This is a genomic window from Enterobacter sp. 61D5 (assembly GCF_034107965.1).
Lineage (GTDB): Bacteria > Pseudomonadota > Gammaproteobacteria > Enterobacterales > Enterobacteriaceae > Enterobacter > Enterobacter cloacae_M.
The window spans coordinates 245,074-293,094 of the sequence record NZ_JAWNFK010000002.1 but is presented as its reverse complement, the minus strand read 5'-3'; the positions used below and the strand labels follow the sequence as shown (position 1 = coordinate 293,094).

Annotated in this window: 38 protein-coding genes and 1 pseudogene (1 of these 39 only partly in view); 9 read left to right on the top strand and 30 right to left on the bottom strand. The window is 57.3% G+C overall.

Going from position 1 to position 48,021, the window contains the following annotated elements; genetic code table 11:
• Nucleotides 1–195: 195 nt before the first annotated feature.
• From UTM25_RS01580 to UTM25_RS01465, 24 genes are all read right to left on the bottom strand, one after another.
• Entirely contained in the window at nt 196–606 is a 411-nt protein-coding gene (locus UTM25_RS01580; protein ID WP_233469362.1) for a hypothetical protein, read from the bottom strand.
• Between the two features lie 229 nt (nt 607–835).
• Nucleotides 836–2,254, bottom strand: a complete 1,419-nt coding sequence (locus UTM25_RS01575) for a serine/threonine protein kinase (protein WP_194399475.1) — start codon at nt 2,252–2,254, stop codon at nt 836–838.
• A 24-nt stretch (nt 2,255–2,278) separates the two neighbouring features.
• Nucleotides 2,279–4,894: a type VI secretion system ATPase TssH gene (gene tssH, locus UTM25_RS01570; RefSeq protein WP_194399476.1), complete on the bottom strand. Its 2,616-nt coding sequence runs from the start codon at nt 4,892–4,894 to the stop codon at nt 2,279–2,281.
• A 38-nt stretch (nt 4,895–4,932) separates the two neighbouring features.
• Complete coding sequence (tssG, locus tag UTM25_RS01565) at nt 4,933–5,976, bottom strand: type VI secretion system baseplate subunit TssG (protein ID WP_194399477.1); 1,044 nt, start codon at nt 5,974–5,976, stop codon at nt 4,933–4,935.
• Nucleotides 5,973–7,844, bottom strand: a complete 1,872-nt coding sequence (gene tssF, locus UTM25_RS01560; RefSeq protein ID WP_194399478.1) for a type VI secretion system baseplate subunit TssF — start codon at nt 7,842–7,844, stop codon at nt 5,973–5,975. Before tssF ends, tssG begins: the two co-directional genes overlap by 4 nt.
• A gap of 2 nt (nt 7,845–7,846) precedes the next feature.
• Nucleotides 7,847–8,410, bottom strand: coding sequence for a type VI secretion system baseplate subunit TssE (gene tssE / locus UTM25_RS01555; protein ID WP_023312148.1), 564 nt, complete (start codon nt 8,408–8,410; stop codon nt 7,847–7,849).
• A complete protein-coding gene (locus tag UTM25_RS01550) occupies nt 8,403–9,215 on the bottom strand; it encodes a type VI secretion system accessory protein TagJ (RefSeq protein WP_194399479.1) in 813 nt (270 codons plus the stop codon). The genes tssE and UTM25_RS01550 overlap by 8 nt, the downstream gene beginning before the upstream one ends.
• 9 nt (nt 9,216–9,224) lie before the next feature.
• The gene (locus tag UTM25_RS01545) at nt 9,225–10,223 is read right to left on the bottom strand and encodes a hypothetical protein (protein WP_194399480.1); all 999 of its coding nucleotides are present in this window, start codon (nt 10,221–10,223) and stop codon (nt 9,225–9,227) included.
• Between the two features lie 16 nt (nt 10,224–10,239).
• Nucleotides 10,240–11,037 carry a PP2C family protein-serine/threonine phosphatase gene (locus tag UTM25_RS01540; protein WP_014884226.1) on the bottom strand — a complete coding sequence of 266 codons (798 nt, stop codon included), beginning with the start codon at nt 11,035–11,037 and terminating at the stop codon, nt 10,240–10,242.
• Entirely contained in the window at nt 11,034–12,803 is a 1,770-nt protein-coding gene (tagH, locus tag UTM25_RS01535; RefSeq protein ID WP_194399481.1) for a type VI secretion system-associated FHA domain protein TagH, read from the bottom strand. The genes UTM25_RS01540 and tagH overlap by 4 nt, the downstream gene beginning before the upstream one ends.
• A gap of 1,550 nt (nt 12,804–14,353) precedes the next feature.
• Complete coding sequence (locus tag UTM25_RS01530) at nt 14,354–15,343, bottom strand: hypothetical protein (RefSeq protein WP_194399482.1); 990 nt, start codon at nt 15,341–15,343, stop codon at nt 14,354–14,356.
• Between the two features lie 581 nt (nt 15,344–15,924).
• On the bottom strand, nt 15,925–16,407 hold the full coding sequence (locus UTM25_RS01525) for an Hcp family type VI secretion system effector (RefSeq protein WP_008502640.1): 483 nt from the start codon (nt 16,405–16,407) through the stop codon (nt 15,925–15,927).
• A gap of 180 nt (nt 16,408–16,587) precedes the next feature.
• The gene (locus UTM25_RS01520) at nt 16,588–17,037 is read right to left on the bottom strand and encodes a T6SS amidase immunity protein Tai4 family protein (RefSeq protein ID WP_414146742.1); all 450 of its coding nucleotides are present in this window, start codon (nt 17,035–17,037) and stop codon (nt 16,588–16,590) included.
• Nucleotides 17,022–17,516, bottom strand: a complete 495-nt coding sequence (locus tag UTM25_RS01515; RefSeq protein WP_194399483.1) for a T6SS effector amidase Tae4 family protein — start codon at nt 17,514–17,516, stop codon at nt 17,022–17,024. Before UTM25_RS01515 ends, UTM25_RS01520 begins: the two co-directional genes overlap by 16 nt.
• Nucleotides 17,513–17,944 (bottom strand): Rap1a/Tai family immunity protein, encoded by a 432-nt coding sequence (locus UTM25_RS01510; RefSeq protein WP_194399484.1) that lies wholly within the window; start codon nt 17,942–17,944, stop codon nt 17,513–17,515. Before UTM25_RS01510 ends, UTM25_RS01515 begins: the two co-directional genes overlap by 4 nt.
• A gap of 80 nt (nt 17,945–18,024) precedes the next feature.
• On the bottom strand, nt 18,025–19,524 hold the full coding sequence (gene tssC / locus UTM25_RS01505) for a type VI secretion system contractile sheath large subunit (protein WP_014884232.1): 1,500 nt from the start codon (nt 19,522–19,524) through the stop codon (nt 18,025–18,027).
• Nucleotides 19,525–19,527: 3 nt separating this feature from the next.
• Nucleotides 19,528–20,052 (bottom strand): type VI secretion system contractile sheath small subunit, encoded by a 525-nt coding sequence (gene tssB, locus UTM25_RS01500; protein WP_008502644.1) that lies wholly within the window; start codon nt 20,050–20,052, stop codon nt 19,528–19,530.
• A 75-nt stretch (nt 20,053–20,127) separates the two neighbouring features.
• A complete protein-coding gene (gene tssA / locus UTM25_RS01495; protein ID WP_126795749.1) occupies nt 20,128–21,144 on the bottom strand; it encodes a type VI secretion system protein TssA in 1,017 nt (338 codons plus the stop codon).
• A gap of 11 nt (nt 21,145–21,155) precedes the next feature.
• Nucleotides 21,156–21,872, bottom strand: coding sequence for a type VI secretion system-associated protein TagF (gene tagF, locus UTM25_RS01490; RefSeq protein ID WP_023312158.1), 717 nt, complete (start codon nt 21,870–21,872; stop codon nt 21,156–21,158).
• A 16-nt stretch (nt 21,873–21,888) separates the two neighbouring features.
• Nucleotides 21,889–25,509 carry a type VI secretion system membrane subunit TssM gene (tssM, locus tag UTM25_RS01485; RefSeq protein WP_194399485.1) on the bottom strand — a complete coding sequence of 1,207 codons (3,621 nt, stop codon included), beginning with the start codon at nt 25,507–25,509 and terminating at the stop codon, nt 21,889–21,891.
• Between the two features lie 2 nt (nt 25,510–25,511).
• Nucleotides 25,512–26,750: a DotU family type VI secretion system protein gene (locus UTM25_RS01480; protein ID WP_194399486.1), complete on the bottom strand. Its 1,239-nt coding sequence runs from the start codon at nt 26,748–26,750 to the stop codon at nt 25,512–25,514.
• A 17-nt stretch (nt 26,751–26,767) separates the two neighbouring features.
• Nucleotides 26,768–28,111 carry a type VI secretion system baseplate subunit TssK gene (tssK, locus tag UTM25_RS01475; RefSeq protein WP_024909829.1) on the bottom strand — a complete coding sequence of 448 codons (1,344 nt, stop codon included), beginning with the start codon at nt 28,109–28,111 and terminating at the stop codon, nt 26,768–26,770.
• A gap of 28 nt (nt 28,112–28,139) precedes the next feature.
• Nucleotides 28,140–28,643 carry a type VI secretion system lipoprotein TssJ gene (gene tssJ / locus UTM25_RS01470; protein WP_194399487.1) on the bottom strand — a complete coding sequence of 168 codons (504 nt, stop codon included), beginning with the start codon at nt 28,641–28,643 and terminating at the stop codon, nt 28,140–28,142.
• A gap of 23 nt (nt 28,644–28,666) precedes the next feature.
• Nucleotides 28,667–29,161, bottom strand: a complete 495-nt coding sequence (locus UTM25_RS01465; protein ID WP_194399488.1) for an SH3 domain-containing protein — start codon at nt 29,159–29,161, stop codon at nt 28,667–28,669.
• Between the two features lie 1,002 nt (nt 29,162–30,163).
• Between UTM25_RS01465 and UTM25_RS01460 the strand changes: the two genes are divergently transcribed.
• Nucleotides 30,164–32,452 (top strand): FdhF/YdeP family oxidoreductase, encoded by a 2,289-nt coding sequence (locus UTM25_RS01460; protein WP_194399489.1) that lies wholly within the window; start codon nt 30,164–30,166, stop codon nt 32,450–32,452.
• A gap of 22 nt (nt 32,453–32,474) precedes the next feature.
• Nucleotides 32,475–33,371, top strand: a complete 897-nt coding sequence (locus tag UTM25_RS01455) for a LysR family transcriptional regulator (RefSeq protein WP_194399490.1) — start codon at nt 32,475–32,477, stop codon at nt 33,369–33,371.
• On the opposite strand, the gene UTM25_RS01450 is transcribed toward UTM25_RS01455, so the two are convergent.
• Together UTM25_RS01450 and UTM25_RS01445 are read right to left on the bottom strand one after the other, a co-directional pair.
• Nucleotides 33,350–34,108, bottom strand: a complete 759-nt coding sequence (locus UTM25_RS01450; protein ID WP_194399491.1) for a phosphate/phosphite/phosphonate ABC transporter substrate-binding protein — start codon at nt 34,106–34,108, stop codon at nt 33,350–33,352. The genes UTM25_RS01455 and UTM25_RS01450 overlap by 22 nt on opposite strands.
• The gene (locus UTM25_RS01445) at nt 34,101–35,072 is read right to left on the bottom strand and encodes a fatty acid desaturase (RefSeq protein WP_194399492.1); all 972 of its coding nucleotides are present in this window, start codon (nt 35,070–35,072) and stop codon (nt 34,101–34,103) included. Before UTM25_RS01445 ends, UTM25_RS01450 begins: the two co-directional genes overlap by 8 nt.
• A 149-nt stretch (nt 35,073–35,221) precedes the next feature.
• Between UTM25_RS01445 and UTM25_RS01440 the strand changes: the two genes are divergently transcribed.
• The gene (locus UTM25_RS01440) at nt 35,222–36,202 is read left to right on the top strand and encodes a GlxA family transcriptional regulator (RefSeq protein ID WP_194399493.1); all 981 of its coding nucleotides are present in this window, start codon (nt 35,222–35,224) and stop codon (nt 36,200–36,202) included.
• A gap of 78 nt (nt 36,203–36,280) precedes the next feature.
• Nucleotides 36,281–37,291 carry a type I glyceraldehyde-3-phosphate dehydrogenase gene (gene gap, locus UTM25_RS01435; RefSeq protein ID WP_194399494.1) on the top strand — a complete coding sequence of 337 codons (1,011 nt, stop codon included), beginning with the start codon at nt 36,281–36,283 and terminating at the stop codon, nt 37,289–37,291.
• Between the two features lie 47 nt (nt 37,292–37,338).
• Here the strand turns inward: gap and UTM25_RS01430 are convergent, their stop codons facing one another.
• Nucleotides 37,339–38,526 carry an MFS transporter gene (locus tag UTM25_RS01430; RefSeq protein ID WP_033145809.1) on the bottom strand — a complete coding sequence of 396 codons (1,188 nt, stop codon included), beginning with the start codon at nt 38,524–38,526 and terminating at the stop codon, nt 37,339–37,341.
• Between the two features lie 115 nt (nt 38,527–38,641).
• Here UTM25_RS01430 and UTM25_RS01425 point away from each other — a divergent pair, with 115 nt between their 5' ends.
• A complete protein-coding gene (locus UTM25_RS01425; RefSeq protein WP_194399495.1) occupies nt 38,642–39,598 on the top strand; it encodes an AraC family transcriptional regulator in 957 nt (318 codons plus the stop codon).
• A 102-nt stretch (nt 39,599–39,700) separates the two neighbouring features.
• Nucleotides 39,701–41,386 carry an alpha,alpha-trehalase gene (locus UTM25_RS01420; protein WP_194399496.1) on the top strand — a complete coding sequence of 562 codons (1,686 nt, stop codon included), beginning with the start codon at nt 39,701–39,703 and terminating at the stop codon, nt 41,384–41,386.
• Between the two features lie 62 nt (nt 41,387–41,448).
• Here UTM25_RS01420 and UTM25_RS01415 read toward each other — a convergent pair whose 3' ends face one another.
• Both UTM25_RS01415 and UTM25_RS01410 read right to left on the bottom strand, forming a co-directional pair.
• The gene (locus UTM25_RS01415) at nt 41,449–43,551 is read right to left on the bottom strand and encodes a TonB-dependent siderophore receptor (protein WP_194399497.1); all 2,103 of its coding nucleotides are present in this window, start codon (nt 43,549–43,551) and stop codon (nt 41,449–41,451) included.
• A 112-nt stretch (nt 43,552–43,663) separates the two neighbouring features.
• Nucleotides 43,664–43,918 carry a GlsB/YeaQ/YmgE family stress response membrane protein gene (locus UTM25_RS01410; protein WP_008502662.1) on the bottom strand — a complete coding sequence of 85 codons (255 nt, stop codon included), beginning with the start codon at nt 43,916–43,918 and terminating at the stop codon, nt 43,664–43,666.
• Between the two features lie 208 nt (nt 43,919–44,126).
• Between UTM25_RS01410 and ycgR the strand changes: the two genes are divergently transcribed.
• Nucleotides 44,127–44,858 carry a flagellar brake protein YcgR gene (gene ycgR / locus UTM25_RS01405; protein ID WP_320714171.1) on the top strand — a complete coding sequence of 244 codons (732 nt, stop codon included), beginning with the start codon at nt 44,127–44,129 and terminating at the stop codon, nt 44,856–44,858.
• A gap of 37 nt (nt 44,859–44,895) precedes the next feature.
• Here ycgR and emtA read toward each other — a convergent pair whose 3' ends face one another.
• On the bottom strand, nt 44,896–45,507 hold the full coding sequence (gene emtA / locus UTM25_RS01400) for a membrane-bound lytic murein transglycosylase EmtA (protein WP_023312175.1): 612 nt from the start codon (nt 45,505–45,507) through the stop codon (nt 44,896–44,898).
• A 106-nt stretch (nt 45,508–45,613) separates the two neighbouring features.
• On the opposite strand from emtA, the gene ldcA reads away from it, so the two are divergent.
• Nucleotides 45,614–46,528, top strand: coding sequence for a muramoyltetrapeptide carboxypeptidase (ldcA, locus tag UTM25_RS01395; RefSeq protein WP_194399498.1), 915 nt, complete (start codon nt 45,614–45,616; stop codon nt 46,526–46,528).
• A 97-nt stretch (nt 46,529–46,625) separates the two neighbouring features.
• Nucleotides 46,626–48,021 (top strand): annotated as a pseudogene (locus tag UTM25_RS01390) (potassium/proton antiporter) (it continues 339 nt past the right edge of the window).

Here is a 48,021-nt window from a genome sequence, read left to right as displayed (position 1 = left end):
CGGTCAATGCGCGCGTCCGTGCCGAGCACGGTCAGCGTCAGCGCAAACGACTCGGACATCGCCTCGCGGCCCGTCAGTTTCCAGAACAGAAGCCCCTCCACCGGGAGCTGAACGGTAATTCGGTTGAGCATAATCTTTATTCCATCTAGCTTATGCGATGCAGAAAAGGGGTTCGCATCTGTGATAAAGCATCATTCAAGAAAGGGGCTTTTCCCTCTTGATCATCCAAAAAACAAGAGAGTAGATTTTCAGTAACTCTGAAGTGACAAATAAGCCTACATTCAACCAGATGTTTGAAATATCAAACATACTTACTAAAAGAGGGGAAAATGAGACCGAGCATCTGAATGAAATCAAGCGAAATAATTCCTGAGCAAAGGCAAATTTAATCGCTCCGATCTTTCGCTTGAAGAATAACCAGGCCGAAGTACACAAAGAGAGTAATAAAAGTAAGTCAAGCACAAAAAAAAGCATGACCAAAATGCTGAAACCATCACCTGCATAATAATGCAACGAATCACTAAACGCTTTTGCATCAGAAATGAATGGAATTCTGTCGTGGCGAACTGAATTCACGCAATAAAGCAATATTGCGAGAAGATCCATACTTCCCCAGAAATACCATAATTTGCTATTTAAATGAGCGAGGTTATTTTGTGTACGCCCGATATTGTTATTTACAAAAATGGGGAGGCACATGTTGGCTTCAACTCAACTCTCCGGGTTAGGATTAAATTCAAAACGCATAAACAGGAGAGACAATCTTCTCGCATTCCTGGATGAAGCCTCTGGCTTCGAAGATCGTACACTTCCATAGTCTCTCCTGTTTAAATTCCTATGGATTCACCAGCCAGGTGCCCGGCTTGGCAATATCCAGCGTCTGGCCACGCGTTCTTCCGTTGCCCTGGAGTTCAATCTTCGCCTCACCGGCCGGCAGCTTGAGCGATGCATAGCCGTTGGTTCCCGGGCGCAGCGCTTTTGGCTCGCCGTTTACTTTCAGCGTTTCGCCGTCGAGGATACGGATATAGACCAACGCAACAGGGCTCGCGACAGGCGGTGGCGTCTGCTGCGCCGTCGCCTGCTCGCTCACCTTCGCCGTTTCCGGCTTCACGTCCGGCGCGTTTGCGGCGGTCTCAGTCGGACGCGTCTCTGCCGGTGCCTGTGCAGACTGCTCGGGAGCATCATTCCCGCTGCTAAACAGCATCGCCCCGGCGACAACGCCGACCAGCACGCCTGCGGCAACCATGCCCGGGATCTTGTAGCGACGCCAGTCGAGTAGCGAAGCCGGCTGTTCCTCCTCCACCGGTACCAGCATCGTGCCGGGCTTTTTCGCCGTCAGCACGTCGTTGATCCCTGCGACCGGCATCTCTATCAGCGCGGCGAACTCGTCGATGGACTGCGGACGGTCCTCCATGTGCAGCGCCAGCGCGCGGTCGATGGCCTGCAGCAGCGGAATGGAATAGCCCTGCGGCATGATTTCCACCAGCGGTTTGCAGGTATCCTGAATCGAGCGCACCACGCTGACCGGCGGCGGAGAACCCACAATTAGGGTACGCAGCACGGCGCCGAGGGCATAAATATCCGTCCACGGGCCCTGCTCGCTTTCGTTGTCGTCGGTGTACTGCTCGATCGGCGCAAAGCCCGGGCGCAGCATGGTTTCCGTTTCATCGGAAAGGTTACCGATGGTGCGGCGCGCGGAGCCGAAATCAAGCAGCACCGGCAGGCCGTTATCCTGGATCTGAATGTTATCCAGAGAGATGTCGCGGTGCAGATAGCCTTCGTCGTGAATGGTCTTGATCGCACCGAACAGCATCGGCAGCGTGCGGCGGATCCAGGCCTCATTGATCAGCTCCGGCTTTTCTTCGCGCAGGCGCGAAAGCGTGGTTCCGCTGTAAAACAGCGTCCCCATGTAGGCCGTGTCGTTTTGTACCCAGAAACGCAGGACGTGCAGCAGGTTCGGGTGGTTAAAGCGCGCCAGCAGACGGGCTTCCTGGATGAAGCTATTCAGGCCTGCGGAAAACGCTTTGCCAAAGCGCTCGCTGCGCAGCACCAGGGTCATGTCATCGCCGCGCACGGCGAGCGAGGAAGGCATAAATTCTTTGATAGCGATAGTGCGTTCGAGCTGGTGATCCCACGCGCGATAGACGATGCCAAAACCGCCGCCGCCGATCACCTCTTTGATTTCAAACTCGTTGAAGCGGTACCCGACCGGGAGCGCGTTTGGGACAGTCCGATTGTTATCATTATCCGTCATCTTTTACAGTTCTCTTGATGATTATTACGCGGCAAACTGACAGTGAAACTCGCCCTGCTCGCAGGTGACGTGCAGACGTCGGTACTGCTCGTCGCTGCGGCTGGCGGTAAGTAAGATCTGGCTCATCTGAGGCAGCAAGGTGTTGGTCAGAATAGCATCCACCATGCGGCCCCCGGACTCCACCTCGGTACAGCGCTGAACAATCTGTTCCACCACGCTGTCGTCAAACTCAGAAATAATGCTGTGATTCTCTTCCAGACGGCGCTGAATGCGCTTGAGCTGCAGGCGAACAATCTGCCCCAGCATCTCGTCGCTGAGCGGGTAGTACGGCACCACCAGCAGGCGGCCCAGCAGCGCCGGCGGGAATACCTCCAGCAGCGGCTGGCGCAGGGCGCCGCTTAACGCCTCAGGCTCCGGCATCAGCTCCGGATCGGCGCACATGGCGCTAATCAGGTCGGTACCGACGTTAGACGTCAGAATAATGATGGTGTTACGGAAATCAATGTGGCGCCCCTCGCCGTCTTCCATCCAGCCCTTATCAAAGACCTGGAAGAAGATTTCGTGAACGTCCGGGTGCGCTTTTTCAATTTCGTCCAGCAGCACCACGCTGTACGGGCGGCGGCGTACGGCCTCGGTTAACACGCCGCCTTCACCATACCCTACGTACCCCGGAGGCGCACCTTTTAAGGTGGAAACGGTGTGCGCTTCCTGGAACTCGCTCATGTTGATGGTGATAACGTTCTGCTCGCCGCCATAAAGAGATTCGGCGAGCGCCAGCGCGGTTTCGGTTTTACCGACGCCGGACGGGCCGCACAGCATAAAGACGCCCACCGGTTTGTTGGGATCGTCCAGCTTCGCACGCGAGGTTTTCACGCGGCGGGCAATAAGATCCAGGCCGTGACGCTGGCCGATAACGCGCTGGTTGAGCGTGTCGGCGAGGTTGAGCACCGCGTCGATCTCATTTTTCACCATCCGGCCCAGCGGGATCCCGGTCCAGTCAGAGACCACTGCGGCAACCACGTTTTCATCCACCGCCGCAAACAGCAGCGGTTCATCGTCCTGCAGGGCGTTCAGCGCCTGCTGCCGTTCCGCCAGCTGGCCACGCAGCTCGGCGCTATCTTCATCGCCCGCCGCGAACAGCGCCGCGCGCAGGCGGATAATCTCCTGCACCAGGCTGCGTTCTTCTTCCCAGCGCCGGGCCAGGGCTTCGCGTTTTGTTTCATACGCGTCGCGTTCGGCGAGTAAAGCGGTCACGCGATTGGCGTCACCGGCTCCCACGCGCGCTTCGCGTTCAGCAATCTCAATTTCCACGTCCAGCGCGGCAAGGTGGCGCAGGCAGTCTTCCAGCTGCGCAGGGGGCGCGCTCTGGCTGACCGCGACGCGGGCGCAGGCGGTGTCGAGCAGCGCAACGGCTTTGTCCGGCAGCTGACGCGCCGGGATGTAACGATGCGACAGCTTCACCGCCGCGCTGACCGCTTCGTCGAGCAGCAGCACCTGGTGGTGCGTCTCCAGCGGCGACACGGTGCTGCGCAGCATCAGAATGGCTTTCGCTTCGTCCGGCTCGTGGACCTGCACCGTCTGGAAACGGCGGGTCAGCGCCGGGTCTTTCTCGATATATTTTTTGTATTCCGCCCAGGTGGTGGCGCCGATGGTGCGCAGCTGACCGCGCGCCAGCGCGGGCTTCAGCAGGTTCGCCGCATCGCCGGTTCCCTGCTGGCCGCCTGCGCCAATCAGGGTGTGGATCTCATCGATAAACAGAACGATCGGCGTGGCGCTGGACTGGACCTCATTGATTAACGCCTGCAGACGGGCCTCGAACTCGCCTTTCATGCCTGCGCCAGCCTGCAGCATGCCGATATCCAGCAGCCACAGCTGAATATTTTGCAGCGGCTCCGGAACGTCGCCGTCGGCGATACGCAGCGCCAGCCCTTCCACTACCGCCGTTTTCCCGACCCCGGCTTCCCCGGTCAGCAGCGGGTTGTTCTGGCGGCGACGCATCAGGATATCCACCATCTGGCGGATCTCCTCGTCGCGCCCGACAACCGGGTCAATCTTCCCTTCGCGGGCGCGGGCGGTCAGATCCTGGCCGTACTGGGCCAGCGTCCCCTGCGCCGCCGGTACCGTACCCGCCGGTGCGTCTGCGGCGGCAGCGGCCTGCTGCGTCTCTTTGCTGTTGGCGCAGATAGCGTCGAACTGCTCAATCAGCACCTCGACGTTAAGGCGGGTGAACTCCGACGAGATGCTTTTCAGCACGTTGGCCAGGTTCCAGGTTTTAAGCATGCCGATCAGCAAATGGCCGCCGCGAATACGGCTGACGCCAAACTTCAGCGAGCCGAAGACCCAGGCGCGCTCCACGGCGCTGTCGATATGCTCGGAGAGATCGGAAACGGAACTGGCGCCACGCGGAAGGACGTCCAGCGCAGCCACGATATCGCGGGTCAGCTGCTGTTCATCAAGGGCAAAGTGGCGGATGACCTGCTGCAGATCGCCATCCTGCTGCTGCATGAGCTGATGCAGCCAGTGCACCAGCTCAACGTACGGGTTGCCGCGCAGCTTGCAGAACGCAGTGGCGCTTTCCAGAGAGGTAAATAACAGCGTATCCAGTTTTCCGAAAAGCACGGCACGGCTAATTTCTGACATGTTAGTTTCCATTAACAATGATTCGGTATACGGAAGGATTACCGCTCTGCGCGATACACCAGATCGCCACGCGGGACAGGCTGCGGCTGAAGGCCCAGCCAGGTGTTATAGCCTAATCGCCCATTGCTGCCGAGCGTGGTGCCCTGCACCGCGTCTTCACGCAGGATCACCCGCGTTTCCCATTCAAACTCTACCCCGGCGTACTGACGCACCCAGTCGCGCAGCTCGGTTACCCAGGCTTCACCCGGCAGAAAACGGTTGTACTCCTCCGCGCTCAGCGGGCCAATTTCGATGCGAAACTTGTGCTGCACGTCGCGGACGGCGACGCCGAGAAAGGCGGACTCCCCCATGCGCGGCATGCGGCGCCCTGCGCCAAGCTGCGCCTGCTCGCGCGTAGAGAGAGGCATCCACTGCGGCACGTTGCTGACCAGCTTAACCGGGGCTTTAAAATAGTTGCGCAGGATCTTCTCCAGCCCCTCCGGATCCCGCCCGTGACGGGTCAGGTGTCCGGCGTGGGTAAAGCGAGCATGCGAGCTCAGGCTGCCTTTGTTCATCTGCCCCGGCTGGCCCATGCCAATCAGCGATGCCAGATATCCCTCAAAGCGCCTGTTGTCGGCGCGATCCAGGGAGACGGCCGGCTGCGCATCCGCCCAGGCGCGGTAAAACAGCAGCGAAAGGCGGTGATGGAACAGGTCGGCAAACGCGCTGAGGCTGGTGTCCTGATGATGATAAATACGCTCGCGGGCGTATTCGGTCATGTGGACCGGCAGCGGGCCGTTCGGGCCAAACAGGCCGAAGCTGAGGATAGACACCTCATGCAGCCCGCTTTCTTCCCGCTGGCGTACCTGAGCCAGCGTTGACGGCGCAAAACTCATCGACGGCTGCTGGCCGATGCGCAGCGGCTCAAATTTCGGCAGAGGCGCGCGTCCCAGCGGGTAGCGCTCGCCGCCCTGGGCATCAATGCGCCTTAACAGCTGAAACAGATCGTAGCGCCAGGGCGTCTCGCGAACCCCTTGCCAGAACGCGTCCGGCAGACGGGTCAGGCGATGCACGCGCAGCGGTGCAGTGGCAGCGTCACTCATATCAGCGCCCTTTTACCCATGCGCGGCGCCCAGTAGCCAATCTCGCCGCGCTGCTGACTTTTCAGGGTGAACTCCGTAAAGCTGTTGATGGACACCAGGCGGGCAAAGAGACGCTCCATCACGCTGCCAAAAAGCCACGGACTGGCGCCGGAAAAGGCTCGCTCATCGACCGTCAGGGTGATGCCGATCCCGCGGGCGAAAACGACCGGGCCGGGTTCAGGCACGCGGCGGTGAACCGGCTCCAGCACGCAGTGGCGTACCCCCTCCACCTGACGCGCAACGGGCGTTTCTGCCAGATTGGCGTACAGCCCTAACAGCTGGCGCAGCGCGGCCGCGCCGTCTTCGTTTTCGCTGTCCATCAGGCTGAGGTAGTTCATCTGCAGCTGGCTGATGAGCCGCCAGGTGCTGAACCCTTCCGCCAGCGCCGGGCGCGGCGGCGTCGGGCCTTTGCGCAGGGTGAGGGATTTCACCGGCATGGAGTCGGCCATAATGAACTGCCCGAGCTCCTGCTGCAGCATCAGCGGCAGGTCGCGGCTGGTGCACAGCACCTCGGCAGAGATATAGCGCAGGTTTTCCTGCCACGGGGCGTGCTGTTCATCCACCAGCGAAACAAACACCTCTGAACCGATATATCCGGTACGGGTGCCGTAGCGCAGGGCGTGCTCGGACAACACGCGCTGTTCGCGGCGCAGGGAAAAATAGGCTCCATAGTTGCCCGCATCGCCGCTCCAGGTACTCCAGAAAGGACGAAACGTCTGGTCATCACGCTGGCCGTCCGCGCTGCCATAGATTTTTTTGACCGCGTAAATTTCATAATCCAGCGGACGAATGTTATCGACCACCAGATGGTATTCATGCATGCCTTCATTCAGCTTCTGACGCGCCGCGACCTTTGGGAAAAGGTTGATGACCGGGGTACAGTGCAGCGCCAGATGGCTGGCATCGACCACGCGCTCCAGCTGTTCATCCGACTTATCCAGCAGAATGAAGATGTCGAAGGCTTTTTCGCCTTCACAGCGCTGGATAAGCGTGCTCAGACCGCTCAGGCTGATGAAGCGGAAGCGGGCCGGAAACGCGAAATACTCCTGCAGCAGACGGTAGCCGTCAAAGTTGCGCAGATCGTCCGGAAGCAGCGCCTGGTCAGGCTCAAAGCCCTCCTGGCGCAGCGCGTCCGACGCCAGCAGCTGTCGCTGCGGCTGCGGGCTGACCGTCTGACAGACGATCCCGGCGTGGTGCTCCATCACCAGCTCCAGCAGCTTCAGCGCTTCAATATCCGGACCGGCGAGGAAAAATTCGAGTCGGTCAAAATCCAGGTGCCCGAGGTTTTGCGGGCCGTCGCAGGCGATGCGGATCCGCAGGGCGCTGCCGATCCCCCGCTGGCTCAGCCCCAGCTGCGCCAGCGGCAGATCGGCGGGCACGCCGCCCAGCTCGACCTTATCGATTTTCAGCGGCAGCAGGTTGACCTCGTGCGCCGTGGTATAGCTGCAGGTCACGCCGTTTTTTTTCAGCGCCAGGCTGTCCATCATGGTACCGCGCGGCACAATGAAGCCCTTGCTCAGGTCGCCCCGGCTGCTGTCGGGCGCAATCTCCGCGATTGCCATCGACGGCGTGGGCGCGAGATAGTTTGGCGCAATCATCTCCAGCAGACGCTGGGAGAAGCGCGGAAACTCCGCGTCCATTTTCATCTGCACGCGGGAGGTGAGGAAGGCGAAGCCCTCCATCAGACGTTCGGTATACGGGTCCGCCACTTCGATGCCGCGCATGCCCAGCCGTCCGGCGACTTTTGGGTAGCGTTCGGCAAACTCGGCTCCCATTTCGCGCAGGTAGGCCAGCTCGCGGTTGTAATATTCGAGCAGTTTACTTTCCATGATTACCCCGCATCTTTCAGTTCAAAATGGCCGTTTTCCAGATCGACATCGGTACGAAACAGAAACTCCAGCGGGTACGGCACACACCACAGACGCCCTTTGATCTCGATGGAGAGCACGTTGTGCAGATCCAGCGAGGAGGTATCAGACACGCAGCGGACCTGCAGCCCCTGCGGCAAAATGCGCGGCTCAAAATTGATGATGGCCTCGGTTAGCTTGCGCTGAATGTCATGCCATTCGATGTCCGACATCCTTTTACCGGCCAGCGGCGCGACGCCGAAGTTGACCACCGAGCGCTTCACGTGCGGCAAGGCGCTCAAGTCGCCGGAGGCATCGTGGTTGATGGTGTTAAACAGCCACTGCAGATCGCGCAGGACGTTGCGGCGCAGGGCGGCGTGGGTGATCAGATTGCTGTTGGCCGACTCGCGTTTTTTTTCCGGGTCGTTATCGGTGAGCCGATCCAGCAGCGAGGGCTGCATTTTGTCGCGCGCCCCCACCTTCTCCTGCCTGCTGCGGGCTTGCCAGCCGCTGCGCAGCAGATCGCCTTCGCCAGCGGGATTACTCATCGGCTCCATCCGTCGCAAACGTCACGAGGCTTAAGGACAGCAGCGGGTATTCGCTTTGCTCGCTCAGCCAGGCCTTCTGGCCCCTGCCTTCGTAAAGGGTGCCGTCTTCGTCGAGCGGCTGCCATTCGGTGGTGCGGCCCAGCTTGACCGCATCGGTGGCATCGGCAGCAAACGGGTAACGCGCCGGGATCTGACACACCTGCTCCGTACCGTCGGTCAGGCGCACCAGCGCGTGGCGCCAGACCAGATCGGTTACGCTGGCGGGCGCCTGGAAACGGATCTCCGCGATAGCGCTAAACGGCAGCCAGAAATAGCGGCCGTTCACGATGGTTTCGCAGACCGGGCCGAGACGGGCATCGCCGTCCATCAGCCACTCGAAAGCCAGCGTCTCCTCGTTTTCGAGGATAATCTTGCCGGGGGTGACCTCAGCCCGATCGAGAGCTTCCAGACGCAGCGCCCGGGCGCGCTCGCCCTCCTCGCTTAGCGCCGCGGCCAGGGTCGTCAGCCACGGCCACTGGGCTTCAGGCATGGCCGGACGCGCCTGTCCCGCCATCACCTGCGCGCGCTGCAGCTCGCCCTGAATGGATTGCTCCAGCAGCGTGACGGTGGGCTTCGCCTGGGGCTTGAGCGCCAGCCAGCTTTTCAGCTGGGTCAGCGCGCGCGTCCAGTTGCCGCTGAGGGTTAAAAACTGCACGAACGCGGCGCGAAGGTCGGCATCCGCCGGACGGGCTTTGATTTCTGCTTCCAGACGCGCGAGCGCATCGTTGAGCGACTCGCCGGCCAGGCGTTGATAGAGCGTATTCATAGCCATTCCTTAATTCGCCGCGCGCCATGCGCCGACGGCCGGATCGCGCAGCTGAGGACGCAGGGTGTCAATCAGAACGATATTCAGCGGAGTGCCGGGTGCGACCCAGGCGCCCCACGTTTTTTTCACCGCCGCGATACGCGCCTGCAGTTTTGCATCATCGCTGGCGATTTCACGGGAAATCTCCACCGCGACGGTGCCGTTGCTTTTCCAGCTGTTCACGGCGCTATCGTAAGGCAGGATCATCCAGCTCTGGTCGCTGTCTGGCGTGCTGAATACCATGCGCTCTTTGTTGACGGAGGTGATCAGCGCGTTTTCAGGATCGGCGCTTTGATTCAGCCCCGTCACCGGGAAGCCATGGATGTACGTCACCGCCATCTCTTTCTGCCCGCCGTTGCGGGACTGCGACACAACGGTGTGTCCGCTCAGCCAGCTGCCGTTACCGCAGCGGGTGGTGTCAGAATCGGGAATAAATAGCGCCGGAGCGGAAGCGCCCCCTTCCCAGAAGGTGCGCAGGTGGCAGCCGTCCTTCAGGGTAAACTCCTGCCACGGCGTGCGGTCCGCGGCAACGGTGCGGGAAGCCACGTCCTGGTCCGGCGGCAGCAACGCGCCGCTGGATGGTGTTGCGGTGACGGTCGCAGCAGGCGTGGCCTGCTCCTGTTTCACCACCAGCGCCCAGTCCTGCGCTTTGCCTGCCGTGCCCTGCGCCAGCGTGGTACCCGCCGGATCGTTGAGCGTCCAGCTGAGCTTATTCACTTTGCTGCACTGGTGTTCCAGCAGGGAGCCAAGACGCGGCACAAAGTTCTCCAGCACGGAGACGTCTTTCTTGCCGTTCGCCACAATACGCAGCGCCACCTCAGGCTTACACCAGCTCTGCGGCGTATTGTCTTTAATGTTGTCGATCCAGATATCCAGCTTCTGCGCAGGAGACTGCACGATGCGGAAATTCTCAGCCTGCGCGGTGGAGGTGACCGCCAGAAGTGCCAAACCCGATAGCCAAAGTTTCATATCGTTCCTTGTGTGTCTAATCAGTTCCGCAGGGAAGAAATTGTGCTGCGTCAGAGAGGGTGTGCAGCAAAGTGGTGTCCTGAGGGTTGCCCATCCATACCGCCAGGGCAGTATAGTTATCCTGAGCATTCCCTTCCTGTTCGCCATTCTTTTGAATGATTTGGTTCATTAAGGTCAGCCACTCCTGCGGCGTATTGACCATATGCAGCGACTGCTTCATCTGCTCTTCGCTGACGCCGTGCCAGAACCCGTCGGTGCAGAGCAAGAATGCATCGCCGTCTTCCACCTGCACCACGTCGCTGTAGCTCGCTTCCGGCCCGCCGTTTTCAATCCCCAGCGCCAGATAGAGCAAATTGCTGTTCAGGTTATCGGTCTGGTGCCCGGCGTCTTTCATCTGCTGCACCAGGCTGTGGTCGGTGGTCACATGCCACAGCCATCCCCGACGAAACAGGTACAGGCGGCTGTCTCCGGCGTGCGCCCAGTAGGCCAGCCCGTAATCACGGTCAATGAACAGGCTGACCAGCGTCGTGCCCATCCGGCGGTAGTCCTGAACGGCCTGCTGTTCGCTGAGAATGGTGCGGTTCGCCGTCTGCACGTAGTCGCGGATGTGCTGCGCGTTAAGATGTTTGTCGCCATCGAAGCGGGAGATAATGCTGTTGCGGGCCAGCTCTGCAGCCACCTCACCGCCCGGCAGGCCCGCGATGCCGTCGCAGACGACAAAGCAGGCCGAACGTTCCCCTATGGTTTCTCCCGTCTGATCCTGGTTGCTGGCGCGCGTCCCCTGGCGGGAGAGAGAAGCCGTTGCGATATTCATTTGTCTTCCGATCCGCTCTGTGAGTCTTTGTACTGATTCACCTCCATGTCGTACGCATGAAGGAAGGCTTCGCCGAACAGGGTGTGGAAGTCATCCTCAATCTCGCCCGCCGTCTCACCGTAGCTGCGAACAAAATAGTCCCACAGGGCGGCTTTGCGGCTGCCCGGCAGCGCCAGACGAGAGGTCATTCCGTTCTGCTTCGCCTGCTCTTCCAGCTGTTCCGGGTTAAAGGACTGCAGCATCGCGGCAATAATGGCGCGGATACCGGAGATCATGCCCAACTGGTGCGCCTGCAGATCGATCAGCGCGTCGCGCACGGATTTGGTTGGCGGCATAAAGCCCGGCATCGGGGTGCCGAACATCTGGATCAGCACGGTTTTGCCTGTCGGCAACAGCTTGAACGGGTTGTTGGCATCGTCCAGCACCATGGTCATATCGGCCTTCACGCCACGCTTGAGGATGGAGCGCGAGGAGAGCAGCGCGACGGTCCCCTGAGAGAACATGCCGAGGATCTGCCCCAGCTGACGCATATTTTCCCGGTCAAACTGCGGGACGGGCTGCATTTCGCTCAGCCCCATTCCTTCCAGCAGCGCCTCCAGCAGCTCGCCCTGCAGCACTTCACCCTTCTCACCGCTGTTTACTGTGGCAGCTGGGGAGGCGGCGTTATTGACCGGGTCGATGCGCAGGCGGCCCTTCGGGGCCTGAGCGCTGCTGCGCGCAACGGCCTGTGGCGTAGGCATAGTGAAGCCTGCGTAATCCGGTCGCGCGGGCTCTTCTTCAGCACGCGGTTCTTCCTGCGGCTCGGGGGCGAACAGCGGAGAATCGGCCAGCACGTCCTCTTCCTGCTTAGGCTCAGGCTCCGGCACTGGTGCAGGCTTTTCGGCAAGTATGTCATCCGGATGGGTTAATGGCGCCCCGCCCATCAGCCCGAGCGGGTCGTCATTTCGCGCGGCTGGCGCGCTGGCCTTACCGCCAAACAGGGCCAGCGGATCGAGCTCGTCCGTCGCCTCGCCTTCTGGCTTAGCGGGGGTATTCTCGCCCGGCGCCACCAGCGTTGACGGGGTGACGTCGTCAAAAATACTCTCTTTTTTGAACAACGCTTCGTCGCTGAACAGCGTGTCCGGGTCAACATGCTTACGCTCAAGCTTTGGATCGCTGTCGTTGAACATCGCCAGCGGATCTTCGGCATTACGCTCCGGGGCCGCAGGCTGGGAGAACGGATCGTGCGAAGCAGCAGGCTGCGGTTTTGCACGGTTGCTGGAGATGCTGTCGGAGATGGAGAACTCCTGCATCAGGCTATCCCAGATCTCCGTTGGCACGGCGGTCGGCTCGGCTTTGCCGCGCGGTGCGGCACTCGCCGGTTTCTGTTGCGGAGCGGGCGCGGAAGCGGCTGCCGGACGCGCCTGCTGATGCATGCTGGCCGCCATACGGCTCACGGGCTGCGTGTCGTGGATCAGTTCGGTCACTTCGATACGGTAGTCATCAATACCGAGAATGTCGCCATCCTGCAGCTCGACCTGACGCCCTCGCTCCAGCGGAATGTCATTTAATACCACGCGGGTGACGCTGCCACGGTTGGTCACGCGGCATTCGCCCTGGGCGTCAACGTGAACAATGGCCTGCAGACGAGAGATGGTGCGGTCATTATCCGGCAACACCAGATTGTTATCCGTACCGCGCCCAATGGTGCCGCCCGGGGCGTAAAAATCACAGCTGCTTTGCGGCGGCTGATGACCGGGTTTCGTAGAAATAATCGTGAATCGCATGGCGTATTCCTGCTGGTATGATTAGCGCTCAAACGCTGCCGCTCTCGGGGCGAGAACGGCGGCGTTTGGGAGTTAAGGCAAAGGACAGTTTAAATATCGAGCATAATTTGAAACGGTTCTTTTATCGCCCGGTAGCAACTAGCACAATTAACAATAACATTAAAAACACGACAAAAATCGTTAATTTATGGAACGTTGTAATCCAGGGAAAACGGTATATTGAAAGTATAAATCTTCCTGCTTCAGGAGAGATTTGCCTTGTGCTACCTGACTTTATCGGCTTGCACGCCATTATTTTTCTCATTAAGAATACGCGATGCGCAAACCCAGGTAATCCAAGCTGCTCATAGAAAAGATAATCATTTATATCTAAGTATTGTTTACTACTAAGGAGGTGAAATGCTTTTGTTAGTTCCTGAGAGTGTTTCCGATAAAAATAGACATATAAAACTAAAGAAATAAACAAAGCTAAAAATACAAAAGAAAGTAGTATCAGGCGCATTTGCTCGCCCCCAAAAAATCAATCACATGGTGTAATTGCGTCAGCATAATTAACACAAAAAACATTCATATAGGTAATAAACGTTTATACACCATCAACACTTGCCATGACTAAAAGCAGTATAAAAACAGCCGCCATGAATTTTATTTTTTTGTCATAAGAGTAGACCCAGGAGAGTTCAGAATCGGACAAAATGTTATGGCACGAATGGGAATGAAGTATTCGAGAATTGGTTAGTTTAACGTCCCTACCCCGTAACAGTCTGGATAATATTGTGACACGAAAACCAAAACCCCAGAAACCCAAACCTTCCCAAAGTTGATAGTCCTCCTTCCTTAATAACCCAATCTGCGTTAATGAATCATATACTTTAGATACTTCACTTGAGTGATTTTGATAATCAATATAGAAAGTAACAGCCATGGTCAAAAACAGAATAAACAAAAAAATCATAAAAATGGAGAAAATATCATTAGTAATCACATCATTCCCCACTGAATATTAAGCAACCGATCTGTTCACCAACAAACCCACCTACTTTCGTACCTCCTACATCTCCAGTAGTTTTGATTAGCGCTCAAACGCTTCCGCTCTCGAGGGTGAAAACGACGGCGTTTGATAAAGAGAATATCAAAAAACTATTTAATGAAGGTTATAAAATATAATCCAACTATGAGCCACAGAGTGAATATTAACGCCTGTAATTTATAACAACGATGTAACTTTAGTATCCAGCCAATTTTTTCATCCGGCAACGACTGCACGTATTTATAAGCTTCTTCCTGCACAAGCCTTTCATGAGTGAACTTCATTCTAACACCTTTATAAAGACGTACAAACCAGATTATTTTCTGATAATTGGCCAACGAACCAAAAAAAGAAGCGTAGTTTGTTACTAGATCCAGGTCATATCCATTGCGTCGGTAGTCAGAAAGTAACTGATTATAATCAGCCTCGTGCTTTTTGAAATAACGAGAACTGAACAAATCCATAATTACAACAACCAGCAATAAAACCACGATAAGAAATAATGATAAATTCTCTATATTCACCATATTTTATCCATCATATACTCAGTCGCTCCGCCCGCTATCTCGCCACCAACGTATCCTCCTGCAGCAGCCCCGACAATGGAGCAGGCGAGCAGTCCTACCCCCCCCGTCGCAACACCAAGCGCAACGCATACACCAGCACCTGCCATGGCTCCGTATTTACCACCGTAAATACCCCCTGCCAGGCTTGCACCAAAGCTGCTGTATTTTTTCACAGCGACTTTAGAGCAACTCTGCTCTCGTCCTACGGTGCAGGCATTGTAAACTTCATTAGTGGTATTTGCACCTGCAAAACCTATTGCAAGCCACCCTCCCGCTTTAAGAAAACGAGCGGCCTTAGAGGCATTATCGATATAAGTTGAATAACCACGAATAGAAGCGACTCCGGCTGTACTCCATTCATGTACAATGGATCTGCTTGACAAACCTAATGCATGCTTCAATTCGTCATAGGGTTTCATCTTCAACGTCAACCTGGACAATTTATTTAATAAGCCATCTAACTCAGAAAAGAGGCGCTGACGCTCAACAAAAAATTGCTGGCTTATTAATGTTCCTTGTGTCCTGTACTGATTCTGGTAAGCCAGTTCAATGGATTTAAGTTTTCTTTCTATGTCGCTGAAATATTTTTCGCCTGCATCAGCAACGACACCAAGGGACTTATCCATAAAATTAGTAACTGCGGCTATTGTGCTAAAATGTTGATTAAAGAAATTCGCCTCTCCAGAGTCAAGATCGACCAGAGCACCATTAACTTTCTTTTTTGCAATTTGTAATTGCTTAAATTGCACAGAATTATTACTTCCCGGTGCATCAAGAATCAACATCTGTCCAGGTTTTGACCACTGAGCATCGCTATTAACTTGCATGAAATAACGAGCAGCATCGCTATTTGGATTGTTGAATAAAAATCTTGCCTGGAAATCCAGGGTTCCTGGCTGCTGAACAATACAGTATCCCGGATTAACTAATGATTGACTAGTCATATTCATTCCCTTTGCTTTTCACAAATAAGCACTCACATTCAAGTAAAATGGAGTTGAACTAGTATCCAAACGTTGACACTTTCTTAAAAATCGGCAACGTTTGAAAACTCACCTATTCTGTTTTAGCTAGCGATAACTCGCCTTTAGCATTTACACTGATAATAAATCGAGCCGCATATCGAAGATCCCTATTATGAGTTCTCGACTTTAATACCACATCATACTCTCCTGACTGCCAGTTCACTTTATCCCAGAGCAGACACTCTTCATATTTTAAAATGTGGCTGGTAGGAAATGCCCCTGGAGAGAAAATTGTTTCCCATTCGTTACCTACACGTCGGGATATAAAGGGCTCGTAAACTAACACAGGCTCACTGATTCTAGTGCTATTCGAAACTCCAAAACAGGGTGCATTTTTTTCCACCTTAACAGTTAAACTCTGAAACTGAGCAGGGTGGGATATGCAGGCGCTACATGATAATACAATGGGTATAACCGTTAACGCTCTTTCCATCGCAAATACACGCCGAATAGTGAACCAATCATAATGACCGGGGAAAATTCCCCGGCCACATACGCAATTACGCTTCTTTGTTTTCTTTGATGTTCCAGCCAGCGCTGCTTTCAGCGCCTTTACCACCAGACGTGGTCTGCTCCCAGTACTGCTGTTTCACTTTCGCAGCCTGGAATGCATAGGTCACACCAACGGTATCGCCGTTGTCAGCACCGGTGTACTGAACAGAGGTGACCAGCACATCTTCCAGCGTGATGCGGGAGTATTCCACCTGCTGGCCGCCGGCTTTACAGACGGACAGCTCAACTTTGGTCAGGTGTTTACCGCTGGCGCAGTGTTTCAGGATAGCGGTGGTAGATTTGTCGATCAGCGCGTTAACGTGCAGGTCGTTAAAGTTAACTTTACCGGCACCGCCGCCACCGCCAACGCTCATATTACCTGGCTGGGAAGCGCCCCAGGAGAAGGAGGTAATATCAGTCCAGCCGGTGTGGTTAGAATCTTTAGATTCGCCCGTAACACCCTCGACCTTCAGAAACATATCAATAGCCATAATATCTACTCTTCGTGGATGAACAATATTGCTTTCGAAAAAGCACTTATATGGCAAACAGGAAAGCATGGGGCTGAATAAAACCGTCCATATTTTACCTCTGCCTCACATCAAATGACCCGTGTCATTTGACAGTCTTACATTCCCCCTGAATAAACGGAAAGAATGTGAAGTCTTTTACTACTGCGGGTTATCCTGAATCCAGGTGCGGTCAGGATCGCCAATGATGACTTGCGGAACCAGTTTGTTCAGTTCGTCGCTATGATAAAGACGTAGACAGTTTAAGGTTACGCCTTTGACATCGGGTTTTCGCTCTGAATGAAAACCATTAATTTGATTTTTATATTTTCCGATGAGGGCATTCACTTTATCCGTGCCATTTTCAGCATCAAAAGGTATCCACTCAATAAATGCGCTCGCACTTCGGGCCGCATCAGCAGAAAACTGGCTGCCTTTATCTGCCACCTGAGCAAGACAGCGCGCCAGAACTAAATCTTTTAAAACCTGCCGGTATGTTTGCTGCTGATAAAAATCATCGTGAGGGTTATCACCGCGAGCAGAAAAACATAAGCAAGTGAGCAAAAGAAATGCTGTCTTTAGATATCTGAATGAAATTATTTTAATTCCCAAAACCAGATTTCCTGACAGTAGGGAAAGCAATCGGAGTTACATATAAACGAATTATTACTCAGAGGCTCGATAAGGTCGATATGACCACCGCCATATCCATCAATTTTATTGAAGAAAACAACACCTTTTCGGCCCAACATTGAGCGCGCACCCGCCTCGCGATCGGTAAAGATTTCTGCCTTGCCAAACACATGTGATTTATAAAGTTGATCGGCAAGTAATTTTGCGCCAGGTTCGATTGTTTTTCCTTTATAGGGACCCGACTTTATGGGTAAACGGCCTGAGAATTCTACATTACATTTTAACAATGCCAGACTCATTCTTACCGCACAGGTATTTTCGTATGCCGGTTGCTGCTTGATAATCGTTGAATAATCGTAGCCAATTTCTGAGAAGACCTGTTCACCCGAGGCAAAACCCGCGCGCGTATGATTCGAAGAGTAATGCTGACGTTTCAGCTGTTCGTATAATGGTCTCATTTATCACTCTCCTTTTTGCACGGGCGTAATTCTTTCATTCCATCAATGATAATTTTTGAAGCGTGTTCTTCGCCTTGCTGTTTTGATAAGTTCGCAAAACGAGAATAGAGGAACTCATGGATAGTATTTGGCAAAAAAGGCCTGCCCTTGCACCATGCAGTGCCCTCAGATGCGTCGACTACGCCGAGAAGATACATATTTGCCTTAATGCGTTCACGTTCATTCGTTTTCGACAGCCAGGCTTTAGCGAAACGCTCTGCACTCAAATTTAAATCGTATCCCGTTAACAACGTCGGATCGCGTTGGAAGTTTGATGTGTCATCCTGCGGCAATGCTTCCGCTTGAGGGTATTTATAATTTCCAGCGTCCGCGCTTGCCAGAGTAGAAGCTGCCAGCAAACTGGTTGCGATTAAAAGTATATGTTTCACCGTATATCCTTATTCACTGACAGAAATAAGCTAAGCTCTTACGCTCAAATTGCCGGCCCCTCCAGGGCCGGCACCCATCATCACGCGTCTTTCGTCTTCAGCGACGGCAGTTTAGATACCAGACGCAGGGAAACGGTCAGGCCTTCCAGCTGGTAGTGAGGACGCAGGAAGAACTTCGCGGCGTAGTAGCCCGGGTTGTCTTCAATCTCCTGCACCTGCACTTCCGCAGCGGCCAGCGGTTTACGGGACTTGGTCTCCTGAGAGGAGTTCGCCGGGTCACCGTCGACGTAGTTCATGACCCAGTCGTTCAGCCAGCGCTCCATCTCTTCGCGCTCGCGGAAGGAGCCGATTTTGTCGCGCACGATGCACTTCAGGTAGTGGGCAAAGCGGCAGCAGGCGAACAGGTACGGCAGACGAGACGCCAGACGCGCGTTGGCGGTGGCGTCCGGGTCGTGGTACTCGGCCGGTTTCTGCAGCGACTGCGCGCCGATGAAAGCGGCAAAGTCGGAGTTTTTGCGGTGAACCAGCGGCATAAAGCCGTTTTTCGCAAGTTCAGCTTCGCGACGATCGCTGATGGCGATCTCGGTCGGGCATTTCATGTCCACGCCGCCGTCATCGCTCGGGAAGGTGTGGCACGGCAGGTTTTCCACCGCCCCGCCGGACTCCACGCCGCGAATTGAGGTGCACCAGCCGTACTCTTTGAAGGAGCGGTTGATGTTGGCGGCCATCGCATACGCGGCGTTCGCCCAGGAGTAGCTGTTGTGGTTCGCGCCGTCGGTCTGCTCTTCGAAATCAAAGCTGTCGACCGGGTTGGTGCGAATGCCGTAGGGCAGGCGCGACAGGAAGCGCGGCATCACCAGGCCCAGATAGCGGGCATCTTCGGATTCACGCAGCGAACGCCAGGCGGCGTATTCGGTGTTCTGGAAGATCTTGGTCAGATCGCGCGGGTTAGCCAGCTCCTGCCAGGACTCCATCTGCATCACGCCCGGTGCGGTACCGGTGATAAACGGACAGTGCGCCGCAGAGCCGATGCGCGCCATTTCGCCCAGCAGCTCAACGTCCTGCGGGCTGTGGTCGAAGTAGTAGTCGCCCACGATGCAGCCAAACGGCTCGCCGCCGAACTGACCGTACTCCTGCTCGTAGATTTTCTTGAAGATCGGGCTCTGGTCCCAGCCCACGCCCTTGAAGCGCTTCAGGGTGCGGCCCAGCTCCTGCTTGGAGATGCTCATAAAGCGGATCTTCAGCATCTCGTCAGTTTCAGTGTTGTTCACCAGGTAGCTCAGACCGCGCCAGGCGCTCTCCAGCTTCTGAAACTCTTCGTGGTGAATGATCTGGTTTACCTGCTGCGACAGCTGCTCGTCGATACCGGCGATCAGGTTCTGAATGGTGCGGTAGGTGTCGTTGGAGAAAGTAACGGTGTTTTCCAGCGCCTGCTGCGCCAGAGTTTTAACCGCGCTTTCTACGGCAGAACGGGCCTGATCGGTTTTTGGGCGGAACTCTTTGTTCAGCAGCGCGCTGAACTCATCCTGGCTGAACGCCTGACCCGCCTGCTGCTCATGTTGTTGAGTCTGGTTGCTCATCGATTATTCCTCGCTACCTTTCGCGCTTTCGTCATTTTTAGGCAACTGGCTCAGGGATTTGAGCAGCGTCGGATCCTGCAGAATTTTAGCGATCAGCTCTTCCGCACCGTTTTTGCCGTCCATATAGGTCAGCAGGTTGGAGAGCTGGGTACGCGCTTCCAGCAGCTTGTTCAGCGGCTCGACCTTGCGGGCCACCGCATCCGGCAGGAAGTCGTCCATGCTGTCGAAGGTCAGATCCACGTTGAGCTTACCTTCGCCGGTCAGGGTGTTATCCACCTGGAACGCCACGCGCGGCTTCAGCGCCTTCATGCGTTCGTCAAAGTTGTCGATGTCGATTTCGAGGAATTTACGCTCGTCGACGGCCGGCAGATTTTCAACCGGTTTACCGACCAGATCGGCCATGACGCCCATCACAAACGGCAGCTGAATCTTACGTTCTGCACCGTAGATCTCTACGTCGTACTCGATCTGCACGCGGGGGGCACGGTTACGTGCGATGAATTTCTGCCCACTGTTACTCATTGCCATGATGTTCTCCATCAAAGATGCGCGGTGAAGGTGAAACGGCAGGCTCCATGCCTGTCGTCATAATGCCTGGACGCGTTATTCGCGGCGCCCAAAGATGTTTTCAAGTTGGTTAACGCCGTCTGGCGCCAGGTCGCGAATAATGTCCATAAAGTTAAGTTCTGACAGCCGCTGCACCCGTTCAATCATCAGCGGTGCAGGGTGGCTCGGTTCGTACTGCGCAAAATACTGCTTCGCTTTTTCCAGCATCAGCTGCGCGTCGGCGCGGCTGGTGACCTGCACGCTGCGCCAGTCGGTCACCGGCTGAACGGGCTGCGCTGCCGTCGACTGCTGCTCGGCCTGGGGTTCTGCCTGCGCCTCACGGCTCGGCAGCAGCTTGCTGATGTCGGTTACCTGACACGCGCTGGCGACCAGTCCGACGGTTTTCAGCAGCTGCTCCATCTCGGGCACGCCGCTTTCACCGAGATGCCCGGTGAGAAGCTCGCGAATCGCCAGCAGACGTTCGTTAATGACGATAACCGCGGCGGTTCCCGGCTGGTCGCCGCGGGCCAGCTCGTCAATCAGCCGTGGACGGCCGCCGGGATAGTCCGGACATTCCGTTTTGCTGCCGTCCAGCAGGGCCTGGGCATCCCGGAGCGAAATTTCATCGCCGTTTGACCGCAGCAGCGAGGCGTTTCGCACGGCGACGGTGAGGTCGGATTTATCGCTCAGCCCTGCCAGGGCGTTAATACGATAGAACGGATCGGTTTCGCCATACTCTTCCAGCAGCGGATAGAGCGTCTCCCAGTAACGGGCGATCGCCTCCTGCACCAGCAACAATCCGTCCGCGTAGCCCGCAAGCCCGCGGCGGCGCGTCCAGGCATGGGTTAACGCCAGCAGTACGCGAAGGTCTTTGGTGCGGGTCAGCAGGCTGGTGGCGTATTTTTCCACCGTGTTCCAGTCAGCGGGCTCTGCCGGGATAATGGTGTCGCCAAACTGCTGTTCCGCTTTCCCTTGACTGGCCTGATTCATGATCTGAAAGTCGGCGTCGTACTCCAGGTTTTCGCCGCAGGGTTTTTCGGGACTGATTGGCGCGAGAAATTCTTCAATATTCATGAGATCCCTGCTTATTCAAACATGGGCGGATAAAGACCGTGACGCCCCGGACGGGCGCCCCCTGCCGGGTCGAACAGCAGGGTGAAAAGCTGCCCGGTAAAGTTACCGCTGTGCACGTGGGTGTACAGCGGGTAGCCGTCGCAGCGGTTGGTCCACCAGTAGCTGGTCTGACGCAGCGGATCAAAACACTCGGCCGCCTGAGGCCAGCCCAGCGTGCTCTGGCCGTCCTCGTCATAGCCAATTACATCAAGGATGTCGGAACGCTTTTGCGGCTCGACGGGCTGCGGCGCCGGGATGGTCATCAGCATCTCATCCAGCTGCGAGGCGGAAAAACTGTTGCGCACCGCGTGCAGCCCCAGGCGCCCAATCTGCTGGTACCAGCTTTCGGCCTGGCTGAGCAGGCTGGTCGACCACTCTGACGGGGCGAAGCTCAGCTGAAGGCAAACCGGATACTGGCGGCCAACGCTGTCGCGGCCGGGCAGCAGGCAGCCCATCTGGATCATCTGGCTGCCCAGCATGGGCGGCACCACGAAATTCCAGACTGGCGCTTTGTGAAACTGGCGCTCGCCGCTGCGCTGCTCTTCCTGCTGCCAGGCCAGCAGACCGACCTGGAACCAGTGTGACCACTGGCGCTGTAAAGTGTCAGGAAAGCGACGCTGCAAAAAATCTCCGGCGCTGGGTAACTTGCCATACCAGCTGTAGCGGTTCATCGCAGGGGTATTCGTCATACGGCTGTCCTTGCGGTTATGGGCATGAGAAACGGGGAAGCTGGAACGGGTTACGAATGCTGTTTGGCGCAAACTCCAGCGTGACCTGATGTCCGTCGACGCTGAAGGTGGCCTGACGGCTCAGGCTACCCGCGCCCGGGCTGGTGCTCGCTTTATCAAAGAAGCGGTTGAGCGCCCAGGCGCCGTTGGTGACCAGCGTCGCCGTGCTGCCGTTCGCCAGCCCCAGCTGCATGCGTACCTGGTTGGTGCCGCCCGGCCCCGGCCAGTTCATGATCTGCACGGCCTGCGGGCCGTGGCTGTAGCGCAGCAGCTGGCCGTCGACGTCCAGCGTCAGGTTCAGAATGGAGTTATCCATTCGCACGGTGCGAACCGTCACCTTGAAGGACGGCGTCGTGGCGCCATTAGCAAAGAAAGCGTCGCGAATCGACTGGGCCTGCTGGAATGGTCTCAGCAGCCCTTCGCTTCCCGGCAGCGTTTTCCCGTCGATGCCCGGCATAAAGCGCCAGTTTGCCTGCGTGGTATCCACTTTATTGGTCAGATTGTCGCGGAAGAAAGCGTCCATCAGCCCGGTTCCCGGCGCAAACATGCGCGCGAGATCGTCAGGGGTGACCTCAGTGCTGGCGCTGCGCACCAGCGGGTAGCGACCGGCGATCGCCTGACGGCAGAATCCGCCCACCTCAACGTTAATACGCTTCCGCACGTTTTCGAGGTCGCGGCGCTGGGTATCGCTGCTGGCGCCCACCGCCATATTGCTGAACATGGTTTGCAGCCCGCCCGGCAGGCGACCGGCGCTGGCCTGCAGGCGGCTGATCGCCTCGCCGCCCGGTGCCGGCATGCCGCTGTTGGCCGCGTCCTGGACGGCGGTCAGGTAGCGGTAGAGCTCATCCACCTGCTTGAGAAAATCATCAAACACGATGGTCTTGCCGCCCTTCTCCAGCGGCTGCGCCAGTTCAATCATCGGCGCGTAGTGGTCTGTGACCAGCTGTTCCGGCGCCTGGGTGACCACGGCGGCCTGGGTCGGCGCAGCGTCATTGTTGCTGAACAGCGCTTCTAGCGTGCGGGTGGCGCGGTTGCTCTGCGCCTGCGCTTTATCCGCATCTTCCGGCGCTGGCGCATTGCGTGACAGCGTCAGGACCTGGCTCAGGTTCTGCACCAGGCGGCGCAGCGGCGAGCTGGCGCCGGAGAGCAGGCGCGCGGTGTTGATGCGCTGGGAAAGATCGGCGCTGTTATTGAGCTGAATGTCGGCGAGGAAGCGATCCCAGTTAGCGATAAAGTCGCGCATGTAGAGCTGGCGCACGGCGTTATCGATCTGCTGTTTATCCTCCTGCGCCGTCGCGGCCCCCAGCACCCAGGCGTCGTCCTCATGCAGGGCGGTGGTGACGCTGTCAATCTGGCCGTTAAAGCTTTTCCAGTAGCCGTCCGGCGTATAGAGACCCGGTACGCCCTCGCTCACCGGCTTGCCGCTTTTACGCGAAAACACCAGCTCGCTCTGCGGTCCGCCCAGGTCGGAAAGGGAGACCGGCTTGAGGTTGTCATCATGCTCCAGCAGGCGTTTGAGACGACCGTATACGCGCGTGGAGAGCGGCTGCTGGCCGATCATCGCTCTTTCGCGCGCAACCAGGGATTCATCCTGCGCGTACGGCGAGGCCTGAATTTTCGGTTCCACCAGCTGCGTCAGGTGCCATTCAAGCTGCTGCAGCTGCGCCTTCGTGACGTTCTGCGGCAGATTTCGCTGCAGATTGAGCATCACCCACGAATGCAGGAATTTACCGTCATAGTGCTTCGGCTGATACAGCATCTGGTAGGCTTTCAGCGCCTCGTAGCTGTATTCCACGTCGCTGCCGTTGTCGTTGCGCAGCCAGGTGGTGATGTGCATGGCAACGGCAGGCAACAGCATCTGATCCAGCGCTTTCTGGTACAGCGACTGCGAGGCATCGCTGACGTCATCCCCGCGATAGAGACCCATACGGCGGGATACGGGCGGATCGTTCACATCAAACGCGTCGCTTTTCGGCAGGTCAACCAGACCGTTCAGCAGCGGCAGCAGATCGAACAGGTCACGCTGGGTCTGGTTCTGCAGCGCCTTGCTCTGCTGGTCCAGCAGCGGCACCTTCGCATCCACCTCTTCCAGATAGGCCTTGTTTTTGGCATAGCTGGTCAGCCACAGACCGCCGAGGATAATCAGCAGGGCCAGCAGCGCCGCGTAGCCGGACCAGATCACCGCCCGGTTGCGCAGCTCCCACCAGCGGTTTTCGCCCGCGATCCCGGCTTCCTGGAAGATGACGTTTTGCAGCAGGTTCTTAATGAAGAAACTCTGACCTTTTGCCCCCGGGATCGGCGCTTCTTTGCTGACCGAATCCCAGTTACCCGCCTCTCCCCCTTCCGGCAGCGACAGCGCGCGGTTCAGTTCGCCCATCACGCGGTCGAACGGCATGCCTTCCTGCGTCCCGCTGGCGAAGTAGATCCCGCGCGGAGAGAACTCGGTTTCGAAGTTGGAGCGGGCGAAGACCGTGCTCAGGTAGTCCGCCAGCAGCGGACGCAGCGCGGCGAACTCCTGCGGGAAGAGATACGCTTCTGCGCGGGTTTTCGCATCATGCTCTTTCAGCATGGTTTCCGGCAGCCCGGCATCGAGGCGCTGCTGCAGGAGGGAAAACTCCTGCTGGAAGTTGCCCATCAGGTCGTAATCGGCGTGTTTGGTTTGCTCCCAAGGCAGCGTAAAGCCCCAGATCTGGTCGCGCTGCGCTTTGTCGTAGTCGGCAAACCAGGCGCGGAAGCCTTTAAGCAGGTCGGCCTTGGTCACCATCACGTAGACAGGGAAGCGAATACCCAGCTGTTCATGCAGCTCGGACAGACGCTGGCGCAGGTTCACCGCCTGCTGGCGGGACGCCTCGGCGGACTGGGTGAGCAGGTCAGAAATGCTGATGGTGATGATAACGCCGTTGATCGGCTGGCGGCGGCGATACTTACGCAGTAACCCCATGAACTCCAGCCATTCGCCGGCGTCCTGCACCTGCTCGCTCTCCTGGGTGGTATAGCGGCCCGCCGTGTCCAGCAGCACCGCTTCATTGGTAAACCACCAGTCGCAGTTACGCGTGCCGCCAATGCCCCGCAGCGCGGTTTTACCGAAGCGATCGGCCAGCGGGAACTGCAGCCCGGAGTTAACCAGCGCCGTGGTTTTACCGGAGCCCGGCGCGCCGATAATGACGTACCACGGCAGCTGATAGAGATATTGCGTGCTGAAGCGCTGCGTCCACTGGGCGCCCTGGCCCGCTTTGCTGAAGTGCGCTTTTTTCAGCATCTGCGCGGCTTCATCAAAGCGGCTGGCGAGGATCTGCTCCTCGCTGTTCAGCCGCTTCTGCGGGTCCGCCGCTTCCGGGCTGGCGGTGTTCTCTTTGAGCTTGTCCATCAGCTTGCGGTTCAGCCAGGCATTGTACAGGCGCGGCAGAATGTGGCCCTGCGCCCAGAGCAGATAGACCACGGCAATGCTGATAATGCGGTTCTGTTCAGACTCAAGCGGTCGGGTGTCTACGATGGACAACAGGGGACCAATCATCCAGATCACCGCCGCAAGCGCCGTTACGCCGAGGAAGCTCCACAGAATGCGGTTGGTCAAAATGGAAAGAAGTGTAGTCAGCATCCTTAGTTTCCTTGCGGCAATCCGTTCAGCTCGGCCTGAGTGTTTTCAGGCGACACCAGCAGAGTAATTTCCACACGGCGGTTACGGGCGCGGTTTTCAGGCGTCGTGTTCGGCACCACCGGGTTAATCTCGCCCCGCCCTTCCGCTTTCACGCGGCCAGGCTGAGAGAGGCTTCCCTGCAGCATTTTCTGTACCGAGCGGGCGCGTTCCAGAGAGAGTTCATAGTTCGAGGCAAAGCGCGCGCTGCGGATCGGCACGTTGTCGCTGTAGCCCACCACCAGAATTTTGCCGCTGACGTTATTCATCGCCTGCGCAATGCGGTTGATGACCGGTTCATAGCGGTCACGCACGACGGTAGAGGCGGAGGCAAACAGCCCGTCGCCCTTCAGGATCACGACGCTGCGATCCGCTTCGTCTTTCACCGCGACCAGGCCAGCCTCGATTTCAGGCTTCAGGAAGCCGCGCAGGTTCAGCACCGCCGGTAGCTGACGGGCCGGCTGCTGAATAGTGGTTTCCGGCAGCTGGGACTGGTAAATCTTCGCCAGCACCGGGTTGGTGTTATCGCCAAGGCGCCAGTTAAGCACGATATAAAACAGGCAGGCGATAAACCCGGCCAGCGCCACGCAGGCCCACAGGGGAACCATCGGCCGCCAGAGCTTGCGCAGCACCGGACGATCTTCCGGATGGGGAGAAAGCGGCGGCGGATAGCTGCCGCGCACGCCGCGGATCATCTGCCACAGCCGCTGCTTGATGGTTTCAAGCTGCGTGCGGCCATTATCCAGCACCCGATAGCGTCCTTCGAAGCCCAGCAGCAGGCAGTAGTTGATCATCTCCAGCAGCAGAATATGCTCGCGCGGGTTCTGCGACAGGCGCGCCAGCAGCTGGAAGAACTTCTCACCGCCCCAGGTTTCGTTATGGAAGGTCACCAGCAGACCGTTGCTTGACCAGACGCCGCTGCTGCCCCAGGGGGTGAGCGCGGCGGCCTCATCGAGCGCCGTACACAGGCAGTAACGCGCCCCGACGATCACTTCGTAGGGCAGCCCCGCCTGCTGGCAGCGGACTTCGAAACGGCGAATCTCATCGATCAGGCGCTGGCGTAACGCCACCTGATCGTCATGGGATACCGAATGACGGATCTGCGGAATCGCGTTGAGCAGCGGATTGGCGGCCGCCACCAGCTGATTGTTGCTACTGGCCCCGGTAAACGCGGCATCACTGCCGGTGTCCTGTCGTTCCTGCATATTAAGCGCTCGCTTTATTATTCTGTCGGGCTACGGATGGCCCAAAACTCCATATCCAGCCCCGGGAACTCCCCTGCAAGATGCAGGGCGAATGCGCCGGACTTATCCATCTCGTGCCACAGCTCGCTGCCCTTCTCCAGTTCAAAGTAGCTGTAGCCGGCATGCCACGGGATCTGCGGCGGCGCAACGGGCATGGCGCGCAGCATAATGCCCGGCAGCTGAAGCTGAACCAGATCGCGGATTTTCGAGACCGGCGCAACCTTCATCTGCGCCGGGAAATGGGTTTGCAGGTGTTCGCCTGGCACATTAGCTTTTACCGCCAGCACGAAGCCGAACTCGCGCACCATGCTGGTTTCAGGCACCGTGGCGATGTTCAGGCCGTGGGAGCGTTCGTTAAGCGGCAGCTGAATCGCGTGGTCTTCCATCACCAGCGACAGTCCCTGACGCAGCATCAGCATCAGTTTGCTGAAGCAGTTAGCCAGATCGTCATGATCGTAAATCGGCAGCACGCTTTCGGCGGTACGCTGCGACGTCCAGGTGGCGAGCTCGGTCGCAAACGGCAGCCAGCTGCGCCAGAGCGTTTCCGGATGCAGCAGCGGGAGGGTTTTTAAATGAGAAACCTCGCCCAGATGACGGTTAACCAGCGACAGCAGCGTGAACTCAATCAGTTCGGAGGTGTTAAAGCGGCCTGGCTGACGCAGACGGCCGCCAATTTGCTGGCTGCGCTGGACCAGCAGACCGTGCAGATCGTTGATCATGCTGTAGATCTGCGGGCTATTGTTGGCGTTGAGCATCGGCGGGATATAGCTGTTATCGAGCCGCACGTGGTTGTCGTTACGTTTCTCCGTCACAAACGCCACGCCGATGGCGGTCCATTCCGCCGTGAGGTCTTTTTCCAGCATCAGAGTCAGACGCAGACGACCAAACTGGACGGTGGCATCCCCCACCGACATGGCGTTGTCGTCTTCCACCTCTTGCTCGAAAGCGATGAATCGCGCCAGCGAGGCCGGCTCTTCGCTAAAAATCACCTCTTCTCTCTCGCCGCGACGAACCGGCAGCGCGAGCACCACTTTTTCGTTGGTGAGATTGTCAGGAATTTTCAGCGGTGCAGGGCCGTTGCGCCCGTTACGCACCTGGAAAAAGGTGCCGTCCGGCAGCAAGCCGCTGCAGTAGCTCAGGGCAATGCATCCCTGACGAAGCATCGCTTCATCCAGTTCAACGTCAAGAAAGCCCCAGAGATATGACCGCTGTAGCGCACCCCATTCACGAACATGGTTGAGCAGATAGCTTTCAGTCCGCTGAAAATGGTGTGGACGCAGGAACATGCCTTCGGTCCAGACGACCTTTTCTGCTTTCGTCATGATGATGTGTTTCCTGTGTTGAAGCGCGTTACTGGCTGATGACCCGAATGCCGTTCACGTCGAGAAAAACGTTGGCCTGAAGTTCATCCGCGGACCATTTCCAGAACTGGTAGATATGATTTTCGCCAGGCACAGGCAGAGGGAGTGAAACGCGCCATTTTTTGCCATCCAGCATCTGATACTCCGCCATCACGCCGATGTAGCGGGCCTCCGGAGAGCTTTGCCCGCTGAGGGTTTTGGACAGCTGTCCTGGCATCAGGAAGAACACGTCGCTGTTCAGCAGATTCGCGCCAAGCGTGGCTGACGCGTTGTTCTGCAGGGAGTAGAAGTCGCTGGACATGAAATCCGCATCGGATTTCAGCAGCAGCACCCGGACCTTAAGCGGCGCAGATTCATTGATTTGTGGATGAGCCTGAAACTGCAGATTGTAGCGGGAGGGGTCGCTGTGTGAAGACGACGTACAACCACTGATCAGGGCGAAAATCACCGCGTAAAAGAATAACCACAGCTTATGAAAATTTTTATTATTCATAAAAATGCGCTCATGCAAGCCGTTTAGTTCAGGATCCAGGTACCGTTAGCGCTGTCTTTGCAGGCTTTGCTGTTGCCATCGACGTCGACACAGGTCGCTTTTTTACGCGCCTTCGGACGAATGGCCTGTTTACGCACGGCCGCATCATACAGGTCGGCTTTGATCACGGCGCGCATCGGGACGTAACCAATCAGCTGATCGTTACCTTCATCAGCAAGCGCCATCCAGTAGTGTTCAACCTGCCCCAGCACCACGTACGTTTTTCCGGTGTCGAGAGTGCGAATAACTTTGCCGCCGAAGTCAGGACGGCTCATCAGGGAGGCCGGATACATGGCGCGATACGGTTCGTTGACCGGGTTGAACTCCGCCGGTGGCGTCACAGCGTGACGGTGGGTTAAGGTCACGCCGTTGACCTGGCTGGTCTCGATCATATCGTCGTTGATCACAGGTTTCTGCGGCGCTTTACAGCCCGCCACCGCCATTACAAACAGAAGTGAAAACAGTACGCGCATTTTCATATGCTTTTCCGTAGCGATATTTCGATGATGAAGATAAGGGGGTGAAGTTTGACTTAGGTGCTATTGTTAAAATAGCCAGGATATTTTCGGGGCGTTACTATTTTAAGGGCATAGCTACCGCACGAGCCCTTCAGAATAAGGCCCAGTGTCTTCCTGACATATTTTGACAAACGGTAAACAAGTTTACATGAGCTTCGTCTCAATTCAATATTTACCGGTACGTAACTGTTGGTAAATGAAGCAGTCGGAAAATTATAGGATTAATCCTATGAAAAAACCCGATACGACCTACGCCCTTTTATTTCTTAGCCACACAACATTACAAGCATATGTTTTATATAAGAAAAACACAAAAGAGAACCACTTTCATTAACGCAATACGGCTATTATCGCCACTACCATAATTAGTAGAATTCGCGGATTGGTGAGGTCAGAAGAATATATGAACCATGAATTATTTGTTGCACTAACAGGGTATCTTTAATTCTAATTGTAATTTACGATTAGAATGAATCTGTATCGCTTATGCTGCGCGGCGTTAATTTCACGGCTCAAAATAACTTTATATTTCACGATGTGATAATTACCCTGTCAGGCATAAATTCCATCCATTAATCATTAAGCCTGAGTTAACCTTCCCGTCATTATCGCAACCGAAAAATGTACGCAATCCCCTGCCAGCCGCGAGTATTGCCTATTTTTACCTCTCACAGACTTCATTCGAAACTTTATTACTGCTACATCCTCTCCTGCTCGCCCCATCTATCTTGCCTACCGTTTGATAGATAAGATTTATTATTAAAATGATAAAATTTCGTTATAATTTCTTTAAATATTTAAGCATCAGATCTGATAAATCGCTGTAATAAAAAGAATTTAAGATAAAGCATTTTTCCGCACCGCATGCGCGTAGCCATCCGGTCGTCATTGCTTTCACTTATTGTCCTTTGCAGCGTTTTTACGGGTTCAGACGTTGTGTGACCGAAGAAATCAGGAGTTGGTATGAATAAGAAAAGACGCGCAGTTCCCGGAATCAGGCACTATGACGGTCCTGCCGGAGGCTGGGGGGCGTTAAAAGCCACCGCCATCGCGGTGCGTACCCAAATGGATACCTTTGATGCCCCCGCGACGCTGCTGCGCACCAACCAGCCTGACGGCTTTGACTGTCCGGGCTGCGCATGGCCTGATAAAGAGCACAAATCGACGTTCCAGTTCTGCGAGAACGGCGCCAAAGCCGTGACCTGGGAAGCCACCAGCAAACGCGTTACCCCCGCGTTTCTGGCGGAAAACAGCGTCGCTTCGCTGCTGGCAAAAACGGACTTTGAACTGGAAGGCTACGGTCGACTGACGCATCCCCTGCGCTATGATCGGGCAAGCGATACCTTCCGGCCCGTCGACTGGGAAGAGGCGTTTCAACGCATCGGCGAAGTATTGTGCGGGCTCGAACCGGACCAGGTCGAGTTCTATACCTCCGGACGCGCCTCTAACGAAGCGGCGTATCTGTTCCAGCTCTTCGCCCGCGAATACGGCACCAATAACTTCCCCGACTGCTCGAATATGTGTCACGAGGCCACCAGCGTCGGTTTGCCGCGTTCGATTGGCATCGGGAAAGGCACAGTCTCGCTGGACGACTTCGATAAGACCGAGCTGGTGATCTCCATCGGCCACAACCCCGGCACCAACCATCCGCGAATGATGGGGACTCTCCATGAGCTGGCCCGTCGCAACGTGCCGATTATCGTCTTTAACCCGCTGCGCGAACGCGCCCTCGAACGCTTCGCCGACCCGCAAAGCGTGATTGAAATGGCGACCTACGGCTCAACGGATATCGCCTCGACCTATTTCCAGGTGAGGGCCGGGGGCGATGCCGCCGCGCTGAAAGGCATTGCCAAACATCTGCTGGAAATGGAGGCCGAACGCGGTGACGTGCTCGACCATGCGTTTATTGCCGAACACACCCAAGGCATTGAGGACTTCACCGCCGATATCGCGCAAACCCGCTGGGATGAGATCGAGCGCGAGTCGGGCCTGAACCAGGCGGCGCTCAAAAAGGTCGCCGACGCCTATGCGAAATCGAATGCCACCATCATTACCTACGGGATGGGCATTACCCAGCACAATAAAGGTACGGCAAACGTCCGCCTGATCGCTGACCTGCTGCTGCTGCGCGGGAATATCGGCAAGCCCGGCGCGGGTATCTGCCCCCTGCGCGGCCACTCTAACGTTCAGGGAAACCGCACCGTCGGGATCAGCGAGAAGCCTACCCCGGCCTTCCTGAACCGTCTGAAGGACGTTTTCGGCTTTGAGCCGCCGTCTCGCCACGGACACGATGCGGTGCAGGCCACGCAGGCGATGATCGACGGCCGCGCGAAGGCGCTCATCTGCCTCGGGGGGAATTTTGCCGTCGCGATGCCCGATCACGAGCGGGGTTTTCCGGCGATGGGTAACCTGGATTTGAGCGTGCACGTTGGCACCAAGCTGAACCGTACCCATCTGCTGGTGGGCAAAGAGACCTTTATTTTCCCGTGTCTCGGCCGCACCGAGCTGGATATTCAGGCCACCGGCCGTCAGTCCATTACCGTTGAAGATTCCATGTCGATGGTGCACGCCTCGTCCGGCAAGCTGAAGCCTGCCTCGCCGTTGCTTCGGTCAGAACCGGCTATCGTCGCCGGCATGGCGAAAGCCACGCTGCCGGAAACCCGCGTGGACTGGCTAACGCTGGTTGAGGATTACGACCGCATCCGCGATCTGATCGAGCAGACCATTCCGGGCTTTGAGAACTACAACGCGCGGATCCGCGTTCCCGGCGGCTTCCGCATGCCGCTGCCGCCAACGCAACGCATCTGGCCAACGGCGACGGGGAAAGCGATGTTCTCGGTGTTCGACGGCGTTCACGAGAACGCCAGCGGCGAAGGTGAGCACGTTCTGCGCCTGATCACGCTGCGCAGCCACGACCAGTACAACACCACCATTTACGCCCTGGACGACCGCTACCGCGGCGTGTTTGGCCGCCGCGACGTGCTTTTTATGAACGAAGACGATATGGCACAGTCAGGCCTGGAACACGGCGACCGCGTGGATATCGAAACCGCTCTCCCCGGCAGCGTTCAGCGTCTGAAAGACATTACCGTGGTGGCGTACAACATCGCGCCGGGCACCGTCGGCGCCTATTACCCGGAGGCCAACGTGCTGGTGCCGCTTGATTATCTGGATAAGGACAGCGGTACGCCGTCGTATAAATCCGTTCCGGTTCGCATCACCCTGCGCTCGAAAGAGATCCGCATGCTGTAAGGCTGTTCGCGCAGAGAAAAAGATGGATATTAAACAGTTAAAATATTTAATCGCGCTCGACGAGACCCGCCATTTTGGCAAGGCGGCCTCGCAGTGCAACATCACCCAGCCGACCCTCTCCATGCGCATCCGCAGCCTGGAAGAGGAGCTGGGGCTGGTGCTGATTGTACGCGGGCAGCGCTTTGAAGGGTTTACGCCGGAGGGTGAACGCATCCTCGCGTGGGCCCGCGCCCTGCTTGCCGCGCACGACGGGTTACAGGCGGAAGCCGCGCTGTGCAAAGGCCAGGTGGTAGGCGAATTACGTCTGGGGATGGTGCCGCTGGCGAGCGTGGATCCGATGATCTTTATTCGCCTGCTGACGCAAAAATACCCGGAGCTGACCTATAGCCTCTATTCCATGTCCTCCGCGCAGATTGCCGACGGCGTCAGCCGCAATCAGCTTGAGCTGGGAATTTGCTACCTCAACAGCATCGACACCAGCCTGTTTGACGTTATCCAGCTGCCAAAAACGAAGATGGGCCTGCTGCACGACGTCCGCCATTTTCAGCTCGGCCAGGCAACGCTGACCTGGCACGACCTGACGGATTTTCCGCTGGGCTTCCTGACCAAAGGGATGCATTATCGGGCGCACATGGAGGCCGGCTTTAAATCTGCCGGCATCGAACCGACGTCCGTTTTCGAGAGCGACTCTACGTTCCAGATCATTCAGGCGGTTCAGAGCGGCGTGTGCTGCGCCGTCATGCCGCTGAACAACGGGCTGGAGGCACTGAACAGCAACTTCAGGATTGTCCCCATCGCCGACGCGAACATTGAGGCTCCCGTCGGCCTGATTATGCGCGGGCAGAAGCCCGTCTCCTCGCTGGCGCTGCGCTGTTTTACCGACGCGCAGGAGATTTATCACGCGGACAATGAGGCGTAGGCCTCGCGCGTCACCACGCTAAAACCGTCGATCAGCACCGCGTCGCGCACCTCCCGGTATTCCGGCGCATCCACCAGCTCGTGAAGCGCATCGCGAATGGCGTTAAGCGTTTCAGGCGAGGTGTTAGGCGAAGCGATCAGCGGCAGTCCCGGCGTCAGCGGGGTATGGTCAATGATCGCCAGCCCCGCAAGCCGTTCCGGCTCATGGCGCTGCAGCAGTGCCCAGGTGACACAGTCGATGGCCGCGATATCCCCTGCCCCGCGTTTCACATCAATCAGCGACTGGCGATGGCTGCCGCTGAAGGACGTTTGCGCGAAAAAGGGACCGCCGCTCGCCAGGGAAGTCACTATTTTTCGCAGCGCATTGTAGCCGGACTGGGAATCCGCAGAATTACAGACCGCCCGACGTCCGCGAAAATCCGCCAGCGTGAGGTGCCCATCCTCCTCGCGCACCACCAGAAAGCTGCGGTACTGGCTCCCTTCGCAGCCCGGTGCCGCGTAGTGAAAACAGCCGACCACCTGCACGTCCGGGAGCTGCGTGACCAGCGGGTAACCGCAGGTCTGGCTGAGGATAAGCGCAGGCTGTTTCCAGTGGGTCAGCAGATCGGACTCCGGCCAGCCGGGATCGCGATCGACGGACACACCTCGCGCGGCCAGCAGCCCCTTTACCGCCAGCCAGAGCGCGCGGGTGTCGGCGCGATCCACGGCATACATGGGAAACGCAAGCAGGTTACTCATACCCTTCCCCCTGTTGTTTTGCGGGGTGAACCGTGACGTCGACGGGTCTGGCCCAGAACTGACGCAGCCATTCACCGTAGCCCCTGACGAGAAAACCGTGGTTTCGCTGCTGGTACGCCTCCCGGTTTTGCTCGTAGATGGCCTTCAGCCCGTACCAGGGAACGCCCGGCAGATCGTGATGTACTGAATGGTAGTTGAGATTCAAAAACAGCACCCGCCAGAACAGCCCCGCCTCATTAATAACGGAGCGCGCCAGCGGATCGTCCGCCGCGCGATGTTCGAAAAACGATCGGATCTTGGTCAGCGAAAGCGCCGGATAGCTGACCGCCAGCACAAACCAGACGGGTGAAAAACCGGTACGCGTCATCCAGGCAAAGAGCGCCACCAGCAGCAAAACGTGAACCAGCCACATCGCCATCGCCCGCAGGTGAAGGTGACGAAATGCCGCCACGGCGCTGCCCAGCGTCTGCAGGATATCCAGCAGCGGGGCCAGCACCAGCCGCCCGGCGAAGGTATTCCGGGCGCGGATTGTACGCTTCTGCCAGGGGGAAAAGCGCGCCCAGCTCTCGTCGGTAAAATAGTACGACTCCGGGTCATCCACCGGATGAGTCAGGCTATGGTGCCGATGATGGGCAAGATGGGAGTCCCGGTACAGGCCATACGGATACCAGACCGCCAGCGGGAGCGTGCCAAACAGCTGGTTGAGCCAGGCAAAACGCGTGGGGTGCCCGTGGATCAGCTCATGCTGCAGGGACATGTACCAGGCGGTAAACCCGATGAGCAGCAGCGTGGCGGGCAGCAGGCCGAGCGTATGCCAGAACGCCAGCGTGGCAAACCAGCCTGCATAAATAGTGATAATCAACAGCCACGTGGGCAGTTCGCTTCGCCATAAAAAACCCGATGCAAGATGGCGGATTTGTTCGCGTTGTTGCGGATGTAAATAGAGGGAGCTTCGTTGACTCATTCCTTCAGACGCCGTTTCGCCAGAGACAGAGCCCTGACGATCGGGGATAACGCCTGAAATAACAAAGAACTTAAATCGCTTTGCTTTGCCAGAAACGTGGAGCACTCGCGCTGCTTGACTTATTCTGTGATAAAGGTACTTTTCAGGACATGAAGAAAATCCTGATTATTGTTCCCGACGGCGGCATGCTGTTTGAAGCCGCCGGTATCGCCGACATTCTGATGCAGGCCAACCGGCTGCATCCGGAAGGGCTTGCGCAGCCGCGCTACCGGATTATCATCGCCACCACCCAGCCTCACCAGGTGATCCACGGCCAGTCCGGCCTGAACCTGCTGGCGGACTATCGTCTGCCGGAGCTGGATCCGCGTGAACCGCTGGATACCATTATCATCACCGGGCGCGGCATGAACGAGCTGGAGAGCACGGCGGTGGTGGACTGGCTGCACCTCGCTGCGCCGCATGCCCAGCGGGTAGCCTCTATCTGCGGCGGCGCGATGCTGCTGGCCCAGACCGGCCTGCTGGACGGTCGCAGGGCGACCACCCACTGGCGGCTGCTGGAGACGATGCAAACCCAGTATCCGGCTATCCACGTCGAAGGCGGTCCGCTGTATATTCAGGATGGCCCCATCTGGACCTCCGGCGGCGTGAGCTCCGGGTTCGATCTGACCCTGGCGCTGGTGGAAGACGATTACGGATTTACCCTCGCCCGCGACGTGGCGCAGGATATGGTGATGTATCTGCGCCGCCCCGGCGGCCAGCTGCAGTTCAGCCGTTACAGCCTGCAGCAGCCCGGCACATCGGGCCCGATAAGCGAACTGCAAACCTGGATCCTGCAGAACCTCACCGCCGACCTGTGCGTGGAAAATCTGGCCGAGAAAGCGGCAATGAGCCCGCGTAATTTCACCCGCGTGTTTACCCGCGAGGCCGGAGTCTCTCCGGCCCGCTACGTGACCGAAGCGCGTCTGGCCGCCGCCCGCCAGCTGCTTGAGCAGACCCATGACTCCCTGGAGCGCGTTGCCGAGCAAAGCGGGTTTGGCACCAGCATTAACCTGCGCCGCATCTTTGAGAAACAGCTTCACCTCACGCCAGGCGAGTACCGCCAGCGCTTCCACTGCCGCAAGATGGCGTAATCTGATCCTTTTTTGTCGTTTACGCCAAACGGCCCGACGCCTACAGTGACTCCAGACAACAGAGATAAGGAGTGCACCATGGTTAAGGTCGGTATTAACGGTTTCGGCCGTATCGGACGTAATTTCCTGCGCGCGGCGCTGGGCAACCCGGATCTGCAGATTGTGGCCATTAACGATCTGACGGACAGTAAAACCCTCGCCCACCTGCTGAAACATGATTCCCTTCTGGGCACGCTTCCCGCGCCCGTTGAAGCGGCAGACGGCGCGCTGCAGGTAGACGGGCAGCGGATCACCGTATTTAGCGAACGCGATCCGGCGAATATCCCGTGGCGCGACGTCGGCGTTGACGTGGTGATTGAGGCCACCGGCTTCTTTACCGAGCGGGAAAAAGCGGCGGTGCATATCACCCACGGCGGCGCTAAGCGCGTCATCATTTCCGCCCCAGGAAAAAACGACGACCTGACGATTGTGATCGGGGTTAATCACGAGCAGTACGATCCTGCCCGTCACGCGGTGGTGAGTAACGGGAGCTGCACCACGAACGGCCTGGCGCCGGCCGCTCAGGTGCTGCATCAGCAGTTCGGGATTGAGCATGGCCTGATGAACACCACGCATGCCTACACCAACAGCCAGGCGCTGCACGATCAGCCGGAGAAAGACCTGCGCGGCGCGCGCGCGGCGGCGCTGTCGATTGTGCCTTACTCAAGCGGCGCGGCAAAAGCGCTGGGGAAAGTGATCCCATCCCTTGACGGCAAACTGACCGGGTACTCCCTGCGCGTGCCGGTGCCGGTGGTGTCGATTGTAGATTTAACGGTAACGCTGAGCCGTAACGTAACCGCCGAAGAGGTGAACGAGGCGTTCCGCAACGCGGCCGCCAGCGGGCCACTGAAAGGTATTTTGGGCTATAGCGATGAACCGCTGGTCTCCAGCGATTACCAGGGCGACCCACGCTCCTCAATTATCGACGGGCTTTCCACGCTGGTGATTGGCGGGAACATGGTGAAGATCCTGGCGTGGTACGACAACGAGTGGGGCTTCTCTAACCGCCTGGTTGATCTGGCGGTGTGGATGGATAAGAAAGGTCTGTAAGTCTTACCGTTATGCCGGGTGGCGCTTGCGCTCACCCGGCAAATAATTCACTCCGCCTTCACTTTTACTCCCATAAACACAATCACCATCGCCGTTACCAGTAAAAGACCGCTGCCCGCGAATACGCCGCTGGCACCGTTGAGATCAAATACCGCCCCGCCCCCGGCCGCACCGGCACTGATTGCCAGCTGAATTGAGGCCACCAGCAGCCCGCCTGCACTTTCGGCTTCATCCGGAACGGTGGTAGCAAGCCAGGTTGACCAGCCCACCGGAACCAGACCAAATGCAAAGCCCCACAGCGCGACCAGGAACCCATCCAGCATCGCCAGATGACCAAACGCCACCATCGTGAGCGCAAGAACGCCCATTGCAAACGGCACCAGCGCCAGCGTCAGGCGCAGATTTCGTGCCAGCAGATGCCCGGCAACGGAGGTGCCGACAAAGTTGGCAAGCCCAAAGCCCAGCAGGATCAGCGAAATGGTCTCAACGCTCGCCTGCCCCACCGTTTCCAGGAACGGGCGCAGGTAGGTAAAGAAGGCGAAATGACCGCTGAAGATCAGGATGGTCGCCAGCATGCCGCCGATCATCCCTGGACGACGCAGCACGCGGAACAGCGTACTCAGGCTGCCACTGCTCTCCGGCTTCATGGACGGCAGGACCCAAAGCTGCCACAGCAGCGCCAGCATGCTCGGCAGAATGCAGAGAACAAAGACGTTGCGCCAGCCGATCAGGCTGCCCAGATAGCTGCCGAGCGGCGCCGCGACCACCGTGGCAATCGATACGCTGGAGAAGATCACCGCCAGCGCCTTCGGCACTTTATCTGCCGGAACCAGACGCATCGTGGTCGCCGTCGACATCGCCCAGAATCCCCCGATGGCGATCCCCAGCAGCAGGCGGCCCATCAGCAGGACGTGCAGATTGGGCGCAAAGGCTACCAGCAGGCTGGAGATAATTTGCAGCACCGAGAAAAACATCAGCACCCAGCGGCGATCGATGCTTTTAGTCGCCGGCGTAATCAGCAGTCCGGTTACCAGCGCCACCAGCGCGGTGGCGGTGACGGCCTGTCCGGCCATTCCCTCACTCACCCCCAGGCTCGCGGCCATCGGCGTTAACAGGCTGGCGGGCAGAAATTCTGCCGTAATCAAACCAAACACCCCGAGCCCCAGTGAATAGACGGCCCGCCAGGCGGGTTTTGCAGGCGCTACCGCCTCGCTCGCCGCGACACATGAATTCATCTGTTTTTCTCCCGTTATAAAAATGTGACAACTGTCGCAAAAGCATAGAAGGTTCACCCTGGACGATCTATGACATATAATCTCCACTTATTGATTATTCGTCCGGAGTTGCGCCATGACCGTACAGTCACCCGATCTGATCAGCGAACTTTTACGCGGCATGCGTCTGTCAGGGGTGAAATACCGGCGGATCCAGGCCAGCGCGCCGTTTGGCGTCGCCTTCCATCAGGCGCCCGGTAGGGCGCAGTTTCATTTTGTGAGCCACGGTAGCGCCCTGCTGCGGATGGAGAGCGGTGCGGCCTTTCAGCTGAGCAGCGGAGACGCCCTCTTTATTCCAGGCGGCAATTCCCATGCCCTGCTCTCCGACGAGCGGGCCACCATTACCCCTGTCAGCGACTTTCCCAGCGAGCCTATCTGCAGCTCGGTGTGTGCCATCACCTGCGAGCCCTGCCCGGAGAGCGAGAACACCATCATCTTTAGCGGGTGCATGGATTTTGAGCTGGGCGGGATGCAGCCGCTGATCAAGGCGATGCCGGAAGTGATGATGGTCAGCCGGCTGATGTCCACCTGGCCGGAGATCCACCCGCTGCTGGCGGCGATGGAGCGGGAATCCGTGTCGCGTCAGGCCGGGTACGCCGGGATCCTTGCGCGTCTGGCCGACGTGGTGGCGGCGTTAATCGTGCGCGGCTGGGTTGAAGGCGGGTGTGGTAAAGCCACCGGCTGGGTGCAGGTTCTGCGCGACCCGCGCCTGAGCCGGGCCATTTACGCCATGCACCAGCAGCCCGGCCTGAGCTGGAGCGTGGCGGACCTGGCAAAAGAAGCGGGCACGTCCCGTTCCGTGTTCGCCGAACGGTTTCTGGCCGCGACGGGAACCACCCCGGCAAAATATCTCAGCGAGCTGAGAATGCGCCTGGCCATCCAGTACATTCGCCACGAAAATCAGCCGATTGAAACCGTCGCGCTGCGGCTGGGGTACGGCTCTCTGGCGGCATTTAGCCGGGCATTTAAGCGCATCATAGGACATGCGCCGGGCACGCTGCGGGAAGCCAGCCAGACGCCGGAAGAGGTCTGACGGGCAGGCAATTATTAACGCGAAGCGAGCAATATTCGTCTAAGGTTTTCAGGTGATTGACAACAGCGGTCACGCTGTTTAGTGAAGACAGGAGACGAACTGATGATAAGACCTCGTACACTACGCCCCGCATTCTTGCCCCTTGCGTTAGGAGGCGCGCTGCTCGGCGTCACGACTTGCGGTTATGCCGACGATAGCCCCGCAACCCAGACAACCTCACCCGATATTTTGCTGGGCCCGCTGTTTAACGATGTGCAAAGCGCCAAACTGTTTCCCGATCAGAAAACCTTCGCGGATGCCGTCCCCAAAAGCGACCCGCTGATGATTCTGGCGGATTACCGGATGCAGCACACGCAGTCCAGCTTTGACTTACGCCACTTTGTCGAGATGAACTTTACGCTCCCTGCAGAAGGGGAAAAATATGTTCCGCCTGCTGGACAAAGTTTACGTGAGCACATTGACGATCTCTGGCCCGTGCTGACGCGCACCACGGATAAAGCCAGCAACAAATGGGATTCCCTGCTGCCGTTACCCAAACCTTACGTTGTGCCCGGCGGACGTTTCCGCGAGGTCTACTACTGGGACAGCTATTTCACCATGCTGGGCCTGGCAGAGAGCGATCATTGGGACAAAATTAGCGACATGGTGGATAACTTTGCGTATGAGATTGACACCTTCGGCCACATTCCCAACGGCAACCGCAGCTATTACCTGAGCCGCTCCCAGCCGCCGTTTTTCTCAATGATGGTTGAATTGCTGGCGACCCACGACAGCGATGCGCTGAAGAAGTACCGCCCGCAGATGGAGAAAGAGTATGCCTACTGGATGGACGGCGTCGACGCCCTTCAGCCGGGGCAGGCTAACAAACGCGTGGTAAAACTGGACGACGGCGCCATCCTCAACCGCTACTGGGACGACCGCGACACCCCGCGCCCGGAGTCCTGGCTTGATGACGTGAATACCGCCAAAAGTAATCCTAACCGGTCTGCGACCGAGATCTACCGTGATTTGCGTTCCGCTGCGGCCTCGGGCTGGGACTTTAGCTCCCGCTGGATGGACGATCCGCAAAAGCTCGGCACCATCCGAACCACCAGCATTGTCCCCGTGGACCTGAACGCCCTGATGTACAAGATGGAAAAACTGCTGGCGCGGGCAAGCCAGGAGAGTGGCGACGCCGCCAGCGCAAGCAAATACGAGGCGCTGGCGACGGCGCGTCAGAAAGCCATCGAGAACCACCTGTGGAATGATAAAGAGGGCTGGTACGCGGATTACGATCTGAAAAGCAAGAAGGTACGCAATCAGCTCACGGCGGCAGCCCTGTTCCCGCTTTACGTGAAGGCGGCGGCGCAGGATCGGGCCGATAAAGTCGCCGCGGCAACTTCATCGCGCCTGTTGAAACCGGGCGGTATTGCGACCACCACCGTCAATAGCGGCCAGCAGTGGGATGCGCCAAACGGCTGGGCCCCGCTGCAGTGGGTGGCCGCGGAAGGGCTGCAGAATTACGGACAGGAGAAGGTCTCAATGGACGTGACCTGGCGCTTCCTGAAGAACGTTCAGCATACTTACGACCGCGAAAAGAAACTGGTCGAGAAGTATGACGTGTCGACAACCGGTACGGGCGGCGGCGGCGGTGAATATCCGCTGCAGGACGGCTTCGGCTGGAGCAACGGCGTGACGCTGAAAATGCTGGATCGGGTCTGTCCGAAAGCAAAACCTTGCGACAGCGTGCCGGAGAATCAGCCTGCGGCAAATGAGGAGGCTGCGCCGGTGAAAGCTGCGGCGCAGTGAGGGTATTGCCGGGTGGCGGCTACGCCTTACCCGGCCTACATTTTGAACTCACAGGGAATTACTCAGAAACTGTAACTCGCCCCTAACTGATACGTCCTGTCACGCCCAATCCAGCAGTTGGTCGCATCGTAGCAGGTCAGCGTTTCTTTGTTGGTGATGTTCTGCGCGCTGGCTTTGAGCGTTAGCCCTGCCAGCGAGGGCAGGATTTCGCCCATCCGGTACGAGGCCGCCAGATCGTACTGCGTGGTGCCGCCCAGTTTACCCGTATCGTTTGCCGGAGAGATTTCCATCGGCCCGGTGTAGCGTGCGCCCGCTCCAAGCATCAGTCCTTTCAGCGGCGAGTTGTCAAAGGTGTAATCCCCCCAGAGGTTAAAGGCATTCTCCGGGACCTGCGTTGGACGTTTACCTTTGTACTTGTCATCTTCCCGGTTGATCGCGTGGGTGTACGCATAGTTGGCAATCAGCGTCAGGTTGTCCGTCGGACGGCTGATGGCGGAGAGCTCTGCCCCTTTGGATTCCACTTCCCCGGTCTGACGATAGTTCAGGAAGCCCGGATCGGAGGTGACGACATTTTTCTGACGGATGTTAAACACCGAGGCGGTAAAGGTGGTGGCGTAGTCGGCCAGCAGATATTTCACCCCGCCTTCCACCTGTTTGCTGGTAGTCGGTTTGACGTCTTTCGCCACGAGCGTACCCTGCGGTGACACCGGCGCAAAACCTTCTGAATAGCTGATAAACGGCGAAATCCCGTTATCGAAGGCGTAAAGCGCGCCCAGGCGTTTGGTGACGCGATCCTGCGATACCCAGGCTTTATCACCGTTTTGCAGGTAGTTGGTGGTAACGGAGCGGTAATCGTCGTAGCGCAGGCTGCCCAGCAGGTTGAGGCCGCCAAACTCTACCTGATCCTGTAAGTAATAGCCGTTCTGCTGATAGCTGAGACGGTTTTTCTGGGCAGTATAGAGCCCCAGCGCGCTTTCCTGGATCTGCGAATAGTCAGGATGCTGCATATCGATGCCCGGCGTGGCTGACGCGTAGCGATAGTGGAAATGGGAGTTCAGCTTCTGATAGTCAAACCCGGCCAGCAGGTGGTGTTTCCAGTCGCCCAGGGCAACGGTTTTAGTCACCTGGTTGTCGATGTTGAAGCTCTTAAGGTCTTCATCGGTGGTGTAGGCAAAGCGGTTGAGCTGATACGCCTCGCTTCCCGTCCCTGTCGCGTAGACGCTGCGCTGGTGGGTATCGACGTCGAAATAGCGCGCCTTCTGGTTAAAGCCCCAGCCGCTGTCGAATTCATGTTCAAAGCTGTAGCCCAGCATCCACTGACGCTGCTTAAACCCGCTCCATTCGTCCCCGGCATAATCGCGCTTGCCCGCATATTTCGAGCGCAGGTAGGCGAGCGGCAGCGGGTTAGACGGCGTCAGGCTCGGGGTGTTTTGCGCCAGCGCGTCCAGGGTGAGGCGGGTTTTGTTGTCGGGCTGCCAGGTGACGGACGGAGCAACCAGGTAGTTTTCATACCGGGTGGTGTGCGGCTGATCGTCGTTTTCCGTGGCTTTGCCCAGCAGACGGTAGTTCCAGTCGCTGTCGGCAATCTGCCCGGTTGAATCGAGATAGCCCTCTTTCAGATTACGGTTTCCGGTGTTAATGCCGATTTCAGTTCGGGCTTCCCGCTGCGGTTTTTTACTTTGAATATTCACCAGCCCGCCCGGCGAACCGCCGCCGTAAAGGACCGATGAGGGGCCTTTCAGGATATCAACGCTGTCAATTAGCAGCGGATCGATACGCGCTTTGGTATTGCCGGTGACGTTGTAGGGGAGCTGCAGCCCGTTGTAGAACTCCTGGTCGACGGTAAAGCCACGAATTTTATATTCGCTCATGTAGGAGGTATTCCCCCGCACCTCGGTTGAGACGCCCGGGGCATAGCGCAGGATTTCATTCACCGAATTCGCGTGACGCTTTTCAATTTCCGGCGCTGAGAGGGTCGTGATGACCTGCGGCGTTTTACTTTCGGCAACGGCCGATTTCGTGGCGCTGTTCGTCCAGGCCGGCAGCGCGCTGCCCTGATCTGATCCCGTGACGACAATGGTGGATTCTTCGGCGAACGCCGGGACCTGCAATGCCAGCGTGACGGCCCCTGCCAGGGCGCAAAGCGTAAAACGTGAGGTATTCATAATGTCGTCTTGTTGTCAGATGTAATACAGAACGACAATTATTATCATTTAGATTAACAAATCAATACTCAGGCAAAAAAACGGCCCTCCGCAGAGAGCCGTTCATGTCAATTTATGCTCGTCGCAGTAACCTGAATATGCCCAGCACCACAATGGCACCCACGACAGCGACCAGAAAACTGTGCAGGTCGAAACCACTTATGTTGCCTCCAAAACCAAACATCGTCGCCAGCCAGCCGCCCACAACCGCACCAACGACCCCGAGTACACAGGTCAAAATAAAGCCGCCACCATCGTTTCCCGGCATGATCAGTTTAGCGATAGCGCCAGCAATAAGACCAAAGATAATCCAGGCGATGATACCCATAGCGATGCCCTCTTACAGGTTTAACGCGTGCGCAGAAAACCTTCTGCACAGCTAACTTAAGTATAGGTCATCACCGGAAAACCATTTTCATCTCACCGACTTATCTTTGCCTAAACAGGTAAAAAAAACTCACCGGTTTGTATTAAGTTTCATTGCAGATTGCCGATAACGCTAAGACAGTCTGTCATCAATCAAGGAGCCATCCGGCGTGAGTCATTACAGTGAGCAGTTCCTCAAGCAAAATCCGCTGGCTGTATTAGGGGTATTACGCGACCTGCAAAAAGGTGAAGTGCCGCTGCGCATCAGCTGGTCGAATAATCAGTTCATCAGCAAGATCCTTGACGCCTCGCAGGAGCGGCTGGTGATTGATTTAGGCAGTCAGGAGTATGAAAACCGCGCGGCGCTGAAAGCGGAGAATATCGCGGTGATGGCCGAAACGCAGGGCGCCAAAGTGGAGTTTGTCCTGTCGCGGCTGGAACTGAGCGAATACCAGGGACTGCCGGCTTTTGTTACCCCGCTTCCGACCAATCTCTGGTTTGTTCAGCGCCGTGAATATTTCCGCATCAGCGCCCCGCTCCATCCCGCCTATTTTTGTAAGGCCAAAATGCCGGACAAAAAAGAGATCCGCTTCCGCCTCTTCGACCTGTCGCTGGGCGGCATGGGTGCGCTGATGGATACGCCGAAACCGGACGGGCTGGTAGAGGGCATGCGGTTTACGCAAATTGAACTGGATATGGGTGGCTGGGGTCGCTTTTATTTCGATGCGCAGCTGATTGCCATCAGCGACCTTACCGTCGTGGACAGCAAAAATGAAACCATCACCACGCCGCGTCTGAGCTTCCGTTTCCTGAACGTCGGGCCCGGCGCAGAGCGTGAGCTTCAGCGTATTATCTATTCCCTGGAGCGGGAGGCGCGGGAACGCGCAAATAAAGTTCTGTGAAGAAATCGGGCAGCGTGACCGCCGCCCGTCTGCGGCATTACATGGCATCCATCGCTTTCTGTACTTTCCAGATATAACGAGGCGCCTGTGGTGCCGGGTGATTTTTCGCCACATGTTCAAAGAATTCGTCTTTGTCCATGTCGTTAATCTCTTCTATCGCCTCTTTGCGGTCAGAGGAGAAGGTTCTGAGCAACGCGCCGGCACCGTTAACGTAAGACACCACCAGCGCGTACTGCATCACCTCTGGATCCTTAATCCCTTTCAGCACGCCATGCTCCATAATGCTCAGATAGGCCGTGCCCATTGAAATGTTGCGTTCCGGGTTCTTCAGCTCGCTGGTCGACGGCTGGCCGCTCCAGCCCATGTAGCGATAAACCTCTCTCCCCGCCGTTGACGCTTTAAGCTGCATCAGCCCCACCGCGTTGGATTTGCTGACAAGCGTGGGATTACCGCCGGACTCCACCGCAATGATCGCCGTGATGAGACGCGGGCTGACGCCCCAGGCCTTCCCGGCTTGCTCACTGATCGGCATCCACTGCATGGCCCGTTTCACCGGCACTTCCGGGTTCCAGGGCGGGTTTTGATAATCATGTTTTGAACTACAGCCAGCGAGCAACACAATCAAAAAAGCAAACCATCTCAATTTCACGTCATCTATCCTTATAGCCGGTCATCGCGGTGCGCCGCTCTTGAAGCAGGCAGCGTATAAGCGGCATGATATAGACAATTAGTTTCTCATTCAGCAAGGAATTGCCATGTCTCAGTTTCATCTTATCGCGCCGTCGGGCTACTGCATTAACCAGGATGCGGCGCAGCGGGGCGTTCAGCGTTTGCTGGAATCTGGCCATCAGGTAGAAAATCAGACGATTATCCCCCGCCGCCAGCAGCGTTTTGCCGGTAGCGAAGCGCAAAGGCTGAATGATATCAATAGTCTGGTTAGACTGACCGGCGAAAACCGGATTGTGCTTGCGGTGCGCGGCGGATACGGTGCGAGCCGGCTGCTGGAGAGCATTGACTGGCAGGGGCTGGCGCTGCGCCAGCAGCAGGATCCGCTGCTGATCTGCGGCCACAGCGATTTCACCGTCATCCAGCTCGGGCTGCTGGCCCTGCATAACGTCATCACCTTCAGCGGTCCGATGCTGGCCGGCAACTTCGGCGCACCGGAGCTGGATGCGTTTACCGTGGAACATTTCTGGCGCGCGCTGCGCAATTCCACCTACAGCGTGGAGTGGCAAGGTAATGGACCGCACTGGGAATGTGAAGGCCAGCTCTGGGGCGGCAACCTGGCGATGCTGGTCTCGCTCATCGGCACCCCGTGGATGCCGCAAATCGAGGACGGCATTCTGGTGCTGGAAGATATCAATGAACATCCGTTCCGCGTCGAGCGCATGCTATTGCAGCTTTATCATGCCGGTATTCTTGAACGCCAGTCCGCGGTTGTGCTGGGCAGCTTCAGCGGCTCTGCCCCAAATGACTATGACGCGGGTTACTCCCTTGAGACCATGGTCGACTTCGTTCGCTCGCGGCTGGATATTCCGGTCATCACCGGTCTCGATTTCGGCCACGAGCAGCAAACCGTGACCCTGGCGCTGGGGGCGCACGCCACCCTGATCCACAATGATTCCGGCAGTCGGCTGACCATCAGCGGTCATCCTGTCATAAAGGCATAAAAAAGCCGTTATACCCCCTTAATAAAACGCTGTTGCCGTTGTTAATATGTTAGGGTTTTAGTAACAGCGTTAACATTGAGGTGGGAGTAAGAGAACATTGGATGCCGCAGCGATAATCAGCCTTTTCATTTTGGGTTCCGTCCTTGTAACCAGCAGTATTTTATTAAGTTCATTTTCATCGCGTCTCGGCATACCTATTCTTGTCATTTTCCTCGCCATCGGCATGCTGGCCGGCATTGATGGCATTGGCGGTATCCCATTCGATAACTACCCTTTCGCCTACATGGTGAGTAACCTCGCGCTGGCGGTGATCCTGCTGGACGGCGGGATGCGCACCCAGGCGAGCTCCTTCCGCGTGGCCTTAGGGCCTGCGCTGTCGCTCGCCACGGTCGGCGTGTTGATTACCTCAGGCCTCACCGGAATGATGGCCGCGTGGCTTTTCCATCTCAATATCATGGAAGGTTTGCTGATTGGCGCCATTGTGGGCTCAACCGATGCGGCAGCGGTATTTTCCCTGCTCGGCGGAAAAGGGCTTAACGAACGCGTTGGCTCCACGCTTGAGATTGAATCCGGCAGTAACGATCCGATGGCGGTATTTCTCACCATTACGCTTATCGAGATGATTCAGCAGCATGAAAGCGGGCTGAGCTGGATGTTTGCGTTACATATCCTGCAGCAGTTCGGCCTGGGGATCGTCATCGGCCTGGCGGGGGGCTATCTGCTACAGCAGACGATCAACCGTATATCGCTTCCTCTGGGGCTTTACCCTCTGCTGGCGCTGAGCGGCGGCATTCTTATTTTTGCCGTTACCACGGCAGTGGACGGCAGCGGTATTCTAGCGGTCTATCTCTGCGGGTTCCTGATGGGCAACCGCCCTATTCGCAACCGCCATGCCATTTTGCAGAACTTCGACGGTCTGGCGTGGCTGGCGCAAATCGGCATGTTTCTGGTGCTGGGCCTGCTGGTTACGCCATCGGACCTGCTGCCGATCGCCGTTCCGGCGCTGCTGCTGTCCGCGTGGATGATCTTCTTCGCCCGTCCGCTGTCAGTATTTGCAGGCCTGCTGCCGTTTCGCGGCTTCAACCTGCGCGAGCGGGTCTTTATCAGCTGGGTGGGCCTGCGCGGCGCGGTGCCGATTATCCTTGCGGTGTTCCCGATGATGGCCGGTCTGGATAACGCGCGGCTGTTCTTTAACGTGGCGTTCTTCGTGGTGCTGATTTCCCTGCTGTTCCAGGGAACCTCGCTCGGGTGGGCGGCAAAAAAAGCCAAAGTGGTGGTCCCGCCCGTGGGCTGGCCGGTCTCCCGCGTGGGGCTCGATATTCATCCGGAGAACCCGTGGGAACAGTTCGTCTATCAGCTAAGCGCCGACAAATGGTGCGTGGGAGCCTCGCTGCGCGATTTACACATGCCGACCGAAACGCGCATTGCCGCCCTGTTCCGCGATAATGTCCTGCTGCACCCTACCGGCAGCACCCGCCTGCGCGAGGGGGATA

Coding starts and splice junctions, on each gene's coding strand:
- tssJ (WP_194399487.1), bottom strand. CDS start 28,643: ATGAATAATAAAAATTTTCATAAGCTGTGGTTATTCTTTTACGCGGTG.
- tssM (WP_194399485.1), bottom strand. CDS start 25,509: ATGCTGACTACACTTCTTTCCATTTTGACCAACCGCATTCTGTGGAGC.
- tssE (WP_023312148.1), bottom strand. CDS start 8,410: ATGAGTAATCCCGCTGGCGAAGGCGATCTGCTGCGCAGCGGCTGGCAA.
- UTM25_RS01450 (WP_194399491.1), bottom strand. CDS start 34,108: ATGAGTAACCTGCTTGCGTTTCCCATGTATGCCGTGGATCGCGCCGAC.
- UTM25_RS01465 (WP_194399488.1), bottom strand. CDS start 29,161: ATGAAAATGCGCGTACTGTTTTCACTTCTGTTTGTAATGGCGGTGGCG.
- tssA (WP_126795749.1), bottom strand. CDS start 21,144: ATGAATATTGAAGAATTTCTCGCGCCAATCAGTCCCGAAAAACCCTGC.
- UTM25_RS01430 (WP_033145809.1), bottom strand. CDS start 38,526: ATGAATTCATGTGTCGCGGCGAGCGAGGCGGTAGCGCCTGCAAAACCC.
- tssG (WP_194399477.1), bottom strand. CDS start 5,976: ATGAGTGACGCTGCCACTGCACCGCTGCGCGTGCATCGCCTGACCCGT.
- UTM25_RS01460 (WP_194399489.1), top strand. CDS start 30,164: ATGAATAAGAAAAGACGCGCAGTTCCCGGAATCAGGCACTATGACGGT.
- UTM25_RS01580 (WP_233469362.1), bottom strand. CDS start 606: ATGGATCTTCTCGCAATATTGCTTTATTGCGTGAATTCAGTTCGCCAC.
- tssC (WP_014884232.1), bottom strand. CDS start 19,524: ATGAGCAACCAGACTCAACAACATGAGCAGCAGGCGGGTCAGGCGTTC.
- UTM25_RS01525 (WP_008502640.1), bottom strand. CDS start 16,407: ATGGCTATTGATATGTTTCTGAAGGTCGAGGGTGTTACGGGCGAATCT.
- UTM25_RS01420 (WP_194399496.1), top strand. CDS start 39,701: ATGATAAGACCTCGTACACTACGCCCCGCATTCTTGCCCCTTGCGTTA.
- gap (WP_194399494.1), top strand. CDS start 36,281: ATGGTTAAGGTCGGTATTAACGGTTTCGGCCGTATCGGACGTAATTTC.
- UTM25_RS01415 (WP_194399497.1), bottom strand. CDS start 43,551: ATGAATACCTCACGTTTTACGCTTTGCGCCCTGGCAGGGGCCGTCACG.
- UTM25_RS01445 (WP_194399492.1), bottom strand. CDS start 35,072: ATGAGTCAACGAAGCTCCCTCTATTTACATCCGCAACAACGCGAACAA.
- tssK (WP_024909829.1), bottom strand. CDS start 28,111: ATGACGAAAGCAGAAAAGGTCGTCTGGACCGAAGGCATGTTCCTGCGT.
- UTM25_RS01515 (WP_194399483.1), bottom strand. CDS start 17,516: ATGAGACCATTATACGAACAGCTGAAACGTCAGCATTACTCTTCGAAT.
- ldcA (WP_194399498.1), top strand. CDS start 45,614: ATGTCTCAGTTTCATCTTATCGCGCCGTCGGGCTACTGCATTAACCAG.
- tssF (WP_194399478.1), bottom strand. CDS start 7,844: ATGGAAAGTAAACTGCTCGAATATTACAACCGCGAGCTGGCCTACCTG.
- tagH (WP_194399481.1), bottom strand. CDS start 12,803: ATGCGATTCACGATTATTTCTACGAAACCCGGTCATCAGCCGCCGCAA.
- UTM25_RS01550 (WP_194399479.1), bottom strand. CDS start 9,215: ATGAATACGCTCTATCAACGCCTGGCCGGCGAGTCGCTCAACGATGCG.
- tssH (WP_194399476.1), bottom strand. CDS start 4,894: ATGTCAGAAATTAGCCGTGCCGTGCTTTTCGGAAAACTGGATACGCTG.
- UTM25_RS01410 (WP_008502662.1), bottom strand. CDS start 43,918: ATGGGTATCATCGCCTGGATTATCTTTGGTCTTATTGCTGGCGCTATC.
- UTM25_RS01440 (WP_194399493.1), top strand. CDS start 35,222: ATGAAGAAAATCCTGATTATTGTTCCCGACGGCGGCATGCTGTTTGAA.
- UTM25_RS01455 (WP_194399490.1), top strand. CDS start 32,475: ATGGATATTAAACAGTTAAAATATTTAATCGCGCTCGACGAGACCCGC.
- UTM25_RS01540 (WP_014884226.1), bottom strand. CDS start 11,037: ATGAATATCGCAACGGCTTCTCTCTCCCGCCAGGGGACGCGCGCCAGC.
- tagF (WP_023312158.1), bottom strand. CDS start 21,872: ATGACGAATACCCCTGCGATGAACCGCTACAGCTGGTATGGCAAGTTA.
- UTM25_RS01425 (WP_194399495.1), top strand. CDS start 38,642: ATGACCGTACAGTCACCCGATCTGATCAGCGAACTTTTACGCGGCATG.
- UTM25_RS01545 (WP_194399480.1), bottom strand. CDS start 10,223: ATGAAACTTTGGCTATCGGGTTTGGCACTTCTGGCGGTCACCTCCACC.
- tssB (WP_008502644.1), bottom strand. CDS start 20,052: ATGGCAATGAGTAACAGTGGGCAGAAATTCATCGCACGTAACCGTGCC.
- UTM25_RS01480 (WP_194399486.1), bottom strand. CDS start 26,750: ATGCAGGAACGACAGGACACCGGCAGTGATGCCGCGTTTACCGGGGCC.
- UTM25_RS01530 (WP_194399482.1), bottom strand. CDS start 15,343: ATGACTAGTCAATCATTAGTTAATCCGGGATACTGTATTGTTCAGCAG.
- UTM25_RS01575 (WP_194399475.1), bottom strand. CDS start 2,254: ATGACGGATAATGATAACAATCGGACTGTCCCAAACGCGCTCCCGGTC.